Here is a 56,125-nt window from a genome sequence, read left to right on the forward strand (position 1 = left end):
AGTTGGCGCTCTACACCGGAATGATGGCAACGGCTCGTGCGAGCAACCGTGACGGCCTCCCCATCGGCGTCGCGTATCTCAGCGGAGCGTCCACGCTGATGCAGGAGTCGATGCTGCCGGACGCCGATCGGTTGTACCGAAGCCAGATCGACGCGGTCACCACGTCGCAGCGGTCGGCGGCGCCGGCGTATGCAGTGATCGCCGCTGCCGCGGTGGCTGTTGGGCTGTTGATCGTCGCGCAGATCTTCCTCGCCAGGCACAGCCATCGGCGGCTCAACCCTGGGTTGGCAGTGGCGTCGGTGTTGATGGCGGTTCTCACGGTGTGGCTGACCGTCGCCGGACTGGTGTCGGCGCACGCCGCGAACAGTGCGCGCACGCAGGGAGGCGAACCGCTCGGCGTCGCGGTGGCCGCCCGCATCCTCGTGCAGCAGGCCCGCGCGGACGAGATCCTCGGCCTGCTCAAGCGGGGTTCCGACACCCTGTCCGACATCAGGTTCGACGAGCGGACCGCGCAGGTCGGATGGCTGTTGGAGAAGCATCCGGTTGACGGGGCATCCGAGGCCCTGCACGGCTGGATCAGCTCCCACGGCGAGATCCGGAACAAGCTGGTCGGCGGCGACTATCCGGGGGCGGTGGCGATCGCGAGAGACGGCGAGCTCCAGCATTCGACGGCCCAGTTCGCCCGGCTGGATCAGGCTTTGGGGGATGACATCGCGCAATTGCGGCAACGCCAGCGTGACGGCATCACGCGGGCATACATTGCGTTGAGCGCACTTCCGGCTGGTGCGGCTGCCATCAGCGTGCTGGCGGCACTTGCGGTTGCCGCGGGTGTCGCGCCGAGACTGAATGAGTACCACTGATGCGAATCGGCGCCGGGCTTCTCGTCCTTGCAGCGACACTGCTGACGGGATGCGCCACGGTGCAGCCGCTCGTCCAGGTACCGGCCTCGCTCACGACCGTGCCGTTGCCGAGCGGCGCCGAGGTGGCGCCGACCGTCACCGGCGCGGCGGTCGAAAGTTGCGATGCCACAGCGAGTTTGCGCCCGTCGGCGGCACCCGCGCCGACGGTGGAGGCGATTCGGCGGCGCGGATGGGTGGTTGTCGGAATAGACCAGAACACCAACCCGCTGAGCTTCCGTGACCCCGTGACCGGCGAACTGCGGGGTTTCCTCGTCGACCTCTCCCATGAAGTCGCCCGGGACCTGGTCGGTGATCCCAACAAGGTGGACTTCCGTCTGTTGACCGAACCGGAGCGGATGCCCGCGGTGCAGAACAACACGGTCGACATCCTGACCAAGGCGACCTCCATCACGTGCCCCCGCGCCGAGCAGATCGCGTTCTCGACGGTGTACTTCGAAGGACATCAAAGACTGCTGGTGCCAAGGGGTTCGCCGGTGCGCGGGCCGGCAGATCTGGCAGGCAAGCGCGTGTGCTCCGGGCTGGCGACGACGTCCATCGCCACGGTCGCCCGGGTTGCTCCGGCGGCAATCATCGTGGGCGTGCAGAACTTCGACGACTGCCTGGTCGCGCTTCAGCAGGGTCAGGTGGATGCCGCCAGCACCGACGATTCGCTACTGGTGGGCATGGCCGGTCAGGATCCCAATCTGGAGATCGTCGGGCCCGCCCTGGAGAACGAGCCGTACGGCATCGGGGTCAACAAGTCCGAGGAAGATCTGGTGCGCGCGGTCAACGCCAGTCTGGAACGGATTCGGCGGGACGGGACGTGGGAGGCGCTGTACCGCAAGTGGTTCAGTATGCTCGGCGCGGCCAATCCACCCGAACCGAAGTACCGGGACTGACATGGCCGGTGAAGAGGGTAGGCGCGCCGTCACCAGACTTGTCGTCCTGGCTGCGACGGTGTTGACGGGATGTTCCACAGTTCAACCGCTTGTCGAAGTGCCTGCCTCGCTCACGACCCTGCCGCTGCCCAGTGGCGCTGCCGTGGCGTCGCGGGTGCCCGGCGTACCCGTCGAGAGTTGTGATGCCACAGCGAGTTTGCGCCCGTCGACCGTCAGCGGGCCGACTGTTGAGGCGATCCGGCAGCGCGGCAGGCTGATCGTGGGCATCGACCAGAGCACCAACCTGTTGAGCTTTCGCGATCCTGCGTCGGGCCACCTGCAGGGATTCGACGTCGACATTGCGCGCGAGGTGGCCCGTGACCTGACCGGTGACCCCGACAAGGTGGAGTTCCGGCTGCTCACGTCGATCGAGCGGATCAGCAACCTGCAGAACGGGACCGTCGACATCGTCGTCAAGGCAATGACGATCACCTGCGCCCGCGCTGAGCAGATCGCGTTCTCCACAGAGTATTTCGATGCGCACCAGCGACTGCTCGTACCGAAGGATTCGCCGATCCAGGGGCCGGGTGATCTCGCGGGGAAGCGGGTGTGCTCGCAGGTGGACACCACATCGCTGGCCACTGCCGCCCGGGTGGCGCCCGCGGCAACCCTGCTCGGCGTTCAGAACTGGGATGATTGCCTGGTGGCGATTCAGCAGGGGCAGACGGACGCAGTCACCACCGATGACTCGATTCTGGCAGGCATGGCCGTCCAGGATCCCAACCTGCACCTGGTCGGGCCCAGCTTGGAGAACGAGCCCTACGGTATCGGAGTGAACAGATCCCGCGAGGATCTGGTCAGGGCGGTCAACGCCAGCCTCGACCGGATCCGGCGGGACGGGACATGGGAGGCGCTGTACCGCAAGTGGTTCAACGTTCTCGGTGGTGCGCCGAGTCCGCCCGAGCCGAGGTACCGGGATTGAGCATGGCAGAAGAAGACGGAACGCGAGCAGTTCTGGTGACCGAATCGGCACCGGTCAAGGTCGAGCCCACCCGCCCACGGCTGCGTACCGGGCGGCGGCGGATCGGTGAGGGGCTCGTCGAGATCCCGATTCGGCAGGACATCGAGCCTGCGAGCGCGATCCTGACCAATCCCGTTGTCGCCGAGTCGAAACGGACATGCGGCAACTGTGGGCGGCCGGTCGGGCGGGGAAGCGCCGGTAAGCCCGGGCCGACCGAGGGGGTATGTCCGCACTGCGGCACGCTGTACTCGTTCTCGCCGCATCTGGAGACCGGTGAACTGGTGGCGGGACAGTACGAGGTCCAGGGGTGCATTGCGCACGGCGGAGTCGGCTGGATCTATCTGGCGGTGGACCGCAATGTCAGCGACCGGTGGGTGGTGCTCAAAGGTCTGCTCCAGCCCGGTGGGCAGCAGGCACAGGCGATCGCCGTTGCGGAACGTCAGTTTCTCGCGATGGTGAACCATCCCGGCATCGTCAAGATCTACAACTTCGTCGAACATCCCGGTTTCGACGGGCGCCCAGTCGGTTACATCGTGATGGAGTACATCGGCGGAACCACGCTCGAAGCCGTCCTGGCCAAGCAGCGAGCCGCGGGCACGCAAGGAGCAGATCAACAGATGATGCCCGTCGAACAGGCGCTCGGCTACCTGCTCGATGTCATGCCCGCGTTGTCCTACCTGCATTCGCTCGGGCTGGTGTACAACGACCTCAAGCCCGAGAACATCATGCTCACCGAAGACAACATCGAATTGATCGACATGGGTGCGGTGTCGGGCATCGGCGACTTCGGCTACATATACGGCACCAAGGGCTTTCAGGCACCCGAGATCGTGCGGACCGGACCGACGATCGCCACCGACGTCTACACGGTGGGCCGCACGCTGGCCAAGCTCACGGTCGACCTGCCCAACGACCGCTATGCCGAGAGCTTGCCGGGACGCGACGAGGTGCCGCTGTTCGAGCGGTATGAATCCTTCTACCGGCTGCTCGTCCGTGCTACCAATCCTCGCCCCATGCAACGGTTTTCGTCGGTCGACGAAATGGCCGACCAGTGCAAGGGGGTGCTGCACGAGATCCTCGCCGAACAGACCGGCTCGCCGTGTCCGCGGGTCTCGACGCTGTTCAGCGTGCCCCGCTCCACGTGCGGTGCCGACCTGGCGTTGCAGAGCACCGACGTTTTCGTCGACGGCCGCCGACGCAACGTCCGGCTCAACGCAGGAGACGTCGCCCGCTCCCTGCCGAGCCCGATACCCGTCGAGGATCCGGACGACGAATGGCGTGAAGACTGGGAGGACGGGATCTCCGGGCTCCACGGCGGCGATCTCGGTGCGGCGCTGGCTTGTTTCGAACGCGTCGTGGGCCTGCTGCCGGGCGAAGCCGCTCCCAAGCTCGCGGCGGCAGCGACCGCGGAGCTGCTGCTGGACACCCCCGACGCGCCGGACGCCGAACGATTGCGGCAGATGGCGCAGCGGTACTACCGGACGTTGTGGCGCACCGACTCGTCGATGGTCAACGCGGCGTTCGGCCTGGCTCGCCTGCTGGCCGGCCGTGGCGATCGGGCCGGCGCGATCGAGGTACTCGACCAGGTTCCGTTGACGTCGCGCCATTACGGCGAGGCCCAACTGACCGCCGTGGTCTTCCTGTTCGACGGGCGCCCCAACGATGAGATCACCGAGGTTGACCTGCGCGACGCGGCGCGTCGGCTGGGCAGGTTGTCCGAAACCGAGCCACGCGCACTGCAGATCCGCGCGTTCGTGCTCGGCATCGCGCTGGACTGGGTGCGGTCGGGCGCGGTGGCGACCTCGGAGGAGCCGTTCTTCGGGCATCCGTTGGACCAGCGGGGCCTGCGCGTCGGTATCGAGGAGGCGCTGCGCGAGCTGGCTCGGCACTCGCCGCGGCGGCGGCACCGTTACACGCTGGTCGATTTCGCGAACGCGATCAGACCGCCGAGCTGGCTGTGAAGGCGGCGACCACAGGATTGACAGTTCCGTCATTATTCGCTGATCGGGATACCGCGGGCGTGCGGATCGGCGTAGGTTGAGGTCTGGTCACCGGGCCCACTCAACGAAGGGGTGACCCATGACAGACGTCGACTATTGCGTGGTGGGTGCGGGTTTCGCCGGATTGACCGCGGCGCTGCACCTGAAGCGCGCCGGCCGTTCTGTGGTGCTGCTGGAGGCCCGGGACCGGGTAGGCGGCCGGACGTTCACCGAAGTGCGGCCCGACGGGACATGGATCGATCGGGGCGGAGCGTGGATCGGCCCCGGGCAGGACCGCATCAAGGCGTTGATGACCGAGTTCGGCATCAAGGAGTACAAGCAGTACATCGACGGCGACGCGATGATGATCGTCGACGGTAAACAACACCGGTACTCCGGCGCGATTCCGTGGTCGATGAGTCCGTGGGCGATCGCCAACCTCGGCGCGGGGCTGCTCGAAGTGGGGCACATGTGCAAGTCGATCCCGTTCGAGGCGCCATGGGAGGCCAAGAGGGCGGCCGAGTGGGACCGAATCACGTTGGGGGAGTGGCTGCATGACCACGTGCACTCCAAGCAGGCGCGCGACATGCTCGACATGGCCTTGGCAGGCGTCTATACGTCGGCGGCCTCGGAGGTATCGCTGCTGTGGGCCCTTCACCAAATGGGCTCGGGCGGTGGACCGAGCTTCGTGATCTCCACCAAGGACGGCTCCCAGGATGCGCGGGTGCACGGCGGAATGGCAGCGATCTACGGCCCGGTGGCCGCCGAACTCGGTGACGCACTGCGTCTTTCGCGACCTGTGCGCAAGATCGCGCAGGACGACGCCGGAGTGACCGTGCACGCCGACGGCGATACAGTGCGGGCCGGCCGCGCGATCGTCGCCGTCCCGCTGGCCATCGCCGACCTGATCACCTACGAGCCAATGCTTCCCGTCGACCGGGCGTTTCTTCACCGCCGCATGCCCAGTGGCGCCGTGTTCAAGATCTCGGTGGTCTACGACAGTGCGTTCTGGCGTGCCGACGGACTGTGCGGGCAATCGGCCGCACCGGGCAGCCCTGCCACGCTCACCATCGACGCGTGTACCGACATCGCTGTCCCTGGGATCATGTGCGTCATCACCGAGGGGACTGCCGCACGGCGCCTCGGCCGCCTCGACCCGGACGAGCGCAAGACCGTCGTGCTCGGTGAATTGATCGACCGGTTCGGTGCGAAAGCCGCATGCGCGGTGAGCTATCACGAGCAGAACTGGACCGTCGAGCGCTATTCGGGTGGCGGGATGATCAGTCATGCACCGCCGGGGGTGCTGACCGAGTTCGGCCACACCCTGCGCGAGCCGTGCGGGCGCATCCACTGGGCCGGCACGGAGAGCTCGGCCGTGATGTGCGGCTGGATCGATGGCGCCGTGAGATCCGGTGAGCGGGCTGCCACCGAGGTGATGGCGGCCGACGCCATGGCGGCGGTGTAGCGCGTCGGCCCGGCGAGCGTCCGGAGGATTCCGGCCGGGATCTGACACGATGTCGATCATGAAGACGTCGATCGTCCCGATGATGGTGGTTGTCGCCGGGATCGCCTTCGCACCAGCCGCTGTTGCCGACGATCAGGGCTACCTGGATGAGCTGTCCTCGACGGGCCTGCCGGTGTCCGACGACAACCGCGACACCCTCATCCAGCTCGGCCGGCAGACGTGTTCGACCGCGCGCGAGGACCCGGCGATGCAGACGGGTGATCTGGCGATGCAGATTGCGGAGGCCCGCTCGGCATACCCCTACGGCAAAGCCCAACTGGTCGTGGCTTCGGCGCTGCACAACTACTGCCCGGAGCTCAACGTCAGTCCGAGCGCCTAGCGCTCGAATCGACATTCTTGGTGCAGGGATGCTGGCAAGCCTGGGTCGTCCCGGCCAACATGTGGTGGGCGATGTCGGTGCCGGTGCGGATGGTGACCGCAGCGATGAGCCCTCCGCAGCCCGCCGCGGCCGCAGCGATGAGCATCGCCGTCGAGAAGCCGTGGCCCAAGGGTTCTCCGACACCAGGATTGATGCCGGCCGCCACCGGCAGCACCGCGACAGCCAGCAACCCGGCCAGGCGTGCGACAGCGTTGTTCACCCCGGATGCGGTTCCGGCCTGACTTTCCGGCACCGCAGCCAGGACGGCCGCGGTCAGCGGGGTGACGGTGATCATCAGCCCGACGCCGAACACGACGACGGCGGGCAGCACCACGGATAGGTATGACGCTCCGGGGGTGATGCGGGCCATCAAGGCCAGCCCCGCCGCCGCGACGAGCGGGCCTACGGTCATGGGCAACCGCGGACCGGTGCGCTGCGCGAGGGAACCGGCCCACGGCGAGCCGATCAGCATGATGACCGTGACGGGCAGGGTGGCCACCCCGGCAACCAGGGCCGAGTAGTGCAGGCTCTGCTGCAGCTGCAACGTGAGCAGGAACAGCGCGCCTCCGAGTGCGGCGTACACGGCGAAGGTGGTGAGGTTCGCGCCACTGAACTGGCGGGACCGAAACAGTCCCAACGGCAGTAGCGGTGCTCGCACGTGCGTCTCGATCACGGCGAAGGCCAGCAGCCCGATGACACCGATGGCGACGGCGGTCACGGCGGTCGCCGTCCAGCCGTGGGACGGCACTTCGATCAGCGGGTAGATGACGCCTGCGAGACCGATCATGACTGCCGCAGCACCCGCGAGGTCCGGGTGTCCATGAGTATCGGGTGCGCGGGACTCGGGCACGTGGCGGACGGTTATCCACATGGCGGCCACAGCGAGCGGAACGTTCAGCAAGAACACCCACCGCCACGACGCGACGTCCACCAGCCAACCGCCGATGAACGGGCCGAGCGCCGAGGTGACGCCCGACATGCCCGCCCACAGCCCCACGGCCTGAGCCCGGTCGTCGTTTCTGATCCCGACGTCGATCATGGCGAGGCTGCCGGGCACCAGGGCAGCTGCCCCGATGCCCTGCACAACGCGCGCAGCGATCAACCAGCCGACGGTCGGGGACAGGCCGCACACGACCGATGCCACGGTGAAAACCACCAAACCGCCGAGGTAGACGCGGCGACGACCGTACCGATCGCCCGCCGCTCCACCGGAGAGCAACAGCGCGCTCAGCGAGAGCAGGTAGCCGTCGAGCACCCATTGCTGGCCTGTCAGCCCGGTGTCCAGATCCCGCCCGATCGCCGGCAGCGCGACGTTGACCACGGTGCTGTCGAGAAACGCGATGCCCGAGCCGAGTACCGCTGCGGCAACAAGCCACCGCGCAGCCGACGACGCGAGGGGCACCCGTGGCGGGCTGCCCCCAGCGTCGCCGCGGCCGTGTCCGCTGCGCGTCTCGTCCATGCGCCGTTGATTGTCCCAACGCAGTCCACTGATGCGCAAACGCCGCGGCGCGTACCGTTGACATCGGTTGGGGCCACGGATTGGGGGATGCGGTTGTCGGGCATGCAATTCGGGATTTTCACCGTCGGCGATGTCACGGCGGATCCGACGACCGGTCGAAAACCGACCGAAGCCGAGCGAATTCGCGCCACTGTGACCATCGCGAGGAAGGTCGAGGAGGTGGGGCTCGACGTGTTCGCCACCGGCGAGCACCACAACCCGCCGTTTGTGCCGTCGTCGCCGACCACCTTGCTGGGTTACATCGCGGCGCTGACCGAGCGCATCATCCTGTCCACGTCGACCACCTTGATCACGACCAATGATCCGGTGAAGATCGCCGAGGACTTCAGTGTGCTGCAACATCTTTCGGACGGCCGGGTCGACGTGATGCTGGGCCGCGGCAACACCGGACCGGTGTACCCCTGGTTCGGGCAGGACATCCGGGCGGCGATCCCGTTGACCGTCGAGCACTACCGGTTGCTGCGGCGGCTCTGGCAGGAGCAGAGTGTCGACTGGAGCGGTGAATTCCGCACGCCCCTACAGGGTTTCACGCTCGCGCCGCAACCGCTCGACGGTGTGCCGCCATTCGTCTGGCACGGCTCGATCCGCACCCCGGAAGTCGCCGAACTGGCCGCCTATTACGGGGACGGGTTTTTCGCCAACCACATCTTCTGGCCGGCCTCGCACACGAAACGCATGGTGCAGTTGTACCGGCAACGGTTCGAACACTATGGGCACGGCAGTGCCGATCAGGCCATCGTGGGCCTCGGCGGGCAGGTGTTCATGCGGCCCCGCAGTCAGGACGCGATCGCCGAGTTCCGGCCCTACTTCGACAATGCCCCGGTGTACGGGCACGGCCCCAGTTTGGAGGAGTTCGCCGCCGAAACGCCACTGACGGTGGGTTCGCCGCAGCAGGTGATCGATCGGACGTTGAGCTTCCGGGATTACGCGGGTGACTATCAACGGCAGTTGTTCCTCATCGACCACGCCGGCCTGCCGTTGAAGGTGGTGCTGGAGCAGCTCGATCTGTTGGGCGAGGAAGTTGTCCCGGTGCTGCGCAAGGAGTTTGCGATCGGCCGGCCCGATCATGTCCCCGACGCTCCCACGCATGAGTCGCTCGCGCGGGCCGCCGCACAGAACGCAGAGGAGCAGCCATGACCAAGCTGGCAGTCATCAGCGGCGGCCTGCGTGAGCCGTCGTCGACAAGGCTTCTCGCGGATCGCATCACTGCCGCGGTGGAGTCGTCGATGACCGAGCGGAATGTCCCCGTGAGCTCGACGGTGATCGAGTTGCGGCCCCTGGGACGCGCGATCGTGGATGCGATGCTGGCCGGATTCGCCTCGGCCGAGCTGAATTCGGCATTCGAGACCGTCGCGGATGCCGACGGGGTCATCGCGGTGACCCCGGCATTCAACGCCTCCTTCAGCGGTCTGTTCAAGTCGTTCTTCGATGTGCTTCCCGAAGAAACACTCTCGGACATGCCGGTGCTGATCGCTGCGACCGGCGGCACCGAGCGGCATTCGCTGGTGCTCGAACACGCGTTGCGGCCGATGTTCTCGTACCTGCATGCGGTCGTATCGCCCACCGGGGTGTATGCCGCCACCGATGACTTCGGCGGGCGCGGGTCAGGGCTGGCCCTGCGCATCGGCAAGGCCGCCGACGACTTCATCCGGTTGCTACAGGCGTGCGGTCAGCGTGTGCGGCGCGACGTGTTCGCCGAAGAGTTGACCGACATGGAGCAGCTTCTGGCAGGCTGGCGGCCCCGCGACGGCGGCGAGACAGTCGAAGATTGACTCGCCGGGCTACTGCTCGGTCGGCGCGACTCCGCGCACGACGGCGACGCACAGATCGGCGCACACCGCGGCCAATTCGTCACTGCTCTCCTGCGGGTCGTCGAGCCAGGCCTCGATCAGTTGGTTCACGCCGCCGACCATGAAGCGTGCACCCCGCCGCAGGTCTACCGGGTCGGGGGTTTCGGTGTTCAGCACTGTGGGAGCGAGCCGGACAACCAGATCGGTGATCATGTCGAGGATGTGAGTGCGGTGCTCGGCCAGCCCTGCGACGCTGCTGACGTCGCCTGTGGCGATGCGGTGGATGTGCGGGTCGGCGGCGATGATGTCGAGGAAGGCCGTCAGGGCTGAGCGGAGTTTGTCGGTCAGGGTGCCCGGATCGCCCACACCGGCGTCGACGAGTGCGCTGATCAACTCGTCGCGCACGTCGTCGGAGATGGCGAAGAGCAGCTCTTCGCGGCTCGGGAACTGTTCGTAGAAGTACCGCGACGTCAGGCCGGCCGCCGCGCACACGCCACGCACGGTCACCTCGGTGACTCCTGATTCACCCCAGATCCGGCGGCCTGCGGCGAGCAGCTTGCTCCGACGTTCGGTGCGGCGGTCGGCCGCGCTGATGCCGCCGTATCCGCGCACCACCTGCGTGCGCTTCATTGACAGCAGCCTACCGGCAAGCCTATGTTCGGACTACGCATGTAGTCAGTTAGGGTCAGGAGGGTGTCGATGAACCTGCCCGTACCGGCTCGCCATCCTGAACGCCCACTGCCGGTTCCCGGTGCGATGCGGATCTTCGCCTCGATGCTCGGCCTGCGGGACCCTGACGCGGACCAGTGGCGCCGATTGGGGCAGCGGCTGACCGTCGGCGACGAACCCATGGACCGCCTGGTCGACTGGATGGCATCAGCGGGCATGGCGCAGATGAAGGCGGTGTTCGAGCGTGCGCTGACCGCAGGCATCGACAACGTGCCCGATGCGCCGGAACCCTTGCGACAGTTCTTCATTCGCGTCGAGACCGTTCCGGACTGGGTCGACCGCGACAAGCTCCGCAAAGGGCAGCGCGCGCTGCTGCGGGGTGGCTCCGACGGCATGTCCATCGCACGGGACGTGTCGCTGCTCGGCGGGTACCAGTTCTCGGGGTTCAACAAAACCCTGCTGCGCACAGGGGCTTTGGAGAAGGGCTCGAACCAGCGTTTCGCCGAGACCATGCAGTGGGCCATGGACGTCATCTCCGACGGCGGTCTCGATCCACTCGGGATCGGCTACCGATCCACCCTGCGGGTGAGGCTGATCCATGCCTTCGTGCGCAGGCACGTCGCGGCGATGCCGGACTGGCGCGCCGACGAGTGGGGTGTGCCGGTCAACCAGACCGATATGGCGGCGACGCTGGTCGGCGCGCTCGTTGCGCCTCCCATCGCCTCGCTCGGCATGGGCATCGTGCCTGCACCGGGCGAACTCGATGCCATCGCGCACGTGACCCGCTACGTCGGCTGGCTCATCGGTGTCGAGGACGAATGGCTGCCCCGCAGTTTCCGCGACAGTGTGCGCGTGCTGTACCACACCTCCACCGCCCTGGCGAACCCCGACGAAACCACCCAGCAGTTGTCAGTGCCGATGGCCCAGGACCCGCTGTCGTGGCACTACCGCGGCATGGGCGGCCTGCGCCGCCGGTTGGCATGGGCGCAGCACCTGTCGATCACCAGTGCCTTTCTCGGGCCCGGTGCCATGCGCACCCTCGGCCTGCCCGCCTACATGCCTCCGTGGTATCCGGCGCTGCGCGTGCCGGTGAACCTGATCCGCAGCGTCGGGGCGATGACACTGCCCGGCGGTATGGAGCGCGCCGTCGCGCGCGGCCGGCGTGAGCAGCAGGCCCTCTTGAGCACCATCACGGGCGACGGCGCAGCCGACATCGGAGCGTCAGCCGCGCACGTCGGCAGCGCAGCCTGACTGCGGCACAGTCGAATTCGACTTCCTACGGGGTCATCGAACCCAGGAAGTAGGTTTCGTGACCGGTCGGATACCCGCCCCCGTCGGTCGCGATGTGGACGTGGTCGAAATGGTTGGCCGTTTCGTTTCCGTAGTCGGCCGTCCAACTCGGTGCCCCGATACCCGGGTAGAAGCCCTGTCGCCAGATGACATGCAGTACACCCCATCGTTTCGCATTGGCCAACGCGAAACCGGCGATCTGATTGCCGAGCTCAATACCCTTCTCGGAGTGGTAATTCGGGATCATCACGTCGATCGCCAAACCGTTGGGATGCCACTTCAGCGGATCTTGGCGGTATCCGCCGATGGTGGTGATGTCCGGAAACATCATGCTGATCGCGCGGGCCACCCAGATGGTGTGGATCTGCAAGCCCTGCTCGGGTGCCTTGCCTGCCGACAGCGGGAATTGGAAGTCGCGGGCCGCCACGGGAGCGTTGGCCGCCACGAGAGCCGCCTCGGGCGGGACCGGGGCCACCGACTGCGCGACGGCAGACGTCGAGTGCGGGGCCGGGGGCGCTGCCGAGGTCCCGACTTGCTTCGGATGCTCGGTGCTCTGGACATAGAACATGGCGGCTGCCACGGTCACCGAGGCGGCGAGCGCCAACAGCCTGCCCCGGCCGTTGGCTAACAGTTTCCCGCTCACGGGCAGCTACTTTACTGAGGTGCCGCACGGTACATCGCGGACTTGGCAATCTCGTCGCCGATGCCCGCGCGCGGTTTGCCACCCCGGTCGGACCCGGGCACCCCGATCCCTGATGTGATGGTCCGCGTGACCGATACCGCCACCCAGACGATCGTGATCTACACCGACGGTGCGTGCCACGGGAATCCCGGCCCCGGTGGCTGGGGCGCGGTGCTGCGCTTCGGCGCGCACGAGAAGCAGCTTTACGGCGGCGAGACGGTCACGACCAACAACCGCATGGAACTGCTGGCCGCCATCATGGCCCTCGAAGCGATCACCACGGCGCACCCGGTACAGCTGTGGACCGACAGTCAGTATGTGCGCCAGGGCATCACCGGTTGGATCGAGGGCTGGAAGCGCAAAGGCTGGAAAACCGCTGCGGGACAACCCGTGAAGAACGACGATCTGTGGCGCCGGCTGGACACCGCGGCCGCGAAGTACGCCGTCGAATGGCGTTGGGTGAAAGGCCACGCAGGACACGAAGGTAACGAACTGGCGGACCAATTGGCCACCCGCGGCGCGATCGAGTTCGGCGGCTCCTCCCGCGTGGCGGGCGGTTCTGGTCCGCGACAGCGGGGGCCACGGCAGCGTCGACGATAGGCGGGTGCCGGCGCTGTCGCCCGGCGCTCGTGCAACCGATTCGATCGGCGTGATTCGATCGACCTGAGTGCAACCAATTGCAAACGGGCGACCAGTGAATACCCATATTTGACGGCCGCGTATGCGCTCACGATCCATTGACGGCTAATCCAGGCACTCCTAATCTCCCGCCCAGGCTCGGCGACGATGGGAATGCATGTGGGATCGGCGGAGGACTGCTCTGGCGGACGGTCATGACCGTCTTGTCCCGGCCCGCGTTCGCGATCGGAGACTTCGTCGTCCTCGCCGGTGAGACCTTCGCCGGTATGGTCCGCCCGCCGTTCGCCTGGCGCGAGCTGCTGGACCAGGTCTGGTTCGTGGCCCGGGTCTCCATCGTGCCGACGGTCGTGCTGTCCATTCCCTACACCGTTCTGATCGTCTTCACGCTGAACATCGTGCTGCTGGAGGTCGGCGCAGGGGACCTCTCCGGTGCGGGTGCCGCCCTGGCGTCGGTCACCCAGGTCGGACCTGTGGTGACCGCGATCGTCGTCTCCGGTGCCGCTGCCACCGCGATGTGCGCCGATCTGGGCGCGCGGACGATCCGCGAGGAGATCGACGCCATGAAGGTGATCGGCGTCAACCCCGTGCAAGCGCTCGTGGTACCCAGGGTGCTCGCCGCGACATTCGTTGCCCTGATGCTCTATTCGGTTGTCGCAGTGGTCGGGCTGACCGGAAGCTACGTGTTCGTCGTCTACGTACAGCACGTCACACCGGGAGCGTTCGTCGCTGGGCTCACCCTGCTGACCGGGCTGCCGCAGGTGGTGGTGTCGCTGGTGAAAGCGTTGCTGTTCGGGCTCTCGGCCGGGCTGATCGCCTGCTACAAAGGTCTTTCCGTCGGCGGTGGTCCGACCGCCGTCGGCAACGCCGTCAACGAAACCGTGGTGTTCGCCTTCATGGCATTGTTCTTCATCAACATCCTGGCCACGGCCTTCGGCGTGAAAGTCGCGCCATGACAGCGCCTCCCGAGGCGTCGGGACGTACCTCCGAGGCCGTCGGGAAAGCCATCGACTCCACCCGCAGGCTGGGGGAGCAGACCTACTTCTACGGTCATGCACTGCTGTCCACGGCTGACGCGGTGCGGCGCTACCCGGGTGAAGTGCTGCGGTTGATCGCCACCATGGGCATGGGCACCGGGGCGCTCGCGGTGATCGGCGGCACCGTGGTCATCGTCGGCTTTCTCACGTTGACCACCGGGGCACTGATCGCCGTTCAGGGCTACAACACCCTGTCCAACGTTGGAATCGAGGCTCTCACGGGCTTTTTGGGTGCCTTCCTCAATGTTCGCTTCATCGCACCGGCGACGGCGGGCGTGGCGCTGGCCGCGACCATCGGTGCGGGCGCGACCGCCCAGCTGGGCGCCATGCGGATCAACGAAGAGATCGACGCGCTCGAGGTGATGGGTATTCGCGCGATCACCTACCTGGCCTCCACCCGCATCGTGGCAGGTGTGCTGGCGGTCGTCCCGATCTACACCGTGGCAGTGCTGATGTCTTTTCTGGCAACCCGATTCGGTACGACGATCATCTACGGGCAGTCGCGCGGCGTCTACGACCACTACTTCAGCACCTTCCTGCATCCGTCGGACCTAGGCTGGTCCTTCGCCGAGGCACTGGCGATGGCCGCGGCCGTGATGGCGGTGCACACGTACTACGGCTACACCGCCACCGGCGGGCCTGCCGGGGTGGGCGAAGCAGTCGGGCGCGCGGTGCGCACCTCGATCACCGCAGGGGTGTTCATCCTGCTGACCATCACGCTGTCCGTGTACGGGCAGTCCGGCAACTTCCACCTGTCCGGGTAGGCGATATGAGCAACTTCGTGCGGCGCGGAAAGATCGACCCCATCTGGTGGGCTCCGGTCCTGATCCTGGTGATCGTTGCCCTCACCGTCCTGACCGCCCTGCTCTTCTCGGGAACGCTGACGCGTTCGGTTCCGCTGACCCTGATATCCGACCGGGCCGGACTGGTCATGGAGGACGGCGCCAAGGTGAAGCTGCGCGGAGTGCAGATCGGTGAAGTCACTTCTGTGGGTGCGGATTCCGGGGCTAGCGGTACCGGAAGATCCACCTTGCAGCTCAAGATCGACCCAGGGGCCTTCGGATATCTGCCCGGCAACGTCGAAGCAGAGATCAAGTCCAGCACCGCGTTCGGGGCCAAGTACGTCGATCTCGTCGTTCCCGACGGCAGCGTCAGTCCCGGGCCGCTGCACCCAGGCGCGGTGCTGCACTCACGCAACGTCACCGTCGAGGTCAACACGGTGTTCCAGAACCTGCAGGCCGTGGTCGCATCGATCGACCCGGCCAAGCTGAACGCCGTGCTGTCCGCCGTGGCCGAATCCCTGCGTGGCAAGGGCGAAGTCATCGGCCAAGCCATCACCGACGCCAACAACGTGCTGTTGGCCGTGAATCCAAGGATGGACACAGTACGCCAGGACTGGCAGTTGTTCGGCAAGACGGCGCAGGCATATTCGGCTGCAGCGCAGGACATCCTGTCGATCCTCGACTCATTCAGCACCACCAGCGCGACCATCACCTCGCACGCCAAAGCGCTCGACGATGTGTTGCTCAGCGCAGTTGGTTTCTCGCGCTCGGGTATCGACACCGTCGGCGCCAACCAGCCGAACCTGGTGCGCGCGATGAACCTGCTGGATCCGACCACGGCACTGTTCATGAAGTACTCGCCGACCTACACCTGCCTGTTCCAGGGCGCCGAGTGGTTCCTCGACCACGGCGGCCGAGATGCCCTGGGCGGCAACGGTAAATCGGTGATCATGGATGCCGCTTTGCTCGCCGGTGACGACCCGTATCGCTACCCCGACAATCTGCCGATCGTCAATGCGAAAGGCGGCCCCGGCGGTAGACCCAGCTGTGGTTCACTGCCGGACGTCAGTAAGAACTTCCCGGTGAAGTACTTGGTGACCGACACCGGATTCGGCACCGGCATGGATCTGCGGCCCAACCCGGGCATCGGATTTCCGGGATGGGCCAACTACTTCCCGGTCACCCGCGGGGTACCGGAACCGCCCAGCATCCGCTATCCGGGTGGACCGGCCCCCGGCCCGCTGCCGCCATACCCGGGTGCACCGCCCTACGGCGCACCCGAATACGGCCCGGACGGTGCCCCGCTCTACCCGCCACCACCCGGAAACCCGGCACCCGTCACCGACCCGCCGCCCGCGCCGACCGAGGGACAGCCATGAGGGGCAGAACGATCCGCGCCGCCACGCGCGTGGCGTTGTTCACCGCCATGTGCCTGATCTTCACGTTCATCCTGGTGACGGTCTTCGGCCAGTTCCGGTTCGACTCTCGCGCCTCGTACAGCGCGGTGTTCACCAATGTCTCGGGCCTCAAGGGCGGAAACTTCGTCCGGATCGCCGGCGTCGAGGTCGGCAAGGTCAAAGACCTCACGCTGCACAAGGACGGAACCGTCACCGTCGATTTCGCGATCGACAAGAACCTCGTCCTGACCGAGGGCACCAGAGCCGCGGTGCGGTACGAGAACCTGATCGGCGACCGGTATCTCTCGCTGGACGAAGGCCCCGGCGCCGTGCGCAAGCTTCAACCGGGCCAGACGATCCCGGTCGAGCGCACCGCACCTGCGCTGGACGTCGACGCTTTGATCGGTGGCTTCCGTCCACTGTTCCGGGCCCTGGATCCCGATCAGGTCAATGCGCTGTCGGGTGAACTGCTGAAGGTTTTCCAGGGACAGGGCGGCACGATCTCCTCGGTGCTCGCCCAAACCTCGGCGCTGACGACCACACTGGCCGGCCGCGACCAACTCATCGGGCAGGTGATCACGAATCTCAATACCGTGTTGGGCACCTTTGCCTCTCGGGACGATCAGTTCGCCACGGGCCTGGACAAGCTGTCGCAGCTCGTCGCGGGATTGGCCGAACGCAAATCCGACATCGCAACCGGCACCGCCTACATCAACGCCGCGACCGCGTCGGTGGCCGACCTGCTGACCACGGCCCGCTCGCCGATCAAAGATACTGTGGCGCAGACCGATCGATTCGCCGGGCAGGTCATGGCCGACCACGATTACGTCGACGAGCTGATCAGGACCCTGCCGGACGCCTACCAGGTACTCGCACGCAACGGTCTCTACGGAGACTACTTCGGCTTCTACCTGTGCGACGCTATCCTCAAGGTCAACGGTAAGGGCGGCCAACCGGTGTATGTCAAACTCGCCGGCCAGGATTCGGGACGGTGCACACCGAAATGACGCGATTCTCATTGCGGTGGCCCACGATCAAGCCATTGGCACAACGCAGCAGGCCCGCGGTCGGCGCCGTCGCGGTCCTGTTGCTCACAGCCGTTGTGATCGCGGCGTTCTCGTACGACAAGATCCCGTTGATAAAGGGCACGTCCGACTATTCGGCGTACTTCACCGAGGCTGGCGGCATCAAGCCCGGCAGTGACGTACGGGTGTCTGGCCTGAGCGTCGGACGGGTGTCGAAGGTGGGGCTCGACGGCGCGAAGGTGTTGGTGGATTTCACCGTGGACGACGGGGTCGAACTGGGAGACCGGACCGAGGCGGCCATCAAGACCGAAACCGTGCTGGGAACCAAGGTGCTCGAGCTCACCCCGCGAGGCGACGGCAACCTGTCCGGTCCCATCCCGACCGAACGGACCACCTCCCCGTACGACCTGCCCTCGGCGCTGGGCGATCTCACCACCGCGATCAGCGGGCTGGACACCACGCAGCTGTCCTCGGCGCTGACCACGCTGGCCGACACCTTCCGCGACACCCCGCCCGATCTGAAGCTCGCACTACAGGGCGTCGCGCAGTTCTCCGACACCCTCAACACCCGCGACGCGCAACTGCGCAATCTGCTGGCCAACGCCAACAGGGTAACCGGCGTGCTCGCCAAACGCAGCGACCAGATCGCCAATCTGGTGGTCAACACCAATGCGCTACTGGCCGAACTGTTGTCCCAACGCGCTGCGATCGACACACTGATGACCAACCTGACCGCGGTCTCACATCAGATCACCGGTCTGGTGAACGACAATCGCACCCAGCTCAAACCCGCCGTCGACAAACTCAACGGTGTTCTCGACATCCTGGACAAGCGCAAGGGCGAACTGCAGCGGACCCTGTATCTCCTGCGCCGCTATGCGATGTCATTCGGAGAGGTGCTGGGATCCGGGCCGTTCTTCAAGGCCTCGCTGGTGAATCTGCTGCCGGGCCAGTTCGCCCAGCCGTTCATCGACGCGGCGTTCTCCGACCTCGGCCTTGACCCCAACGTCCTTCCGCCGTCCGAACTGGTCGACCCGGGCGTCGGGCAACCAGGCACCCCGCCGCTGCCGATGCCGTACCCGCGGACCGGCCAGGGCGGTGAGCCGAACTTGAACCTGCCCGACGCGATCACCGGTAACCCGGGCGATCCGCGATACCCCTACCGGCCACCGCTGCCCGCGCCTGCGCCAGGAGGCCCGCCACCGGGACCGCCGGCGTTGGCGCCTGCCCCCGGTGAGCTGCCGCCGCCCAGCGTGCCCCCACCGCCACCTGCCGAAGGCGGTCGATGATCATGACCTCACGGAAACGCCTGTCGGCCAATCACTTACGCATCGGGACCGCGACTGTGCTGGCGGTGGTACTCGTCGTCGCCATCACAGTGGTGGCCACCCCGTGGTGGGATCACGCCCGCAAGAACACCTACGTCGCCTATTTTCCCAACACCAACGGTCTGTACACCGGTGACGAGGTGCGCATCCTCGGCGTGGCGGTCGGAACCGTCGACGCCATCGAACCGCAGCCCAGCGCGGCCAAGGTCACCTTCTCGGTGGACAGGCAGTACCCGGTCCCGGCCGACGTCCAGGCGGCCATCCTGTCGCCGTCACTGGTGAGCGCCCGCGCGATCCAGCTGGTGCCCGCATACACCAGCGGGCCGAAACTGGCCGACGGGGCAGCGATTCCACGGGACCGCACCGCGGTGCCTGTCGAGTGGGACGATCTGCGGCAACAGCTGGAGAAACTCACCGACTCTCTGCAGCCCACCACGCCGGGTGGCCCGAGTGCCGTCGGCGAGTTCGTCAACAGTGCCGCGGCCAACCTGCGCGGCCAGGGAGACACCGCACGCGACACGATCATCAAACTGTCTCAGGCGCTTTCGGCACTCGGCGACCACAGCACCGACATCTTCAGCACGGTGCGCAACCTGCAACTGCTGGTGTCGGCGCTGTCGTCGAGCAGCGAACTGCTCGCGGCGTTCAACACCAACCTGGCCGACATCACCACCGTGCTGTCCAACACGCCCGATGAAGTGGCCGACGCGACGCAGGCACTCGACGGTGCGGTGAACGACCTACGTGGCTTCGTTGCCGAGAACCGCGAGGGACTCGGGACCACGTTCGATCATCTCAACGCGATCACCACGGCACTCAACGACAGCCGCGGTGATGTCAAGCAGGTACTGCACATCGCTCCCACGGTGTTCCAGAATTTCATGAACATCTATCAACCGGCGCAGAGCGCCGTGACCGGCATCCTGGCCCCGGTCAATTTCGCCAACACTGTCCAATTCATCTGCAGTGCAATACAAGCTGCGTCGCGGGAAAACTGGGAGCAGTCGTCACGGCTGTGCGTGCAATACCTCGCGCCGATCATCAAGAACCGGCAGTACAACTTTCCGCCGCTGGGCGCCAACCCTTTCGTGGGCGCATCGGCCCGGCCCAACGAGATCACCTACAGCGAGGATCGGCTCAACCCGCATCTGCCGCCGGCGCAGGCCCAGCCCACCCCGGCCGCCCCGTTGCCGGCCGAGGCGCCCACCACCTCGACAGACCCCAGCCTGGGCTTGTCGGGCCTCATGGTCCCGGGCGGCACCCGATGACGCGCCTGTGGATCGCCGCACTGATGGTCGCGTGCCTGTCGTTGATCCCCGGATGCGAATGGCGTGGCCTCAACTCGCTGCAACTCCCGGGAACCGAAGGCGGCGGTGACGGCTCGTACACTATCCAGGCGCAACTGCCGGATGTCGTTGTCATCCAACAGAACACCCGGGTCCGCGTCGCCGATGTCAACGTCGGCAACGTCACCAAGATCGAGGTTCAGGACTGGCATGCCCTGGTGACCATGCGGATCAACGGCGATGTCCATCTGCCGGCCAACAGCACCGCCAAGGTGGGGCAGACCAGCCTGCTCGGATCGATGCACATCGAACTCGCGCCGCCGACCGATGAACCACCGCGCGGTGAGCTCAAGGACGGGTCGGTGATCCCGCTCTCGGCGGCAGCCACCTATCCGACGACCGAGCAGACGCTGGCGTCGGTTTCGGTACTGCTCAACGGCGGTGGGCTCGGCCAGCTTCAGGAGATCAACCAGACCTTCGCCAAGGCACTGGCCGGCCGCGAGAACGACCTGCGCAGCCTGCTGCATCAACTCGACACGTTCGTCGCCTCGCTCAACGCCCAGACCGACGACATCATCACGGCCACCGAAAGTCTCAACTCGCTGGTGGGACAGGTGTCGGCGAAGAACGCGACCGTCGACAAAGCGCTCACGACCATCCCGCAGGCGCTGGCGGTGCTGTCCGAACAACGTGGCACGATCGCCGATGCCGTGGATGCGCTCGGCAAGTTCAGTGCCATCGCGACCTCGACGGTCAATCAGACCAAGGAAGCTCTCGTCGACAACCTGCGCAACATCGCACCGGTGCTCCGCGAGCTGGCCAACGCCGGTCCTGCGCTCACCAAGGGCCTGGACTTCCTGTCGACCTATCCGTGGGTGAAAAGCACGCTGGCCAACTGGTTTCGGGGCGACTTCGCCAACATCACACTGGTGGTCGATCTCACCTTGAGCCGAATCGACAGCAGCTTGTTCACCGGCACCCGGTGGGAGGGCAATCTCACCGAACTCGAGATGCAGTGGGGGCGCACGATCGGCCAGATGCCGAGCCCCTACACCGCGGGCAATCCACTGATCGCCCCCTATCACTGGGGGTCGTACTGAGATGATCCGCCTGTCGAGAGCCGTATGGACCCAGCTGGCGATTCTGACCGTCATCACGCTGGTCGCAGTGGCCGTCATGGCGTTCGGATTCGTGAAAGTGCCTGCGCTACTGGGCTTCGGCCGTTACACGATCACGGTGCAGTTGCCGGCGTCCGGCGGACTCTACCCGACCTCGGTGGTGACCTACCGCGGAACCGAGATCGGCCGAGTCGACTCGATCACTGTCACCCATGGCGGCGTCGACGCCGTCCTCAACCTCGACTCGGCGACCCCGGTGCCGTCGGACGTCATCGCGGCGGTGCACAGCCGCTCGGCCGTCGGCGAGCAGTTCCTGGAATTGACACCGCAATCCGCGCACGGGTCCGGCGCGGTGCTGCGCGACGGCGACACCATACCCGCCTCACGCACTCACATCCCGGCCGATATCGGAAACCTGCTCGACGCTACCAACAAAGCCCTGCAAGCGATTCCGCATGACGATCTGCGCACGGTGATCGACGAGTCGGCCAAGGCCGTCGGCGGGCTGGGACCCGAACTGTCCCGGATCGTCGACGGATCCACCGCGCTGGCGATCCAGGGCGGCACCTCGGTGGACCAGTTGAGTCAGCTGATCGACCAGGCCCCGCCCGTGCTGAATTCCCAGGCTCAGACCGCGGATTCGATCCAGACCTGGGCGCAGCGCATGGCGGCGATCACCGGCGGTCTCAAAGCGCAGGACACTGCATTCGCGGATCTGCTCGACGTCGGAGGCGCTGCGCTGGGTGAGGGCAAGGCGCTGTTCGACCGCATCCAGCCCACCCTGCCGGTGCTGCTGGCCAATCTGGTGAGCCTCGGCGACATCGCCGTGACCTACCGCAATGACCTCGAACAGCTGCTCGTGCTGTATCCACAGGGCACAGCAGTGATGTCGGCAATCGCACTGGCCAACGCCGACACCAAGCAGGCATACCGAGGGATCTACCTCGACTTCAATCTCAATCTGAACTTGCCGCCACCGTGCAATACCGGCTTCCTGCCGGTGCGCCAGCAACGATCACCGTCCGACCAGGATTATCCCGAGCGGCCCGCGGGCGAGCTGTACTGCCGGGTTCCGCAGGACTCTGACCTCAATGTCCGTGGGGTACGCAACATCCCGTGCGAGGGCAAACCGTGGAAGCGGGCGCCGACGGTCGAACTGTGCGAAAGCGATGAAGACTATGTGCCGCTCAACGACGGCTACAACTGGAAGGGCGACCCGAACGCGACGATCACCGGCCAAGGCGTGCCGCAGTACGCGCCGGGCACCGATCCGCGCCTGCCGCCGCCGCAGGGCTCCGGCACGGCACCACCACCCGGCGCCGCGCCTGCGCCGGCCCCGCCCGTCGCATTCGTCCCCTACGACCCGGCCACCGGAACCTATCTGGGACCCGACGGCAGGCCCTACACCGACGCCGACCTGGCCGACACCACGAAAGGCAAAACATGGCAGAGCATGCTGATGCCACCGAATCGGTAGCCGATAAACGACCGGATGATGCCGATGAGGCCGAACATCCGGAAGAGTCTGCGCCGGAAGATGAGTCCGCCGCGCAGCCGTCCGGACGACGACTGCCGTGGCTACGCACTCCGGTTGTTGCGGCGGTGGCACTGGTCGCCGTCCTCGGTGGCCTCGCCGGTTGGCTGGCCTATCACAGCCACCAGAACTCGGTGGCGCAGCATCAGCGCAACCAGTTCGTCCAGACGGCCCGCCAGGCGGCGGTCGATCTCACCTCGATCAGCTTCACCGAGGCCGACACAGACATCCAGCGCATCCTCGATTCCGCCACCGGAACGTTCCGCGACGATTTCGAGCAGCGTTCGGCCCCATTCGTCGAAGTCGTCAAACGGACCCAGTCGACGTCGCGCGGGACCGTCGCCGACGCCGGACTGGAATCCGAATCCGGCGGCCAGGCCCGGGTATTGGTCGCGGTCTCGGTGAAAACGTCGATTGCCGCTGCGCCCGAACAGGACCCACGCCGATGGCGAATGCGGATCAGCGTCGAAAAGGTCGGCGACGACGTCAAGGTGTCGAACGTCGAGTTCGTGCCATGAGCGGCAGCCTTGTCGATGACGCTCCCGAGACCGATGAGCTCACCGAGAATCTCGGAGAGCAGCCGACCGAACCACCGGGGGTGAACTGGAATCGCCTGCTGACCTTCGGAGTGCTGCCCGTCGCCGCACTGGCGCTCACCGCGGCTGCGGGGATGTTCAAATGGCAGGACAGCACCGCGGATCTCACCGCGGCAGCCGCCGGTGAGTCGGTGCACGCCGCGAGCGACAGCACCGTTGCGATCCTGTCGTACCGACCAGAAACGGTCGACCGTGATCTGCCCGCCGCGGCGGGCAGGCTCACCGGTGACTTCCGTGACCAGTACACGCAGTTGATCAACGACGTCGTCATACCCGGTGCCAAACAGCAGCACATCGCCGCGACAGCCACGGTGCCTGCCGCCGCGTCGGTATCTGCAGGGCCGGAGCATGCCGTGACGCTGGTACTCGTCGACCAGACCACGACGATCGGAAATGGGCCGCCCACCAAAACCACTTCCAGCGTGCGGGTGACCCTCGACAAGGTCGACGGCCGATGGCTCGTCTCGCAGTTCGAACCGGTGTAGCCGTCGTGCTCGCGGTGCTGGCAGGCACCGCGGCACGGCCGGCAACCGCGCATGCCGACAACAAGAGGCTCAACGACAGCGTGGTGGCCAACGTGTACACCATCCAGCATCACGCCGGGTGCACCGGCAACATCAAGATCGATCCGTTGCTGCAGCGGGCTGCCGAATGGCACACCGACGACGTGCTCGAAAACCGGGACATCAACGGTGACATCGGATCTGACGGTTCGACACCGCAGAGCCGTGCCGTTGCCGCCGGATTCCGCGGGACGGTCGCCGAAACCGTTGCGATCAACCCGGCCGTCGCGATCAACGGCATCGACATCCTCAACCAGTGGTACTACGACCCGGCCGCGTTCGCGATCATGTCGGACTGCGCCAACACCCTGATGGGGGTGTGGTCGGCCAACAGCCTCGACCGCAGCGTCGTGGTCGCGGTGTACGGCAAACCCGCGCAAACATAGGTACAAGTACTCTGCGGCGCCACCCCCTCGGAGCGGCAGACTGTGGGCATGCCCGATTCTCATGTGATGTCGTCTGCCGGCGCCGTGACCGATGTGACGAAGCCCGAGCGTGACCGCGCCGTCGACGTGGCCCGGTTGGCCGCACTCGTCGTCGTCATGTTCGGGCACTGCGCGCTGCTGCTGGCGACGATCGATGCCGGCGGTGTGGAGATCGGCAACATTCTCGGCGCCATCCCCGGGCTCGCCCCGATCACCTGGATCCTGCAGGTCATGCCGCTGTTCTTCCTGGCCGGCGGGGCCGCAGGCGCCTACAGCTGGCACCCCGGCGGTACGACCGCGTCGTGGGGCGCATGGTTGCTGACCCGCGCTCAGCGTCTGTGCCGGCCGGCCTTCTGGTACCTCGCGGTGTGGACCGTGGCCCTGATCGCGGTGCAGTTGACGATGGGAGCCGAATCCGCGGCAGCGCTCGGGCGGGAATGCGTTGCGCTGCTGTGGTTCCTCGGCGTCTACCTGGTGGCGCTGGCTTTCGTTCCCGCGTTGACGCGACTGCCCAGCGGTACGGCCGCCGCGGCCGTGGTGCTGTCGCTCATCGTGGCCGCGGCGCTGATGGACGCCGTGCGATTCGCGGTCGACGACGCCGCGGCGGGCACCGCGAACCTGCTCTTCGTCTGGCTGATCCCCGTGGTCATCGGTGTGGCCTACGCACATCGGCTGATCAGTGTGCGCGCAGCCGTCCTTGCGGCGGTCACCGCGTTCGTCGCGCAGGTCCTCCTCGCGGCCTACGGCCCGTACGACGTGTCACTGGTGGTCACCGGCACCGAGCGGGTGTCGAACGTGTCGCCTCCGACGTTGCTGCTCGCACTGCACTGCACCTGGATGTCGTGCCTGTTCGTGGCGGCCGCCGGGGCCGTGCGGCGGTGGGCCGCTCGACCGCGGGTGTGGAAGGTGGTAGCGGTCGGCAACGGGGGAGCGATGACGCTCTACCTGTGGCACATTCCGGCGATCGCGATCGCCACATTCACCTTGCACGCGTTCGGTCTTGATGCCTTCGACCCCCACGCGCCGGGTTTCTGGGGGATGCTCGCGTTGCGCGCCGTGGTCTTCGCCGTCGTGATGGCGGTGGCCTTCCGGCTGCTGTCGCCGCTGGAACACCGGGCGTTGCCGTGGTGGGACGGACGCGTACGGCCCACCGGGACCCGGGCGGTGGGCACCGGTGTGCTGGTCTGCCTGGCCGGTGCCGCTCTGGTGCTGATGGCCAAGAGCGGACTCAGCGGTGTCGTCGGCTGGACGGCGTTGGGCGGCTTCCTGATTGCGGTGCTGGGCGCACGCGCATGCGCAGGGCCTGCCTCCGACTGATCGACATCAGTCGGCGAACCACCGCCTGGGGAACCGCTCGTCGAGCTGTGCGAGGAGCCGTTGGACCTCCCGGCTCCTGGCTTCGAGCTCACGGGCCTCCGCGCGGGCCCGCGCCATCGCACGCAGGCCGACGACCCGCCCGCCTTCCGAACACGCCCGCAGGTGGGCCCGGCTGCGGGCGAGTTCACTTGCCAGCTGGACACGTTCGTCGGCGAGCACGCTGCGGAAGTACGCCGCCTGGGACGCATCTGCTGCCCTGGCCGCGGCCACGGAGAGCTGTGCAGTCATCGCGGTAACGTAACCGTTCGCTTAGATTCCTGCCACACGACCACAACAATCCAACCGCCCCTCAGGAACGGGTCCCACGGCGTACCGCACACTTTTGTCGTGACTGCACAAGCACCGCTGGACCGCTGGGAACACCGTGTCGAATGGCCGCTCGCCGTGGTCGCCGTCGTCTTCCTGATCGGGTACTCGGTCGACGTCCTCGAACAGCCACACGGGCTCACCGCGCAGGTGGTACGCGTATTGACGGCGCTGTGCTGGGGCGCGTTCGCACTCGACTACGCCGTGCGCCTGTGGTTGGCCCCCGACCGCTGGCGGTGGTTCTATCGGCACCTGCTCGACCTCGCCATCGTGGCGCTACCACTCATCAGGCCATTGCGCCTGGTGCGTTTGGTGATTCTGATCACGGTGCTGCAGAAGGCCGTAGGCAACGCCATCCGTGGCCGGGTGGTGGTCTACACGTTCGTCGGCGCGGCGCTGCTGGTGTACGTCGCATCCCTGGCGGTCCTACAGGCCGAACGCGACGACCCCAGCGCCGGCATCACCACGTTCGGCCAGGCGCTGTGGTGGTCGATCACGACCATCACCACCGTCGGCTACGGCGACGAATACCCCGTCACGACCACCGGCCGGATCATCGCCGCGCTGTTGATGATCGGCGGCATCAGCCTCGTCGGGTCGATCACCGCCACGATCGCGTCCTGGATCGTGCAAAGGGTCGCCGAGGAGGACACCACCGCGCAGGCCGCCACCGTCGAGCACATCGAGGACCTGCGGTCGGAAATCCGTGCGCTGCGTGCCGAACTGGGGCAGCTCACCGCACGGACCTCCGCGACCTGACGCCGTCCTAATCCTCCTTGCGGATCAGCCGACCCAGCGCCTCGCGGTCGGGAGCCAGCAGTTCCTCGATGCGGGGCTTGTTGACATCGGCGACGATGATCTCGCCGACCTCCTGGTACACATCGCTGAAAATGCCGTGCGCCTTCATCTTCTCGGTCTGATAGATGTTGTCCTCGGTGGGCGTCACGTAGTAGACGATCTCGGGCTTGAACCGGTGGATCAGCCACAGGTGGATGAGATCCATCAGCCGCTTCTTCCGCAACTTCTCGGCGTAGGTGTTCTGATCGCGCACCGTGAGGATGTTGCGGCCGTGCCGGTCCTTGATCGGGTCGACGACGACATCGGCGAGCTTGTGATCGCTTTCGCCGTAGATGCCGAGCTCCAGGACATCGGAGCCCGCGCGCCGTGGCCGCAACTGAACGCTGAGCGTCTCGCCGAGCTGGTAGTGCTCGCTCCACAGCTTCAGCCACTCTTCGAGAAGCTTCTTCGGCACCTCGGTCTGCACCAGATGCTGATGCTGGGTGGACCCCTTACCCATGGCCTTCGTGGTGGCCGTACGTCCGGACGAAGCCGCCAGCGCGGCATCGCTGCGCGGGCCACCGACGAGGGTTTGCGGTGTGCGGTAAGGAGATTCGACGAGGCGCATCTTGCGCTGCAACCGGGCCAGCGCCAGCATGCCGTCCTGCCGCAGCGCGGTGGCGAACTCCTCGGCGGCCACGCCGTCGATCTGATGTCCGCCGTAGGTCATGAAATTGAAGACGAACCCCATCTTGCCGAGTTCCTCAGGGAAGCGGCGCATCTCGTCGTCGGTCATGCCCGTGGTGTCCCAGTTGAACGACGGGGACAGGTTGTAGGCCAGCATCTTGTCGGGGTACACCGCGTGGATGGCGGTGGCGAACTCCCGGGCGTCGTCGAGATCGGCCGTCTTGGTCTCCATCCACAGGATGTCGGCGAACGGCGCGGCCGCCAGTGACTTGGCGATCGCATACGGGATGCCGCCACGGATCTGGTAGTACCCCTCGGAGGTCTTGACCCGCTCGGGATCCCACCCCACATCGGCGCCGAGCTCCTTGGCCTTCTCCCGCGCGGCGTACAGCGACGCAGTCTTGGCGAATTTGCGCCATTCCGCAGTCGTCATCGCGGTCTGCTCGCCCTCACGCGCACGGAACTCGAGCAGTTCGGCGACCGCGTCCCCGTAAGTCTGCAACCCGGCGTCGTCCTGCCACGCCTCCACGAACCGAGATTCCACACCGTCGAACAGCGTGTCGAGGGACTGGTCGGGGTCCTGTTTCCACGATGCGGCCGCCTCGGCGATCAGGCCCATGATGCCCTGATGTTCCAGCCAGGCCTCCGCGGTGGCGTACTCACCTTCGGGAAGGGCGTAGAGCAGATGGCCTTTGATATCGGTGACGCCGAGAGTGTAGAAGCGTCGCATCATCGCCAGGAAACAGGACTTGTACGACGGGATCTTCAGGTTGGTGGCGCCCAACAGGAACGGTTGGTCGCGTTCATCGGCCCGACCCTCGATCAGGTTGGCCGCCTCGGCGTCGGTCCGCGCCACGATGATGCCGGGGACCCGCATGATGTCCAGCTGGAAGCGGGCGGTGTTGAGCCGCTTGATCTGCTCGTCGGACGGGACCAGCACCTTGCCGCCCTGATGACCGCACTTCTTGGTGCCGGGCCGCTGGTCCTCGATGTGGTAGCCCGGCACGCCGGCCTCCACGAAACGCCGGATCAGGTTGCGTACGTGGGGATCACCGCCGTGGCCGGTGTCGGCGTCGGCGATGATGAACGGCCGGTAGTCGACCGCCGGGGTGGCCGCACGCTGCTCGGGCGTCATCTTCAACCGCAGATACTGCTGATTGCGGTCGGCCGTCAGCAGCGCGCGCACCAGCCCGGCTGCCTCGTCGGGCACCTGGCTCAGGGGGTAGCTCGCCAGATCGGGCCCGGGATCCTCGCTGATGGACCCTTTGGCCGACGTGGCCCAGCCACCCAGATAGATGCCGCCGATACCCATCCGCTTCATCACCACCGCCTGGCCCGGAGAGTACGGGCCGAATGTGGTGATGCTCTTCTTCTGGGCGAACAACTCCCGCAGATGCGGATAGAACGCCGCCGCGGCCTCGCGCGCCACCGGATAGTCGGACGGGATCGTGCCGCGCTGTTCGGCCACCTGGCGGGCCGAGTACAGCCGGATGATGCCCTCGAAGCGCGGACTGTCGAAATACTCTTGCGTCGCGGCCACATCCTTGTCGAACGGCGTGCTGGCCGGCGCGTTGGTTTCGATCGTGGACATGAATCTCCGCTCCTCGTCGAACTCGGGTCTGGTATCCATCATCGCGGGCGAGGAGCGGCTGCGGAACGGGTTCGCCGAAGTGCTTACCGCAGAACGTATCTGTTGACGGCGTCAACACCCGGGGCCGATCTGAACGAGGCTCAGCCGGTGTTGCCCGCGAACCATGCGGTGGTCACCTTGCGTGGCCGCGGGGGAAAGAACCCGGCGGTGGGCGGGCCGACGTCGCCGGTCTGCACGGTCCACAGCGGTTGCGAGCGGTCAACCGCGGCCGCGGGGTCCTGGTCGGGCGATGCCAGAACCGCATACGACCAATTCGCCATGCCGCAGCCATATGTCGGAACCAGGCCGTCAGCGCGGCCGCCCCAGTCGTCGCCTGCGCGTAGCACGCAGCGGGTGCCGTCATCCAGAACCAGCGCGAACGGCATCGGTGTTTCCGGGGGGTTCACGGCTGGGAGTGTGCCAGGGGAGGCGAACCGACGAAGTGCTCTGCTCCACGGATCGCGCGCGCACAACAGTGACGCGGGGGCCGGCCAGCATATGTTGGCGCCGGCTTCGCTCGGATCGCACGAGTAGATGTTGTTACCCACCGCGGCAGGCGATGGGCCGGAGCATCCGCTGACGCTGACCGATGTGGTGGTCCGGTCGGCCACCCAATAGCCGTTGGCCGGTTCACCGTTGGCGGTGACGGCCGCGACGGTTATCACGTCCGTTACCTCCGGGCCTGCGCTGGCATACCCTGCCGTCTGCAGCTCAACAACTGCGACGAATGACAACACAGCACAGACTCGCAACCAGCCAGGAATGGATCCGTACATCATCCAGAGCCCCTTTGGTGACCTGATACCAGCGTGGCCGATCGGCGTTGCCGACGGAGGTGAATCGCAGGATCGACTGCGTACGGCCGTCAGCCCGACCTCGGCAATGCGGCAACACGCCGAAATTTACCCAGGTCCCTGGGTAAATTTGTATCCCTGCGTCGGGGGTCGCGATCAAAAGGGGTGAGGAAATGCATATTCCAACCATGGGCATTCGTCGTGGACTCGTCGGCGCATGTATCGGGGGAGCCGTCGGAACACTCGTGGCCACCACGATTGCGTTGCCGACAGCTGCCGCCCAGCCGGGATGCACCGCGGCGGGGCTGTCCAGCGCCATCGGCTCAGTGGGCGCGCAGACGGGCGACTACCTGGCCAGCCATCCAGGCGCAAACGACGCGGTCACCAACGCCGGTGGTTCACCAGACCCCGAGGGCGCGATTCGGACGTACTTCGTCGCCCATCCGCAGGAATGGGCCGACCTGCAACGCATCGCGCAGCCGTTGCGCGCATTGCGCCAACAGTGCAACGTGCAGGTTGCGCCCGCAGACATCGCGCGGCTCTTCGACGCGATGGCAAGCTGAGCAAGCGTGGCCGCCGGGTCGGTATCTCACCGACCCGTTTCTGAGCGCACAGCTTCTCCGGTGACCAGCTAGCAGTTCGCCGGCCCCGCTGCGCCCGCGCCGCGATCAGACCAGCTCGGGCACCCGTAGGTGGGCGAGCGTCAATTCGAAGTCGCGCTGGTCGAGAATCTCTGCGTTTGCTTGCTCACTGCCCATGGCTCTGATCCGGGACAGCGCCGGCTTGTTCTGCTCGAGCGCTTCGGCGTCGTCGAAAGTCGCGGCGGCCACGCCACGACCGGACGCTCGGTCGACGAGCAGGCTGGCACTGCAGAATCCCTCCAGTTCCTCGAGGGCGGGCAGAATGGTCATCTTGTAGAAATCGATGCCTCGGTCGAACTGGGCCGGGCTGGACTTGACCCAGGTGACCCGGGCACAGGCGGCCTGATTTGCGCGATGCTCGCGGTGCATGGCGGCGATCTCCCATTCCGCGACATGCGAGCTGCCACCGAAGAGTTCTGCAGCTCGGTCACGAATCGGCCGGACGGTCTCCGCGCTCGCGTGCATCGCTTCCTCGGATTCCCAGGAGCTGGTGGCGATGCAGCGGCAGGATTTCCGGTCGACCAACAAGGACAAGCCGATGCAGCCGTCGATGCGGTTGAGTGCGGGCATCACGCTGTCGCGTACGTGGGCAATGCCGAGGTCAAGGTTTGAGGGTTGTGCCTGAATTGTGCTGCTTCGTGCGTACATTATCTGCCTCCGTCGATGTGGGGCAGCGTCTCGACGGCGCCGCCGGACCAGTCCATCGTCCTACCACCGGTAAGGCATGGCAATGGGCGGCGGGAGCCAGTCCGATTTTGCTTCGCTGTTGATGAAAACCGCTGTGCGCCTGAAGAATTACCTAGCCCGGGTAAGGAATGTGTCAGCACGTCCGTCGAGCCGATGAGGTCGATGGACGACGGTGCCGGGTAGTCTGGGGCGGAAGCAGGCGTCCGAGCTGCCGCCGACGAAAACCACACTGCCACAAAGGAAATCGGCAGAGCCCGACAGCGTGAAGCAGATCCACTCGGCGAGCCGGCCGGCATCGCCGAATTCGCCGACCGGCGGCGGGAAGGCCCGCGCCTGGCCATCACGGCCCGACGCGCCAGGACCGAGCAGGCACGGACGGTGCGACCCGGCACCGCCGGGGCCGAACGGACGGCGGTCAGCAGTGCCGCGCTCGGAACAGCCGGATCGTGCCGCTGGAGTGAATTCTCTGTGATCGGCGGGTGAACATCTGCCCCGGGACGCCCTCGCGAAGAATCGTCAACAGCGCAGGTAACACCTGATTCGGTGGCACCGATAGAAGCCACGTATCGGCAATTTCGGCGTTTTCGACGAGATGCCGTCCGCAGCGAAGCAAAATATGCTCCTGCGCGGCGGCAGAGCGTCGGGGCAACGAAAGAATTGGAGTCAGCGGTTGAAGACGGTGCTCGGACTGGCACTGACGTCCACGGACGTCAGCTGGGCCCTGCTCGCCGGTGACCACGTGACCGACGACGCCGTCCTCGATGACGACGCGTTCGCCGTCGACGACGGCGACGAGCCGGCCGAACGAGCTATCGCTGCCGCGCGCGGCGCGCAGGCGATCGCGGCATCCAGCGGCCACGACGTGCGCTCGGTCGGCCTGACCTGCGACGACGACACCGCCACCGAGACCGACAAGCTGATCGCGGCGCTGACATCCGCAGGGTTCGACGATGTCCGCATCGTCCCCGCGGGCCTCATCACCGACGACGACCTGTCCGGTGCTCACGGCGCCGCGCGCGCTGTCGTGACCGGCGCCGTGGCCGCACACGTGACGACGCCGGAGGAGGCGCCGGGACGGCGCCGCACCGCGAAGTGGGTGTGGGTCGGCGGAGCCAGCGCAGCCGCCGTGGTGATCGGCGTGGTGGCCGCGGGCGCACTGTTCATGGTGGGCGATACCCAGCCCGCCGTCGACGCGGCCGCCCTGACCGCCGCCGGGTCCCCGGAAATCGTCACCGCCGCGGCTCCGCGGCTGACGCCGCCCACGATCGCCGTTCAAGCCCAGGACGTTCAGCCCGCCAGGAAGGTCGCTGCTCGAGCGGGCCGCCCGGAGGCTGAAGCGCCGGTCACCACCTGGACACCGCCAGTCGAAGAGGCGGCCAAACCGGTGACTCCGGCGGCTCACCCGGCCGTGGCCGCCGTTGCCGCACCGTCGACCCCGGCCACTCCGACCTCAGCGGCGCCCGCCGCCCCGCTCGCCGTCGAAACCGCACCTGCCGCGCACCTGCCCCAGAACCTGCCGGGGCCGATCGCCCCTGGCCCGGCCGAGGCCGTGGCTCCTGTGGCTCCCGCGCAGGCCGCACCCACAAGCACGGCCGCCCCGGCTACACCGACCCCGACTGTCACCCAGGCTTCGCCTGCGGCGGCAAGTCAGGTACCCACCGTGCAGGCACCGGCTCCGGCGCCTGCGCAGCAGCCACCGACCGCTCCGGTGAATCCGTTCGACATCTTCGCCAGCCTGCCGTAACGGCCACTAGCGCATCGTCGCGAGGTTGTTCCAGAAGTTCTTGAGGCTGTCGGTGCCACCGAACAGCGTGGTGAAGTTGGTGGAATCGACCAGCACGATGTCGCCCGCGCGGTCGGCGGCCGGTGGCATCCAGATCAGCGCGTTGAACTCGGTGTTGCCTGCCGCGGTGAAGGGATGCGGACGGTTCGGGTCGACGCGCTGACGTCCCAGTACCCGCAGGGCATCGCCTTCCGGCGCCGTGAGTTCGTAATGCGGCAGATGCGGGTGAAAGTTGAACGTGGTGACATTGGCCAGCAGGCCGGGTGAATCCAGGTCGTAGTTGCCGGACAGCGGGGCGATCTCGGTGGTACCCGGCACGACGGCCGGCCGCAGACCCCAGGTGTTGTGCACGGGTACACCCAAGGCCGTCATCAGCGACCGGGTGTACTGACCGAAGCGTTGTTGGCGGGGGACCAGGGGATCGCCATGGTGCAGGTATTCCATCTGGCGTTGATCGAAGTCGCCGGTGAACCCCACATCGTGGTGCGGTGCGAGCAGCAGGCAGGTGCCTTCGCGGCGTAGCCAATTCTGGATCGCCTCGATCTCCTCGGGAGCGGCTTCCTGCTCCGAGAGCAGGTGATCCAGGCCGAACACCATCAAGGTGTCGCAGTCGTCCAGGATGCCTTCGTCGATGGGCAGTTTGTACCCGGCTTGGTCGATGCGCTGGAACACCGCCACCGGGTGCCCGGTGACCGATCCGGCCAGCTCCTGGAACGCCAGCGTGGATCGGTGGAACAGTTCCAGCGTGCCCGCGATGCCCTGGAGGAACTGCGCGGCGTCATACTCCTGCGTCTCGTAGGCCGGCCACAGCACGTTGCGTACCTCGGTCATGGTGGAGAACCGGTTGTACATCTCGGCCGGATCCCGTTGGGCTTCCCACGGATAGCTCCACGTCCAGTAGATGCTGATCCGCCTGTGTCCGTTGTGGTTGCGGGGTAGATGCAGCTGGTTGTAGGTGCGCGCGGCGGTCATGACGACTCCTGGAGTGAAGCGAGGTAGTGCAGGGCTGAGATACCGGGCAGGAAGAAGTACGCGCCGCCGGTGAGGGTGGTGAATGCGGGAAGTCCCTTGTGTACCTTGCGGATCGGGCGTTTGGGCACGGTGAAGTCGAGGGTGTTGTCCTGGGTGCCGATGATGGGGTCGTGCTCATTGCCGAGTTCGTGGAACGTCTTGTCGTTGATCCAGACGTTCTGGGCGAACTCGAACTGGCGCACCAGGTTTGCGCAGATGATGAACGCCGCGATGCCGCGGTCGACACCGTCGTCGGGTGCGCCGTCGGGGAGTGCGGGCCCATAGGTCGCGCCGCGGCGGATCATCCGGCGCCGGTTCATGTTGTGCGCGGTGTCGCGCGGATTGAGCCTGCGGGCGTGTGAGCCCAGTGGGCAGGCGTACCCGAACGGGTCCATCTCCTTGTAGTTGAAGTCGTTGTTGCGCATGGGGTCTGCGCCCAATTCGGGATCATCGTGGGTGGGGGCGAGCACCAGTGGGGCGCCGCTGCGCCAGCGGCCCATGAACTTCGCCGCCAGCAGCTCCTGCTCGTCGGCGGTGTCGGCGTGGTCCCGCAGATAGTCGCGAAATCTTCCGACGTGTTCTTGCAGGCGCCGGTAGGCCAGGTAACTGCCGTTGCGGGACAACAGCTCCGGTCGGGGTAGCGCCGGTCCCGGTCCGTCTTCGTCGGGGTAGCCCAGGATGAATTCCCCGGGTTCCAACGGGTCCCCGGATCCCGGGGTCGGTTCTTCGCCGGAGCCCTTCATGACCGGTTGGGAGAGCCGGTCACGGAACCCGAAATGGTCGTGCGCGTAGTTGAACGGGGGTGTGGCGTTGAGGTCGAGATACGACAGGCTGCGCACGCCGTCGGTGCGGGCGAGCAGCTTGTCGTGTTCGGCGATCGATTTCTTGCACTGTTCGTCGGTGCGGGAGAACAGGATCGCGATGGCATGCAGATCCGCACCGGCCAGGCCGCCGACCCAGTGTTCGGGCGCGTTGGCACCGGTATCGCCCAGAATGTCGGCGCGGGCGGCCATCCCCTCGCGGAACGCATCGGGGAAGCTGGCCAGCGCGTCCTCGGGCACACCGAGCGCCCGCAGGCCGGTCCAGGTGAATGCCAGGGTGACCCAGCGGTCCGAGGAGTCCATGGTGGCCGCCACGTCCGCTGCCGACTGAACCTTGTCCAGCAGCTCCGACAGCCAAGCCCGCCCGCCCTCCGGAGTGTCGAAGGTCAGGAACTCGTAGCGGCCGGTGATCGCAGGGGTGCGGGTTAGCAGGATGTGCTGAATATCGTCGAGCTCGAGAGCCTCGGTTGCGGCGTCTGTCACTGCTGTTGTGCTCCCTTGGACCAGGCCCAGGCCGCGACGCGCCAACCCCCGGGCAGCCGGCGCAGAGCCACGGTGAACGTCGAGCCCGTCTGGGTTACCCGGGTGCCGTTGAGGTCGAACGTCATGCCGGCGGGCACCACCACATACGCGCTGTCGCCGGTGGTGGTGTTGTGCGTGGGCTCGCCAATGGTGACGTGGTACCCCGACGCGCCCACATGCGCGCCTTCGGTCAGTACATCTCGGTACCAGTCCGCCGCCGCCGTCGGGCCCAGCCACAGATGGGGCGCCATACCGTCGAGGATCGAACCGTCGGGTGCGAATTCCGCCGACATCGCGGCGGGATCGCCAGCATTGAACGCGTCCAGATACGCCTGGACGGCGCCAAGTGGCGTATCGCTCATTGCATCTGGTCGAGCATGTCGGAGAAGGCCGCCTTGAGCCGCAGTGCCTTCTTGATCTCGTCGGCGGTGACGTACGGGTACTCGCCGTACTCCAGGAAGCTCGGGACCTGATGCTCGCGAACGAATTTCACGAATGCCGCAGGGTTTTCCTTCCAGTCCTCGGGGAAACCCTCCAGGTTGGTGAATACCGTCGTGATACCGGTGGCACTGAACAGGGCGACGGCATCCTCGGTGTATTTGTCGAAGTCGGTGTCGAAGATGCCCTGGTACTGAAAATGCAATCCCGAGCCCACATCGAATAATTGCCATCGCAAATAGTGCAGCCGCAACGGGGCCAGGACATCCGGGCTGCCTGCAACGGCTTCCTCGATCTGTTTACCGTAGGCGCGGACGGCCTCCTCGCGTCCCTCCTTGACCTTGGCGATGATGGAAAACCCGTAGCAGGCAGGTGTTTTCGGGTAGAGCGGCCCGTAGCGGCCGCGTTCGAGCTCGAAGTACCCCTCTTTGGGAATGGCCATGGCGGCCGGCTTGCGCCAGTCTTGTTCTTTACCGGTCATATTCGATCTCCTGCTGTCGCGATGGTGCCGGAACGATTACGCCCAACAGTGGCCGCGCCATCGATTATCGCGATCGTCAAATTAACGTGCGCAGCATTGCGCAAAACGCATCAAAAACAGTTGGACATCGCGTATTGTCAGGCAGTGTCGGGGCCGTTCGAGGGGTTGGCCGCGTCGTCCATGTGAGCGCACGCGCGCGGCGGGATGAGGCGCTGATGACCATCGTTGCAGCCTTACGGCGACGGACGATCGTGATTCTGGCGGCCCTGCTTTCGTTCGCCGCGCCGGGCCTCGCTGGCACTGTCAATTCGCCACTGGCACAGGCATATTCGAACGCCCCGAGTGAAATCCTGGTGGTGCCGTCCGCGGCGATGGCCCGCGACGTCCGTGTTCAGTTTCTCGACGGTGGACCGGGCTCTCACGCGCTGTACCTCCTGGACAGCATGGAGGCCGGTGATGACCGCAACGGCTGGGACATCAACACCGCGGCGTTCGACTGGTACCAGGGCACGGGGATATCGGTGGTCATGCCCGTCGGCGGCAAGTCGAGTTTCTACAGCGACTGGTATGCCCCGGCGGTGGGTAACAGCGGCACCTACACCTACAAGTGGGAGACGTTCCTCACCCAGGAGCTGCCGGCCTGGCTGAGTGCCAACCGCAATGTCGCATCGTCGGGCAACGCCGTGGTCGGTCTGTCGATGGGCGGCTCGTCGGCCCTGGTGCTGGCTGCCTATCACCCGCAGCAATTCGTCTACGCCGGTTCGCTGTCGGGCTTTTTGAACCTGTCGGCGGCCGACTGGCCGGCCAAGGTGCGTATCGCCATGATGTGGAACGGTGGATTCAATCCGGATGCCATGTGGGGGCCGCCCGGTGATCCTGCCTGGGCCCGTAACGACCCCACGGTCAACGTCGGACGACTCGTCGCGAACAACACCCGCATCTGGATCTACTGCGGCAACGGCACCGCGCGCGACCCGTCGCTGGCCAGCCCGGACGCGCCCATCGGAGGGCTGGGTTTTCTCGAGGGTTTCGCGATCGACTCCAACCACGCGTTCACCGACGCCTACATCGCCGCCGGCGGGCACAATGGTGTGTTCAATTTTCCCGACGGCATCCACAGCTGGGGTTACTGGGGCCAGGAATTGCAGCGGATGAAACCCGATCTGCTCAACACGTTGGGGGCGGCGTCTCTGCGTTGATGTTGTCGCGTCCCAACGCCGACCGCGCGTAGGCGCGTACCTGGGCCTTGGCGACCTTGCCATTGCCGGTCAGCGGCAGCTCCTCGACCAAGAGCACCGCACGAGGCCGCTTGAAACCCGCGATGGCCGAACGGACGTGAGCGACGAGGTCGGCCTCGGTCGGCTGTCTACCGGCCACGGGGACCACGACCGCACAGACGGCCTCGCCCCAATAGTCGTCGGGCACCCCGACCACGGCCACCATGTCGACGTCGGGGTGCAGCGAGAGCACGTCCTCCACCTCGCGTGAGGACACGTTCTCCCCGCCGGTGACGATGATGTCCTTGAGCCGGTCGACCACGTACAGCCGGCCGTCACGATCCATCCGTCCGACGTCGCCCGTGGCCAGCCAGCCGCCGGAGACGCCGATACCGTCCGGCCAGTACCCGGGCGCGACCTGAGCGCCGCGGATCACGATCTCGCCGACCCCGGTCGGCGGCAGCCGATGTCCCGCAGGATCGACGATGGCCACCTCGACCTCGCGGTGCGGGTAGCCGGCACTGGCCAGGAGGTCGGCGTCACCCGCAGCACCGGCGCGGTGCTCGGCGGGCCCGAGAAACGTGACGTTGCCGCCGGTTTCGGTCATGCCATAGCCCTGATGAAAGTCCACGCCCATGGTGTCGATGGCACGGCGCAGCAGATCCAGCGGCATGGCGGCCGAGCCGTAGGCCACCGAGCGCAGTGTCGGAAGCGACCGCCCCGAGCGCTCAAGGTAACCCAGCAGCGCATGCAGCATGGTCGGGGCGAGCGAACACGACCGCACCTGGTGCCTGGTGACCATGTCGGCGAACGTCTCCGGGCGGAACTGGGCGGTGAGCACCACCGTCGACCCGGTCGAATGGTTCACGAGCAAGTTGTAGCCCGCGATGTGGCACATGGGGAAGGGCAGCAGATAGACCCCGCCGGGTTCAACCGAGCGGCCCTCGACCGTGCCGCGCACCGCCGCGAGCAGGGAACGGTGGCTGTGGACAACGCCTTTCGGCACGCCGGTGGAACCGCTGGTGAACAGCAACCAGGCCGGGTCTTCAGGCTGGGCCACGTCGATGAAGTGCGGGTCACCGCTGAGGGCGGTCTGCCAGTCGGCCGAGTCGAAGGCGACGACGTGCTGGGCGCTCGCGGCGGGTAGCGCGGACAGATAACGCGCGTCGCCGAACAGCACGGTCGGCCGCGTGGCGGCGAGTTGAGCAGCCTGCTCTGCGGGAGCGAGTCGCTGGTTGATCAACGTGAGCACCCGCCCGCTGCGCGGCACCCCGTAATACAGTGCGGCATAACCCGTGCTGTTGTCGGCGACGACGGCAATGCGGTCGCCGGGGATGGTCCGGTGGGTGATCCAGGCTGCGACACAACGGGTTTGACGTTCCAGTTCGGCGAACGTGATGGTCGTTCCGTCATCGCCGATCAGCGCGGGCTCCTCTGGTGCGGTCGCCTGCGAGATCAGCTCGTGCAGTACCGTAGTTCGCAGAGATGGTTCAGGCGTCAACCGAATTGTTCTGTGTAGCAACGGTTTTGGCCCAGCGGTAGTCGGCCTTGCCGGCGGGGGAGCGGACTATCTGCGGTGACCGGACGAACGCTTTGGGGATCTTGTACCGCGCGATCGACCGCTCACAGACGGCGGCCAGTTCGGCGTCGGTGGCCGTGGCGCCCTCGGCGAACTGCACGACGGCCACCACCTCGTTGCCCCAGCGTTCGGATGGACGGCCGACCACCACCACGTCGTAGACGGCGGGGTGCGCCGCAACGGCCCGTTCGACCTCTTCGGCGAAGATCTTCTCCCCGCCCGAATTGATGGTGACCGAGTCGCGGCCCAGCAGCTGAATCCGTCCGTCGGCCAAGACGTTTGCCCGGTCGCCGGGTACCGACCAGCGCACGCCTGCGACAGTCGGGAAGGTGCGCGCCGTCTTCTGGGCATCGCCCAGATAGCCCAGCGGGATCAGGTCGCGCCGGGCCAGCCAGCCGCCGCCCTCGCCGGGGCCGAGCACCCGGGACAAATCCTCGGCGATCACCGCGGTGTCGGACTGCGGATTGAACGTCGCCACCTCGGTATCGGCGCCCGCGGTCGCATAGGTGCTCATCTGCGCGCCGGACTCGGACGCACCCACCGCATCGAGAAGCATGAGGTGCGGCAGTGCGGTCAGGATGCGCTCCCGGACCGTCGGTGACAGCGGCGCGCCGCCGTTGGTGATCGTCATCAGGCCGGTGAGGTCGTAGTCGCCGCTCTCGATCTCGTCCACCAACGGCCGCGCGATGGCGTCGCCGACCACCGGAATGCCCAGCACCCGTTCGCGTTCCGCAAGCCGCAGCACGGCATCCGGACGCAGTCGCACGACGTCGTCGGGGATCACGAGCCGTCCGCCCATCGTGACGGTGTTGTACGCCGCCCATTGCGCGGCACCGTGCATGAACGGCGGAATCATCAGCAGCGACATCCCGCCGGCCGCGGTCCGGGCGCGCTCCGCGAGCTCCTCGTACGAGGCGATACAGGTGTCGCTGCCGAACGGCCGGCCACCCATGGACGACAGGAAGATGTCGTGCTGACGCCACAGCACGCCCTTGGGCATGCCCGTGGTACCGCCGGTATAGAGGATGTACAGGTCCTCGCCCGAGGGCTCGGGCATCCCGGCAGCAGGCGGCGGTGTGGTCAGTGCCGTCTCGTAATCGACAGCGCCCGGCAGCAGCGCGTTGCCGGAGTCGTCGGCCACCTGGATGAGTACCCGCAGGTTCGGCAGCCGGTCGCGGATCGCCGCGACGCGCGGCGCGAACTCGGCGTTGTAGATGAGCGCCGCGGCGTTCGAGTCGGTGAGCAGGTAGAGCAGCTCTTCCTCGACGTAGCGGTAGCTGACGTTGAACGGGGCCACCCGGGCCCGGTAGCCGCCGATCATCGACTCGAGATACTCGTTGCCGTTGCGCAGATAGATCCCGAGGTGATCCTGGCCCGACTCGTGACCCGCCAGGGCCTCGCGTTCGGTGTGCACGCCCAGGCCGGCCGTGACCAGGTGGTGCGCGAAGCCGTCGACGCGCGCATCGAACTCGGCGTAGGTCAACCGGCGGTCCCGCCACACCAGGAAGGTCTGGTCGGGGATGGCCCGGGCTACCGACGAAAAGACCGTCGACAGATTGAACAACACGTCACCGCTCATGGCACTCCTGTGTGCGCGAACTGGAAGGCCTCACGACCATACATCGATCACATCAGTGTATGGCCGAGTGGTCCGGGTCACGCGTGCAGACAGGATCACCTGCCCATGATCACTGCGGGAAGAAGCCGTCCCCGGTCAGCACGCCCGGCTGCCAGCCCTGCGCTCCGAGGCACAAGAGCGGTCGGCCGTCGGGGGCTTGCGCCGCGGTCTGCGGGCCCGGGCACGGCGAACCGATCTGTTGAACACCCTGCAGCGGGTAGGCGTAGGTCCAGAAACCCGTGTCGACCGGCGGCCACTGATTGGGAATCCACCGGCACTGCATGGCCTCGCCGCCGGGGCCCCGACCGAAGACGTTGGTCTCCCAGCTGAAGCACGGCGCCCCGTTGTACGCCTCGTAGCTCATCCCGGGCACATCGGTGGCGTAGTGGCCCGGCTGATCGAAATACATGTTGGTGTTGTCGGCCGCTGCCCCCGGTGCGGCTGCCACAGCGGCCGCGGCGACTGCCGCGGTGACCAAAAGTTCGCGAATCATGTCCCACCCTCAGGTTCACCGGCCCACCGGCCGGGCTCGTCGGCCCTGGGGCAGCAGCCTAGTCGGTGGCGCAGCGGCCCGGTCACCTTTTGCTGCGAGTCAGTCCTCGGTGTCGGCGTCGAGCACGCTGACCGCGATGCCGTACGGCAGGAAACGGACCCGCCGGGTCGGATCGGTGTTGGTCTTGTTGGCGCGCAACGCGTCGAGCTCCGTGGGAAATACCTGTTCGATGTGCGCGCCGCCGTCACTGTCCACGGTGTAGATCGCCCACACGCCGTCACCGGCCTCGCCCGTCGTCTCCGGATCGGTCCGGGGCCGCGTGAACCGGCCGAGTTCATCGACCAGCCCGCTCCAGCCCGGCCTGCCGCTCCCGAGAAGCTTGCCGATGCCGTCCAATGCCTCGCGCGCGGCGCGGTCGAAATCCTCGGGATCGAATCCGAATGGTCCGTTGCCGCTCATCACGTCCTCCTCAGCCAACCTGGCGTCAAACACCAGTGTGCGCGCATCCGGTGAACGCCAGGATGGTAAACGAACCATATGGCTTCCACACCCGCTGATCGACTCGCCGCCGCCCGCCGATCTCTGCAGGCGGCGGGCGCGCGCGACCGTGAGAGCTGGGTCGGATTGTTCGCTGAAGGCGGACACGTCGAGGATCCTGTCGGCTCGCGGCCACACCGCGGTGCGGGGCAGATCGGGCGGTTCTACGACACGTTCATCGGGCCGCGGCAGATCACCTTTCACCCCGGCGTCGACATCGTCGCCGACGCCACGGTGATCCGCGACCTCGAATTGGAGGTGGCCATGGGGGCGGTGACGATGCGCATCCCGGCCTATCTGCGTTACCTGCTGACACCGGAGCTGCGGATCGCCGAGCTGCAGGCGTACTGGGAGCTACCCGCGATGGTGGTTGAGTTCCTGCGGGCCGGTCTCGCGGCGGTGCCTGCGGGCCTGCAGCTGTCCCGGGCCCTGCTGCGCAATCAAGGCCCGGCCGGCGCCATCGGGTTTGCCGAAGGGTTCCGAGGTGCGGGCAGACCCGGAAAGCGGCTGTTCACCGGACTGCTCGACGAACTGTGCGCGGGCAACGAGGTCGCCGTCCGCCGCAGGCTCGCCCGCAACACCACCGTGCATGCCGGGGAGAGCGGCCCGCTCGCGGTATCGCAGCTGATCGAGCTGTGTGCGGGCGCACAGTGGGACAAGCTCGTCGCGTCGGGCTACAGCCTGGCAGTGGGCCTGCGCAGCGAGCGCGGCCGAGCGGTGCTGATCGCGGATCTGACGCCGAAACCACTCACCGTCAGCCGGTTACGGTACTTCGCTGCGTGAGCCGAAACGGCACACCTGTTTCGGCCCGGTTGTACCGCCGCGGCAGGCGGACGTGAGACCGTATCAGGACCATGGCTGACCACGACTACATCACCTACGAGGAATTCGGTCGCAGATTCTTCGAGATTGCCGTCTCCGAGGACCGCGTCGGTGACGCGATCGGAGCGATCGCAGGCGACGAATTCGAGATGGGCCCGATCGGCCAGGGACCGGGCAAGATCGCCAAGGTCTCCGCGCGCGTGAAGATCCAGAAGCCGCGAGTGACCCGCAATGTGGGCGAGACCATCACGTTCTCCATCCGGATACCGCTGGAGATCGACATGGTGATCGACCTGCGGATCGACCGCCCCCAGTTCATGGTTTTCGGCGAGATCGCGCTGCGCGCCACCGCATTGGCGGCCGAACCGTTGCTGCTGATCCTCGACGTCAAGAAGCCGCGGCCGTCGGACATCTCCATCCACGTCACCTCGAAATCGCTGCGCGCCGAGGTCTTGCGCATCATGGCCGGGGTGGATGCCGAGATCAAACGGTTCATCGCCGCCCACGTGGCCGGCGAGATCGACAGTCCTGGATCGGAGAAGGCCAAGGTCATCGACATCGGCACGGAAATCCAGTCCGCGTGGAAAGGCGTCTGAGCGCCGTCCTACGCGCTCAGGCTCATCAGTGTCGGACGACGCGGGCCGCGTCCATTCCCGGCGGATCGGCCCCGCAGGTGCCGCCAGATCCACGGCATCAGCATGTTCTGGGTCCACAGCGCCTGCGAATAGAGCCTGGCCCGCAGTGACTGGGGGAGTACCGGACCGCTCGCATGGGCCCAATCATGGTTGCTGCCGGGCAATTCCAGGGCCTCGGCCGCCGCGGCCGCAAACAGTTCATGGCCCAGCGCCGAGCCGTGTACCCGGTCGGGGCTCCATGTCTGGGGTTCGCGCATCGACGGCGCCGAGTAGAGGTCTACCAGCCGGAACCCGTAGTGCTCGGCGGCGCCGACGATCGCGGCGTTGATATGGACGACCCGCTTTCCCAGCAGGCGACCCACCGGCAGGATCTGGGTGATGTCGGGAAACGTCGTGGTGACCACCGTGGCACCGGTGTCGGCCAACCGCGCATAGATCTGGTCCAGATCGTCGAGCGCCCGGTGGAACGCGCGCCCGGGCCGCGTCACGTCGTTCATCCCGATGCACACCGTGACCAGATCGGGACGCATCGACAACGCCTGTGGCAGTTGGCCGGTGAGCACGTCGCCGATGCGATGCCCGCGCACCGCGAGGTTCGCATACTCCAGACCCGGATAGAGCCCGTCGATCTGGACCGCCAGGCGGTCGGCAAATCCCAGCAGGCCGGAGTCGTCGTCGCCGTCCCACAGGCCTTCGGTCTGACTGTCGCCGAGTGCGACAAAGCGGGTGAAGCCTCGCACTCTGGCGACTCTAGCGCCGTCATGACCTGTGGCAACTCACGGGCACGCCGTCGCACACAACGAAGGGGCGCCCCAAACGGGCGCCCCTTCTTGATGTTTCGTGCTGTTCGGACTTACTTCACGTCCACGTAAACCGTCTTGCCGGTGACGGTGGTCTGCAGATCGCCACCCGGGTTGCGGTGATCGGTCTGTGAGAACGTCTGTCCCGGTCGGACCGCGACGACGGTGGCCTGGTCCAACGGCGCCGAGCCGGTGCGGTTGACGATGACGTTGTATCCCTGCGCCTGCAGCTCGGAGATCGTCTGCTGGGCGTTCCCGGGTCCGCTGGGCGCGGCCTGGGCCGCCCCGGCGAGTCCGATGACCGCTGCTGCGGTTGCGCCGACAAATGCGCTAGCAAATGCGAATTTCTTCATCTTCTGTGCCTTCTTTCGTTCTTCAGTTATCCGTCGAGCGGGCGACGGCCCCCGTGCCGGCCGCGCTTTCGGCGCAACGCATCACTAGTTACCGAGTTGGTTACATCGGCTTAAACCGCCTGCTCAGCCGTTTAATTCCAAGCGAGGAGAAATCTTGTCCGCGGCGTTGGCGGAGGTGTTGCCTGCATCACCGACCGGCTGGTTTTCCACGGCGGTGCCAGACCTGAGGCGTGACCGGAGACACATTCCGTCAGCAAAGTGATGACGGCAACGCTCAGCGCAGCAGGCGGGTGGGGTTCAGCGTGAGCTGGCCGAGAATGTCCTCGGGCCGCGCGCGGGCGACGGGCATCCGCCATTGCGGCAGCGTCCCCTGTAGGCACAGCAGATGCGGTGCGAAACCGATGCCCGTCAGCTCCAGACCGTGGGGCAACTCGGGCAACTGCACGGGGTAGGACGGAACCCGCGAAGGCAACGTCCAGCGCCGACGGCCGAGCGTCACTGCGCTGGGCGTGAGCCACAGCGTCGAGCCGTCCAGCCGCGTCTCGACCTCCAGATGCCCCAGGCCGGGCCTGCGGTTCAGCCGGATCCGGGCGACGCCGTCGGGCCCCACCTGGGCGCGGTACCGCGGAGCTGCCCAGGCGAACAGATCGTCGAGCACGGGAGCGGGCACCTCCACCGTCAACTCGACCGGCGCCGCCACCAACTCGGGCTGCGTGGACGCGGTGACGTGCACGTTGCGCAAGACTGCGGTGGCCCGCTCGAAAGAAGCATCGCCCCAACGGATGTCACGGGCAGCCAGACGGACATTGCCGATCTGGCCCGCGGACAGCGCGCGCAGGTCCAGCCGTGAGTCGAACTCCGTCACGGTCAGGGTGAGCTCGCGATCGTCGAGTCGCACGCCGACCCGGCGCCCCACCACCAGGCGGCGCGCCGTCAGGAACAACGTCCGGTAGGCCGCGGACGCGCTTCCGGTGACCGGCGTCACGGCGGCCACCGACCACAGCGACGTCAGCAGGTCCAGTGGCCGCAGCGGATCCCACCGCCGGGCCGATCCGGAACGTGTCATCTCTCCAGCATCCGTCATGGCGTCGCGTCGCGGCCGCGCGGCCCCGTAGGCTGCAGCCAATGCCGAGACTGAGCGCCGGATTGCTGCTGTACCGCGTCACCGGCGGCGCCGTTGAAGTCCTCCTCGTCCATCCCGGCGGGCCCTTCTGGGCCCGCAAGGACGACGGAGCCTGGTCGGTGCCCAAGGGCGAGTACACCGACGGTGAGGATCCGTGGGCGGTCGCCCGACGGGAGTTCACCGAGGAGCTGGGCGCAGCGGCCCCCGACGGACCCCGGGTCGACCTGATCGCGGTGCGGCAGGCGGGCGGCAAGGTGGTCACGGTGTTCGCGGTGCGCGGCGACTTCGACGCGACGGCGGTTCACAGCAACACCTTCACGATGGAATGGCCGAAGGGTTCCGGGAAGATCAGGGAGTTTCCCGAGGTCGATCGGGCCGCCTGGTTTCCGGTGGCCGCCGCCCGGGAGAAGCTGCTGGCCGGCCAGCGCCCCCTGCTGGATCAGTTGATGGCCGCCCCGGACTTGGCGGGGTGCCACGAAGGCGACGCAACGGCCGAGTCTCGATAGCGTTGATGGTCAACGCCCGGCCGTGGATGCGCCAGCCAACCGGGGTGCGCAGATACTCGTCGTCGTAGCGCAGATGCCACACCAGATCGGTCGGGTGCTCCGGGCCGAAGGACCAGTGATGGGCCACTGCCGTGATCCTGCCCAGTGCGTAATCGGCCTCCGGCCCGGCGGCGTACACCTCACCGACGATGTCGTGCTGGGTGCGGGCCACCTCGGTCAATGACGACAGGGCCGACAACACGCCGTCGCGGCCGTGCCAGTGGCGTACCGGCTGCAGTTCGCGGGGCGGATCGGGAAGGCGCAATTCTGCTGTCTCGGTGAACAATTCGGCCACATCGCGGAATCGTCGGTCGTCCACCGCGGCGGCGTACAGGTGCACCAGGTCGGCCAGGGCCAGCCGGTCGGCGACGGCGAGGCTCATCGCGCACCGTTGCCGCGGCGAATCGACATCCAGCATTCCAGCCGCGACTTGCCGGTCTGCTGCATGCACACCCGGACCGGAGACTCGTCGGTGGTCGGCAGTTGGGTCTCGGTGGGGTCGACGGTCACCGTCGGGCTCGCAATGTCGTCCGGGGTGAGCGACCAGATCGTGGCGCCGCTGCTCAGCAGCGTCGAGCAGTACGCCGTGGTGCCGTCGGCCGTGGTACCCGTGGTGCCCTTGGGCTCGCAGTTGGCGCCGACCACGACCGCGGCCGGCGCTGTCGTCGTGACCGTCATCGTGTCGGTGGGTGCCGGTGGTGGTGGCAGCGCCGGAGATGGCGCGACGGTAGTGGTGGTCGGCGTCGTGATCTTCGCCGTCGGGCGCTCGTCGGCGCGCCGGAACTCCACTGCCGCGACGACAATCGCCGCGATCAACAACACCGCGAGCACCGCGGGAACGAGCACCGCGGGGCGTAGCAGCCGCCGGCGCGGCACGGTGGCGACGGGCGCAAGCCGCGTGTCGTCGGCATCACCGGTGTCGAGTTGATGCCGCAAGGCTCTGGCGAAGTCCGCGCAGCGCTCGAACCGGTCCTTCGGATCCTTGGCCATGGCCTTGGCCAGCACGGGATCGAGCGCCGCGAGATGGGGGTGGCTGGCGGCCAGCGCCGGGGGTGACGACGACAGATGCGCACTGATCACCACGGCGGGATTCGAGTTCTCGAACGGCGGCGTTCCGGTGAGGAGGTGAAACGCGGTGGCCGCCAACGCGTATTGGTCAGCACGCCCGTCGAGGTCCCGGCCCAGCAGCTGCTCCGGGGCGGCGTAGGCCACGGTGCCCACGGTCATGTTGGTGGCGGTGAGCCCGCTGGCTTGACTGGCGTAACGGGCGATACCGAAGTCCGCCAACAAGATTCGCCGATCATCGGAATCCGGTTGGGCGAGCAGGATGTTGGCCGGCTTGACGTCGCGGTGCAGCAGATCGCGCTGATGGGCGTAGTCAAGTGCCTCGGCCACCGCCGAGATGATCTCGCACACCTGGTCTTTCGGCATTCCGGCCGGATGCCGCTCCCGCAGTGCCTTGCCGGCGTCGGTGCCGTCGACGTAGTCCATCGAAATCCAGAGCTGCCCCTGGTTCTCGCCGCGGTCGTGGATCGCCACGATGTGCGGGTGCCACAGCGACGCGGCGATGTCGGCTTCCCGGTTGAATCGTTCGCGGTACTCACGGTCGGCGGAGACCGCCGTCGGCAACACTTTCAGCGCATCCCGGCGGGGCAGCCGCGGATGCTGCGCGAGGTACACCTCACCCATCCCGCCGGACCCCAGCGGCCGGACGATCGTGTATCCCGCGAAAGTCGCACCAGGGGCCAGCGGCATGCGCGGAATAGTACCGTCGCGCGCTACAGATCCAGCGTCAGACGCTCACCCTCGTCGGCCCGGGACACGCAGGTCAGCAGGTAGCCCGCAGCCCGTTCCGGATCGGTCAGCAGGGTGTCGCGATGCTGCACCGCACCGTCGAGCACCCGGACCCGGCAGGTGCCGCAGAATCCCTGCTGACAGGAATACGGCGCGGTCACCCCGGTGCGTCGCAGGGCGGCCAGCAGCGTTTCGTCGGCGGCCACCGTCACGTCGGCGCCCGACGAGGCGATCGACACCGAGAATTCGGCGCCGTCGACCACCGGTGGCGCGGCGAACCGCTCGAAATGCAGCTCGACGTCATCGCGTCCGGCCAGTGCGGCGCGCACAGCAGTCAGCATCGGCGCAGGCCCGCACGCGTACACCGTGGTGCCGTCGGGACAGTCGCCCAGCAGCTCGGTCGCCGTCGGCAGACCGTGGGCGTCGTCGGTGCGGATCGTGATCCGGTCGCCGAACCGGGTCAGCTCGTCGAGGAACGGCAGGCTCTCGTGGTTGCGACCGGCGTAGATCATCGACCAGTCGATGCCAAGGCGCTGCGCGAGATCCAGCATCGGCAGGATCGGGGTGATGCCGATACCGCCGGCGATGAACCGGAACCGCTGGGTGGGGGAGCCGTAGCCCGGAACCGTGAGCGGGAAGGCGTTGCGCGGGCCGTGCGTGGTGAGCCGGGCGCCGACCTGCAGGCTGTCGTGCACCTCGATGGAACCGCCGCCGCCGTCCGGGATGCGCCGCACCGCGATGCGGTAGGTGCGGGCGGACGGATCCCCGCACAGGGAATACTGCCGCACCCGGCCGCTGGCCAGCAGCACGTCGATGTGGGCCCCCGGATGCCACGGCGGAAGCGCGGTGCCGTCGGCCGCGGCCAGCGTCAGGGCGATGACGTCCTGGTCGTGGGCGACGACCGCACGGTCGAGCACTGTCAGCTCGATGGTGCGGTCCAACTCCGGTGGAAGTGAGGGGCGCCGGAGGTACCGGGTCAGCCCCCACATGGTGGAGATGGCGACATCGGCCAGGCCCAGCATCGGATCGTGGCGGAACCGTCCGGACGCGCTCGGCGGGAGCCTGCGGTAACGATCGATCAACGGTGACATCAGCGGCATGGCAGCGGTCCTCTACAGATGCGCGGCCCGCGCCGCGGGTGAGCTGGCCAGGTAAGCGACGGCCTGAGCGGTCGACCCCATCTCCTCCGGGGAGAAGCCCGGCCGGCAGTACGCCAACGTGTTGGACCCGAACATCCGGGAGAACTTGGGCAGCAAGCCCAGCTTGGAGTCCTTCATGCGCAGCTTCTGCATCTGCCACCAACCCAGATCCAGCGTCGGATCCCGCTTGACCAGGTCCCAGCAGCCCCGCTGAAAGAACAGGTACACCGCGGTCGCCGCGATCGACATGGCCCGGACCCGGCTGAAGTAGCTGTCCTGGAAATAGACCGCCACGTCGTGGGCCACACTGCGGTGCTCGACCTCCTCGCTGCCGTGCCAGCGGAACAGGTCGGTCATGGTCGGATCGGCGTCGTAGTCCTCCCACGTGCAGTTCAGTACGAAATCGCCGAGTACCGCGGTGTAGTGCTCGATGGCAGCGATCAGCCACAACCGGTCGCACAGATCGTTGAGCCTGCGGCGCGGGTCGGTCGACGACGTCGGCGCCAGCAGGTTGGTGAACACGTGGTCGACCATGGTCAGCACCGGCTGGTAGTCCACACCGTGGGCGGTCAGGAAGTCGGTGAGTACCCGGTCGTGGGTTTCGGCGTGTGTCGCCTCCTGGCCGATGAATCCGCGCATGTCGTCGGCCAACTTGGGATCACGCACATACGGCAGGGCCTCGTTGAACGTCGCGACGAACCAGTGCTCGGCCATCGGCAGCACCACGTTGAACAGGTTCACCATGCTCGAGGCGACCGGGTGCTCCGGAATCCAATGCAGGGGGATGCCGGAGAGATCGAAGTGCACTTTACGAGCCTGGATCTGAACGGGACCAGGATCGATCTCGGTGGCGAATCGGTGCGGACGCAGCATCGCGGGCCTCCTCATAACTGGGACCCGTGCAGTCTACGAAATTAGGTGGGAACGCCGGTACCGGGCTCTCAGAGGTCGAGCCGCGCCGTCGCGCCGCCATTGTGAAACGTCTGCGATTTTTCGGCCCATTTTTCGCAGGCGATTCACAACCGCGGCGGCAGTAGCCGATTGCTCAGCCCGCAGGCGTCCCCGCACCCGGCGCACCGGGCACCGGAACAACCGGCGTCGGCGTCACCGTCGTCACACCGTTGGAGCCGACGTGCGGCGCACCCGGCGCACCGCCACCGGCGCTCTGGGTCTGCTGTTCCTGCTCCAGGGCAGCCTGGCTGCAGTCCAGCATCAGCAGCATGCGGCCCTGTGAGGTCACCTTCTGGGAGTCGACGAGGCACTGGGCCTGCGGCAGTGCGCTCCCGAACGAGCCGCCGAAGTAGGCCTTGACGCCCTGGCTCTTGAGAATCTGCAGCGCCTTCATGTAGGGCTCACCGACGACATTGATCGCCGACGCATTGGGCTGCGAGGTCGCGATGCCCGCGCCGAACAGGGCGATCGAGCCGGCAGCGACCACACCGCCACCGAGCACTACAAGCTGCATCTTCACGTCAAGTCTCCGAACGTCCGGGTGAGCTGCGAACATATCGCAGCTGTGACGATTGTGAAACCGTTGCACGGTCGCCGCGTGTTACATCGCCGGTTTCACCAAGGCCGCCATCGCGTCGCACAGGGCATTCGCCCGGGCATCGTCGAACACGTTCTCCACCAGTAGGCGCTGCCCGTCGGGGCCGCCGAGCGGCACCCGCCAGTTGGGATATTCGTCGGTGGTGCCCGGCTGGTTCTGGGTCCGCACCTCACCGACCGCGTCGGCCAGAGACAACGTCAGCAACTTCGACGGCGTCCGCCCGAGATAGCGGTACAGCGCCGTGACGACCTCGTCTGGGTTCGCATCCGGTGCGAGCAGGCCGACGCGACGCAGCTCGGCCAACCAGGCATCCTGCGCGGCCCGGTCCTCGGCCAGCTCGACCTCCACGGGGCGGGTGAGCAGACCCAGTTCCTGCCGCAGTCGCACATGCTCGCCGGCCAGGTATCCCGCCGTCGGGGGCAGATCGTGCGTGGTGACCGCGGACAGGCAGTATTCGCGCCAGCGTTCGGCGGGCAGCGGCGCGCCGCTGCCGTCGGCCTCGAACCACAGGATGGAGGTGCCGAACAGGCCGCGGTCGCGCAGATAGTCGCGGACCCACGGTTCGACGGTGCCGAGATCCTCGCCGACGATGACTGCCCCGGCGCGGTGCGCCTCCAGCGCGATGATGCCGATCATCGCGTCGTGGTGATAGCGCACGTAGGTGCCCTCGGTGGGGGCTGCGCCCTTCGGGATCCACCACAGCCGGAACATGCCGATGATGTGGTCGATGCGCAGCCCGCCCGCATGCCGCAGGGCCATCGCGACCAGGGCCCGGAACGGCTCGTAGGCCTGCGCGGCGAGCCGGTCCGGCCGCCACGGCGGCTGCGACCAGTCCTGGCCCAGCTGGTTGAACTCGTCGGGCGGCGCTCCCGCGGTCACGCCGAGCGCCAGCACGTCCTGCAGCGCCCACGCGTCGGCGCCGTCGGGATCGACGCCGACCGCCAGATCACCCAGGATTCCCAGCGCCATCCCGGCCTGCACCGCGGTGGCCTGCGCAGCGGTCAACTGGTCGTCGAGCTGCCACTGCAGCCAGCGGTAAAAATCGACCGCCTCGGGATTGGCCGCCGCGAACGCCGCGACGTCCGGACTGTGCGGATGCTGCAACTCCAGCGGCCAGTTGTGCCAGTCACTGCCGTGGATCTCGGTCAGCGCGCACCAGATCGCGAAATCATCGAGAGCGGTACCCTCCCGGGCCCGGTAGGCGCTGTACGCCAGCTCCCGCCCGGCAGAGCGCGGCACCCGGTACACCTGTTTGAGCGCGGCGGATTTGGCCGCCCACACCGTGTCCCGGTCGATCAGTTCGCGGCGCTGGGCCCGCTCGTGGACGGTCGTGCGCAATTTGCGGATGCGGCTGCGGTGGCGCGCGACCGCGTATTCGGGGATGGCCTCGACCCGCAGGTACAACGGGTTGACGAAGCGCCGGGAGGTCGGCAGGTACGGCGACGGTTCCATCGGCGCGATCGGGGCCGCTGCGTGCAGCGGGTTCACCAGGATGAAGTCGGCGTCGTGGGCCGCGGCCGACCATACCGCCAGATCGGTGAGATCGGTGAGATCGCCGACGCCCCAGGAGTTTTGCGATGCGACGCTGTACAGCTGGACCGACAGTCCCCAGCCCCGCCGGTCACCGAGCCGGGCCGGCAGCGTCAGGCTCGCCGGCGAGACCACGACAGGCGTCTCGGTGTGGAAGTCGCCGACGGCAAGGACCAGCCGGTGATAACCGAGCGGCAGCTCGGCGGGCAGCTCGAAGGTGGCCTCACCCACGAGGCGGTCACCGACATCGAACGGCGGCCGATTGTTCTCCAGCTGGCGCAGCCCGGTTCGTACGGTGCCGTCCTCGAGTCGCAGCGTGACCTCGACCGGGTCGCCGTGGGTGACGTGCACCCAGAACGCCGTCGGTTGCCCCGCGCGGGCGATGACGATGGGCGGCAGCGAACGCTGCCAGTAGTCGCGATCGTGGGAGGTCAGCGCCGCGGCCCGGTCACCTTCGGTGCCTGCCGCCACGCCGAGTGCTTCAAGCACCGCGATCAGCGTCGTTTCCGGCACCGTGGTGCGGTGTCCGGTCCAGTCGTCGTACTCGGTGGCGACGCCGTAGCGCTGAGCCAGTTCCACGAGGGTCTGGGGTAATCCCGTCATGCTGCCAATCTTGGTGCCCAGACCCCGATCGCGTCAGTCGACGTCGCGGATCAGCAGGTCGTCCCAGGTGTCGCGGCGGACGACGAGGCGGGCTTCGCCGTTGCGGGTGAACACCACCGGCACGCGGCGGGCCCCGTTGTACTGGTTGGACATCGTGTAGGTGTAGGCGCCCGTGACCGGGACCGCCACCAGATCGCCGACCTTGGGGTCCTGAAGTTCGACCCGGTCGATGAGCTGATCGCCGGACTCGCAGTGCCTGCCGACGAGACTGACCACCTCGCCAGCGCCGACCCGGTTGACGATCGTGGCCTCGAACCGTTGCCCGGTCAGCGATACGTCGAGGTTGTCGCCCATCCCGCCGTCGACCGCGACGTGGGTGACCACCGGGCCGCGCTTGACCGTGGTGACCCGGTACACCGTGCACGCGTTGCTGCCGACCATGCTGCGGCCGGGCTCGACGATGATCCGGCTGCCCTCGGGCAGCAGGGCGCGGGCCTGGGTCACCATCGCCTCGGCGTAGTCGTCGAGGTTGGGTGCGTGATCGTCGTAGGTATAGCGCACACCCAGCCCGCCGCCGAGGTCGTAGACCTCGAACGTGCCGAGTTTGGCGATGGGCTCCACGGCTGCGGCCAGTTGCTCGACGTTGAGCAACTGGGAGCCGACATGGGTGTGCACACCGTCGATCCGCAGCCGGGGGCTGGCGTCGATGCGGGCAATGGCCTCGCGGGCCGCGTCGGGCATCAAGCCGAACTTCGAACCGGCGTGCCCGGTGGCCTGCGAGGCGTGGGTCTCGGCCTGCACGCCGGGGATGACGCGCACCAGGCACCCTTGGACGTGGCCGGCAGGCACCAGGCGCTCGAGGCGATCGATGTCGTCGAAGTTGTCGACGACCACCAGGCCGACGCCGTGCTGGACGGCGAGCGTCAGCTCTTCGTCGGTCTTGGCGTTGCCGTGCAGCACGAGCCGGGCCGGGTCGGCGCCCGCCTTGACCGCAGTGACGATCTCCCCGCCGCCCGCGACATCGAGGTGCAGGCCCTCCTCGGCCATCACCCGTTGAACGGCCGTGCACGGGAAGGACTTCGACGCGAACGCCACGTCCGCGCGCGGCCAGCGGCTGCGGAATGCCCTGAGGTAGTCGCGCGCCCGCTGGCGCAGCGCCTCCTCGTCCACCACGATGGCCGGCGTGCCGAACTGCTCGGCGAGGTCGTCGAGCCGGCAGCCGCCGACCATCAGGGTGCCGTCGGTGTCGGGGCGGGTTCCGGGCGGGAACAGGCCGATCAGGTCTTGCGCGGTGTGGCTGATCAGGTCGGTGGACACCGCCTCAGCGTGCCACTCGGACTCCGCCGCGTGAGCGGGTTGGGCAAAGACGACGAAATCCGTAGTGGTGTTGCCGACTACCCTGATCTACTCTGTCTGTAACGATCCTTACAGACGGGTGGGTATGGACACTCCGGCCACGAGAAGGCAACAGCAAGGCGCGAATTCGCGCGAGCAGATTCTCGACGCCACCGAGCGTCTGATGGCGACGCGCGGCTACGCCGCGACCGCGATCAGCGACATCCGCAAGGAGTCCGGGCTGCCGGCCAGCTCGATCTACTGGCACTTCGGCTCCAAGGACGGCGTGCTCGCCGCCGTCATGCAACGGGGCATCGACCGCTTCTTCGCCGCGATCCCGCGCGAGGGCACCATCGACGAACAGCTCACGATCACCTCCGGGCTGCAGGCGCAGCACCCGGACTTCCTGCGGCTGTTCTACCTGCTGTCCATGGAACGCACCGACGACCCGGCGGTCGCCGCCGTGGTCCGCCGGGCGCGTGACACCGCGATCGCCCGGTTCGGCGCGGCAGTCCGGCACCAGTTGCCCGCAGGCCTCGACCCCGCCCGGGCCGAACGGGTGGTGGCCGAACTCACCGCATTCGCCGTCGCGCAGTCCGACGGCATCTTCTACGCCAGACACCTCGAACCCGACACCACCGACGTCGCCCTCATGTACCGCAGGCTGTGGCAGGCCGTGACGGCGCTCATCCCGATCCTGCTGGAGGAACCGTGACGACCACCAAGACCGCCGTCATCACCGGTGCCAACACCGGCCTTGGCTTCGAATGTGCCCGCGCGCTGTTGAATTCCGATCCCGGCTGGCATGTGTTGCTCGCGGTGCGGGACACCGGTCGGGGCGCGGCCGCCGCCGCGGCACTCGGGAATTCGGGGCGGACGACCGTCGCCGAACTCGACCTCGCCTCGCTGCGCTCCGTCAACGAATTCGCTTGCACTACAAAGCAACTCGACATGCCGCCGATCCGTGCCCTGGTGTGCAACGCCGGCGTGCAGGTGGTGTCGGGTTCGCACACCACACGCGACGGCTACGAGATGACCTTCGGCGTCAACCATCTCGGACATTTCGCAGTGGTTCGGCGGCTGCTCGACCAACTGGTCGCCCCGGCACGGATCGTCGTGGTCAGCAGCGGCACCCACGACCCGGACAGATACACGGGGATGCCGGCCCCGCGCTACACCTCTGCCGAACAGCTCTGCAGCCCGGAGGCGGGCGGGCAATCCTCGGAGGAGGGCCGCAGGCGCTACACCACATCGAAACTGTGCAACGTGCTGTTCAGTTACGAGCTGGATCGCCGGCTGGGCCACGGCGCCGCGGGCGTCACTGTCAACGCGTTCGATCCCGGCATGATGCCCGGCTCCGGGCTTGCACGCGACTACCCGCCTGCGCAACGGCTGGCGTGGCGCTTCGTGTTGCCCGTCTTGCGGGTGCTGCCCGGGGTCCGCAGTACCCGGCGGTCCGGCGCCGACCTCGCCGCGCTGGTCGCAGATCCTCGCTACGACGGCGTCACCGGCGCCTACTTCGACGGGACCCGCAGGGTCCGGTCGTCCCGCGATTCCTACGACGAATCCTTGGCCGCTGACCTGTGGCGCGTCAGCGATCGGCTGGTGTCTGCCGCCGGCTGACGGCCGGTATCGTCGCCGAAGTGGTTTCAGGCCAGCTTGATTCGACCGTCGTACAGCGGGCCCGGCTGGCTGTTGCGGCGCTGTTCCTGACCAACGGGGCGATCTTCGCCAATCTGGTGCCGCACTATCCGCAGATCAAGTCCGACCTGCAGTTGAGCAACGCGGCCTACGGTGCCGCCGTCGCCGCGTTCTCGGCCGGTGCACTGGTCGCAGGCCTGACCGCGGGCCTGCTGATCCGGCGCTACCGGTCGGCCAGGGTCGCGGTGGTCGCCACGATCGGGCTGGCCCTGCTCGTCGTCGTCGCCGCGATCACCGGCAGCGCCGTCGTGCTCACCGCGGCGCTGTTCTTGGCCGGGGCCTGCGACGCGATCACCGATGTGGCCCAGAACGCCCACGGCCTGCGGGTGCAGCGCACCTACGGCCGGTCCATCATCAACTCGTTTCACGCGGTGTGGGCCGTCGGCGCCATCCTCGGCGGGCTGACCGGCGCCGCGGTGATCGCCCTGGGGGTGCCGCGCAGTGCCCACCTCGGCGTGGT

At 67.1% G+C, this 56,125-nt stretch carries 56 protein-coding genes and 2 pseudogenes (2 of these 58 only partly in view); 32 read left to right on the forward strand and 26 right to left on the reverse strand.

Annotated features, from left to right (window positions below; translation table 11 throughout):
* From BST13_RS19600 to BST13_RS19625, 6 genes are all read left to right on the forward strand, one after another.
* Window positions 1–860: the 3' portion of a hypothetical protein gene (locus BST13_RS19600; RefSeq protein WP_083165684.1), read on the forward strand. It extends 448 nt beyond the left edge of the window; the window shows 860 of its 1,308 coding nt (coding positions 449–1,308); its start codon lies off the left edge, out of view; the stop codon is at window positions 858–860.
* A complete protein-coding gene (locus BST13_RS19605) occupies window positions 860–1,798 on the forward strand; it encodes a glutamate ABC transporter substrate-binding protein (RefSeq protein WP_083165685.1) in 939 nt (312 codons plus the stop codon). The genes BST13_RS19600 and BST13_RS19605 overlap by 1 nt, the downstream gene beginning before the upstream one ends.
* 1 nt (window position 1,799) lies before the next feature.
* Complete coding sequence (locus tag BST13_RS19610; protein ID WP_083165686.1) at window positions 1,800–2,759, forward strand: glutamate ABC transporter substrate-binding protein; 960 nt, start codon at window positions 1,800–1,802, stop codon at window positions 2,757–2,759.
* Window positions 2,760–2,761: 2 nt separating this feature from the next.
* Window positions 2,762–4,759, forward strand: coding sequence for a serine/threonine-protein kinase (locus BST13_RS19615; protein ID WP_083165687.1), 1,998 nt, complete (start codon window positions 2,762–2,764; stop codon window positions 4,757–4,759).
* 118 nt (window positions 4,760–4,877) lie between these two features.
* A complete protein-coding gene (locus tag BST13_RS19620; RefSeq protein WP_083165688.1) occupies window positions 4,878–6,242 on the forward strand; it encodes a flavin monoamine oxidase family protein in 1,365 nt (454 codons plus the stop codon).
* A 58-nt stretch (window positions 6,243–6,300) separates the two neighbouring features.
* Window positions 6,301–6,621, forward strand: a complete 321-nt coding sequence (locus BST13_RS19625; protein ID WP_158087171.1) for a DUF732 domain-containing protein — start codon at window positions 6,301–6,303, stop codon at window positions 6,619–6,621.
* Here the strand turns inward: BST13_RS19625 and BST13_RS19630 are convergent.
* Entirely contained in the window at window positions 6,605–8,119 is a 1,515-nt protein-coding gene (locus BST13_RS19630) for an MFS transporter (protein WP_083165690.1), read from the reverse strand. The genes BST13_RS19625 and BST13_RS19630 overlap by 17 nt on opposite strands.
* Before the next feature lie 102 nt (window positions 8,120–8,221).
* On the opposite strand from BST13_RS19630, the gene BST13_RS19635 reads away from it, so the two are divergent.
* Together BST13_RS19635 and BST13_RS19640 are read left to right on the forward strand one after the other, a co-directional pair.
* Window positions 8,222–9,316: an LLM class flavin-dependent oxidoreductase gene (locus BST13_RS19635; RefSeq protein ID WP_083165741.1), complete on the forward strand. Its 1,095-nt coding sequence runs from the start codon at window positions 8,222–8,224 to the stop codon at window positions 9,314–9,316.
* Entirely contained in the window at window positions 9,313–9,951 is a 639-nt protein-coding gene (locus tag BST13_RS19640) for an FMN reductase (protein WP_083165691.1), read from the forward strand. Before BST13_RS19635 ends, BST13_RS19640 begins: the two co-directional genes overlap by 4 nt.
* Before the next feature lie 9 nt (window positions 9,952–9,960).
* Here the strand turns inward: BST13_RS19640 and BST13_RS19645 are convergent, their stop codons facing one another.
* Window positions 9,961–10,599 (reverse strand): TetR/AcrR family transcriptional regulator, encoded by a 639-nt coding sequence (locus BST13_RS19645; RefSeq protein WP_083165692.1) that lies wholly within the window; start codon window positions 10,597–10,599, stop codon window positions 9,961–9,963.
* A gap of 69 nt (window positions 10,600–10,668) precedes the next feature.
* On the opposite strand from BST13_RS19645, the gene BST13_RS19650 reads away from it, so the two are divergent.
* A complete protein-coding gene (locus tag BST13_RS19650) occupies window positions 10,669–11,889 on the forward strand; it encodes an oxygenase MpaB family protein (RefSeq protein ID WP_083165742.1) in 1,221 nt (406 codons plus the stop codon).
* 25 nt (window positions 11,890–11,914) lie between these two features.
* Here BST13_RS19650 and BST13_RS19655 read toward each other — a convergent pair whose 3' ends face one another.
* Complete coding sequence (locus tag BST13_RS19655) at window positions 11,915–12,571, reverse strand: VldE C-terminal domain-containing protein (protein WP_083165693.1); 657 nt, start codon at window positions 12,569–12,571, stop codon at window positions 11,915–11,917.
* 117 nt (window positions 12,572–12,688) lie between these two features.
* Between BST13_RS19655 and rnhA the strand changes: the two genes are divergently transcribed.
* From rnhA to BST13_RS19720, 13 genes are all read left to right on the forward strand, one after another.
* A complete protein-coding gene (rnhA, locus tag BST13_RS19660) occupies window positions 12,689–13,210 on the forward strand; it encodes a ribonuclease HI (RefSeq protein ID WP_083165694.1) in 522 nt (173 codons plus the stop codon).
* 233 nt (window positions 13,211–13,443) lie between these two features.
* Window positions 13,444–14,202 (forward strand): MlaE family ABC transporter permease, encoded by a 759-nt coding sequence (locus tag BST13_RS19665; RefSeq protein ID WP_083165695.1) that lies wholly within the window; start codon window positions 13,444–13,446, stop codon window positions 14,200–14,202.
* The gene (locus BST13_RS19670) at window positions 14,199–15,047 is read left to right on the forward strand and encodes an ABC transporter permease (RefSeq protein ID WP_083165696.1); all 849 of its coding nucleotides are present in this window, start codon (window positions 14,199–14,201) and stop codon (window positions 15,045–15,047) included. The genes BST13_RS19665 and BST13_RS19670 overlap by 4 nt, the downstream gene beginning before the upstream one ends.
* A gap of 5 nt (window positions 15,048–15,052) precedes the next feature.
* Window positions 15,053–16,444, forward strand: coding sequence for an MCE family protein (locus BST13_RS19675; protein ID WP_083165697.1), 1,392 nt, complete (start codon window positions 15,053–15,055; stop codon window positions 16,442–16,444).
* Entirely contained in the window at window positions 16,441–17,469 is a 1,029-nt protein-coding gene (locus tag BST13_RS19680; RefSeq protein ID WP_083165698.1) for an MCE family protein, read from the forward strand. The genes BST13_RS19675 and BST13_RS19680 overlap by 4 nt, the downstream gene beginning before the upstream one ends.
* Window positions 17,466–18,776, forward strand: coding sequence for an MCE family protein (locus BST13_RS19685; protein ID WP_083165699.1), 1,311 nt, complete (start codon window positions 17,466–17,468; stop codon window positions 18,774–18,776). Before BST13_RS19680 ends, BST13_RS19685 begins: the two co-directional genes overlap by 4 nt.
* The gene (locus BST13_RS19690; protein WP_083165700.1) at window positions 18,773–20,083 is read left to right on the forward strand and encodes an MCE family protein; all 1,311 of its coding nucleotides are present in this window, start codon (window positions 18,773–18,775) and stop codon (window positions 20,081–20,083) included. Before BST13_RS19685 ends, BST13_RS19690 begins: the two co-directional genes overlap by 4 nt.
* Window positions 20,080–21,201, forward strand: a complete 1,122-nt coding sequence (locus BST13_RS19695; RefSeq protein ID WP_083165701.1) for an MCE family protein — start codon at window positions 20,080–20,082, stop codon at window positions 21,199–21,201. The genes BST13_RS19690 and BST13_RS19695 overlap by 4 nt, the downstream gene beginning before the upstream one ends.
* A gap of 1 nt (window position 21,202) precedes the next feature.
* Window positions 21,203–22,696: an MCE family protein gene (locus tag BST13_RS19700; RefSeq protein WP_083165702.1), complete on the forward strand. Its 1,494-nt coding sequence runs from the start codon at window positions 21,203–21,205 to the stop codon at window positions 22,694–22,696.
* The gene (locus BST13_RS19705; protein ID WP_083165743.1) at window positions 22,663–23,271 is read left to right on the forward strand and encodes a hypothetical protein; all 609 of its coding nucleotides are present in this window, start codon (window positions 22,663–22,665) and stop codon (window positions 23,269–23,271) included. The genes BST13_RS19700 and BST13_RS19705 overlap by 34 nt, the downstream gene beginning before the upstream one ends.
* 80 nt (window positions 23,272–23,351) lie before the next feature.
* Complete coding sequence (locus BST13_RS19710; protein ID WP_095533623.1) at window positions 23,352–23,834, forward strand: hypothetical protein; 483 nt, start codon at window positions 23,352–23,354, stop codon at window positions 23,832–23,834.
* Window positions 23,804–24,298, forward strand: a complete 495-nt coding sequence (locus BST13_RS19715) for a CAP domain-containing protein (RefSeq protein WP_083165704.1) — start codon at window positions 23,804–23,806, stop codon at window positions 24,296–24,298. The genes BST13_RS19710 and BST13_RS19715 overlap by 31 nt, the downstream gene beginning before the upstream one ends.
* A 48-nt stretch (window positions 24,299–24,346) precedes the next feature.
* Complete coding sequence (locus BST13_RS19720) at window positions 24,347–25,654, forward strand: acyltransferase family protein (RefSeq protein WP_083165705.1); 1,308 nt, start codon at window positions 24,347–24,349, stop codon at window positions 25,652–25,654.
* 6 nt (window positions 25,655–25,660) lie between these two features.
* Here BST13_RS19720 and BST13_RS19725 read toward each other — a convergent pair whose 3' ends face one another.
* Window positions 25,661–25,942, reverse strand: a complete 282-nt coding sequence (locus BST13_RS19725; RefSeq protein ID WP_083165706.1) for a hypothetical protein — start codon at window positions 25,940–25,942, stop codon at window positions 25,661–25,663.
* A gap of 99 nt (window positions 25,943–26,041) precedes the next feature.
* On the opposite strand from BST13_RS19725, the gene BST13_RS19730 reads away from it, so the two are divergent.
* The gene (locus tag BST13_RS19730; protein ID WP_083165707.1) at window positions 26,042–26,779 is read left to right on the forward strand and encodes a potassium channel family protein; all 738 of its coding nucleotides are present in this window, start codon (window positions 26,042–26,044) and stop codon (window positions 26,777–26,779) included.
* A gap of 7 nt (window positions 26,780–26,786) precedes the next feature.
* Here the strand turns inward: BST13_RS19730 and aceA are convergent, their stop codons facing one another.
* Both aceA and BST13_RS19740 read right to left on the reverse strand, forming a co-directional pair.
* A complete protein-coding gene (gene aceA, locus BST13_RS19735) occupies window positions 26,787–29,075 on the reverse strand; it encodes an isocitrate lyase ICL2 (RefSeq protein WP_083165744.1) in 2,289 nt (762 codons plus the stop codon).
* A 140-nt stretch (window positions 29,076–29,215) separates the two neighbouring features.
* A complete protein-coding gene (locus tag BST13_RS19740; protein WP_245839744.1) occupies window positions 29,216–29,779 on the reverse strand; it encodes a hypothetical protein in 564 nt (187 codons plus the stop codon).
* 317 nt (window positions 29,780–30,096) lie between these two features.
* Here BST13_RS19740 and BST13_RS19745 point away from each other — a divergent pair, with 317 nt between their 5' ends.
* Window positions 30,097–30,471 carry a heme-binding protein gene (locus tag BST13_RS19745; RefSeq protein WP_245839745.1) on the forward strand — a complete coding sequence of 125 codons (375 nt, stop codon included), beginning with the start codon at window positions 30,097–30,099 and terminating at the stop codon, window positions 30,469–30,471.
* 105 nt (window positions 30,472–30,576) lie between these two features.
* Here BST13_RS19745 and BST13_RS19750 read toward each other — a convergent pair whose 3' ends face one another.
* Both BST13_RS19750 and BST13_RS40425 read right to left on the reverse strand, forming a co-directional pair.
* Window positions 30,577–31,197, reverse strand: a complete 621-nt coding sequence (locus BST13_RS19750; protein WP_083165708.1) for a hypothetical protein — start codon at window positions 31,195–31,197, stop codon at window positions 30,577–30,579.
* 147 nt (window positions 31,198–31,344) lie between these two features.
* Window positions 31,345–31,566 (reverse strand): annotated as a pseudogene (locus BST13_RS40425) (hypothetical protein); the annotation flags it as partial.
* Window positions 31,567–31,915: 349 nt separating this feature from the next.
* On the opposite strand from BST13_RS40425, the gene BST13_RS19755 reads away from it, so the two are divergent.
* Window positions 31,916–32,980, forward strand: a complete 1,065-nt coding sequence (locus BST13_RS19755) for a DUF7159 family protein (protein ID WP_245839748.1) — start codon at window positions 31,916–31,918, stop codon at window positions 32,978–32,980.
* A gap of 6 nt (window positions 32,981–32,986) precedes the next feature.
* Here BST13_RS19755 and BST13_RS19760 read toward each other — a convergent pair whose 3' ends face one another.
* Genes BST13_RS19760 through BST13_RS19775 form a run of 4 tightly spaced genes read right to left on the reverse strand, consistent with a single transcriptional unit; the run spans window position 32,987 to window position 36,292 of the window.
* Window positions 32,987–33,991, reverse strand: coding sequence for a hypothetical protein (locus BST13_RS19760; protein ID WP_083165709.1), 1,005 nt, complete (start codon window positions 33,989–33,991; stop codon window positions 32,987–32,989).
* Entirely contained in the window at window positions 33,988–35,334 is a 1,347-nt protein-coding gene (locus tag BST13_RS19765; protein WP_083165710.1) for a Dyp-type peroxidase, read from the reverse strand. The genes BST13_RS19760 and BST13_RS19765 overlap by 4 nt, the downstream gene beginning before the upstream one ends.
* A complete protein-coding gene (locus tag BST13_RS19770) occupies window positions 35,331–35,735 on the reverse strand; it encodes a YybH family protein (RefSeq protein WP_083165711.1) in 405 nt (134 codons plus the stop codon). Before BST13_RS19770 ends, BST13_RS19765 begins: the two co-directional genes overlap by 4 nt.
* Window positions 35,732–36,292 (reverse strand): hypothetical protein, encoded by a 561-nt coding sequence (locus tag BST13_RS19775; RefSeq protein WP_083165712.1) that lies wholly within the window; start codon window positions 36,290–36,292, stop codon window positions 35,732–35,734. Before BST13_RS19775 ends, BST13_RS19770 begins: the two co-directional genes overlap by 4 nt.
* Before the next feature lie 215 nt (window positions 36,293–36,507).
* On the opposite strand from BST13_RS19775, the gene BST13_RS19780 reads away from it, so the two are divergent.
* Window positions 36,508–37,491: an esterase family protein gene (locus tag BST13_RS19780; protein WP_083165748.1), complete on the forward strand. Its 984-nt coding sequence runs from the start codon at window positions 36,508–36,510 to the stop codon at window positions 37,489–37,491.
* Here BST13_RS19780 and BST13_RS19785 read toward each other — a convergent pair.
* The 4 genes from BST13_RS19785 to BST13_RS19800 form a co-directional block, all read right to left on the reverse strand.
* Window positions 37,460–39,010, reverse strand: a complete 1,551-nt coding sequence (locus BST13_RS19785; protein WP_245839746.1) for an AMP-binding protein — start codon at window positions 39,008–39,010, stop codon at window positions 37,460–37,462. The two genes, BST13_RS19780 and BST13_RS19785, sit on opposite strands and share 32 nt — an antisense overlap.
* The gene (locus BST13_RS19790; protein WP_083165713.1) at window positions 39,000–40,667 is read right to left on the reverse strand and encodes an acyl-CoA synthetase; all 1,668 of its coding nucleotides are present in this window, start codon (window positions 40,665–40,667) and stop codon (window positions 39,000–39,002) included. Before BST13_RS19790 ends, BST13_RS19785 begins: the two co-directional genes overlap by 11 nt.
* Window positions 40,668–40,776: 109 nt before the next feature.
* Window positions 40,777–41,199, reverse strand: a complete 423-nt coding sequence (locus tag BST13_RS19795; protein ID WP_083165714.1) for a hypothetical protein — start codon at window positions 41,197–41,199, stop codon at window positions 40,777–40,779.
* A 99-nt stretch (window positions 41,200–41,298) separates the two neighbouring features.
* Window positions 41,299–41,658: a hypothetical protein gene (locus BST13_RS19800; RefSeq protein WP_083165715.1), complete on the reverse strand. Its 360-nt coding sequence runs from the start codon at window positions 41,656–41,658 to the stop codon at window positions 41,299–41,301.
* A gap of 78 nt (window positions 41,659–41,736) precedes the next feature.
* Here BST13_RS19800 and BST13_RS19805 point away from each other — a divergent pair, with 78 nt between their 5' ends.
* Both BST13_RS19805 and BST13_RS19810 read left to right on the forward strand, forming a co-directional pair.
* Window positions 41,737–42,519, forward strand: a complete 783-nt coding sequence (locus BST13_RS19805) for a nuclear transport factor 2 family protein (protein WP_083165716.1) — start codon at window positions 41,737–41,739, stop codon at window positions 42,517–42,519.
* A 71-nt stretch (window positions 42,520–42,590) separates the two neighbouring features.
* Window positions 42,591–43,154, forward strand: a complete 564-nt coding sequence (locus tag BST13_RS19810; RefSeq protein WP_083165717.1) for a hypothetical protein — start codon at window positions 42,591–42,593, stop codon at window positions 43,152–43,154.
* 8 nt (window positions 43,155–43,162) lie between these two features.
* On the opposite strand, the gene BST13_RS19815 is transcribed toward BST13_RS19810, so the two are convergent.
* The 3 genes from BST13_RS19815 to BST13_RS19825 form a co-directional block, all read right to left on the reverse strand.
* Window positions 43,163–43,933 (reverse strand): SGNH/GDSL hydrolase family protein, encoded by a 771-nt coding sequence (locus tag BST13_RS19815; protein WP_083165718.1) that lies wholly within the window; start codon window positions 43,931–43,933, stop codon window positions 43,163–43,165.
* Between the two features lie 113 nt (window positions 43,934–44,046).
* A complete protein-coding gene (locus BST13_RS19820; RefSeq protein ID WP_083165719.1) occupies window positions 44,047–44,346 on the reverse strand; it encodes a hypothetical protein in 300 nt (99 codons plus the stop codon).
* Window positions 44,347–44,620: 274 nt separating this feature from the next.
* Window positions 44,621–45,412 carry a hypothetical protein gene (locus tag BST13_RS19825; protein WP_083165720.1) on the reverse strand — a complete coding sequence of 264 codons (792 nt, stop codon included), beginning with the start codon at window positions 45,410–45,412 and terminating at the stop codon, window positions 44,621–44,623.
* A 59-nt stretch (window positions 45,413–45,471) separates the two neighbouring features.
* Between BST13_RS19825 and BST13_RS19830 the strand changes: the two genes are divergently transcribed.
* Complete coding sequence (locus BST13_RS19830) at window positions 45,472–45,975, forward strand: NUDIX hydrolase (RefSeq protein ID WP_083165721.1); 504 nt, start codon at window positions 45,472–45,474, stop codon at window positions 45,973–45,975.
* A gap of 76 nt (window positions 45,976–46,051) precedes the next feature.
* Here BST13_RS19830 and BST13_RS19835 read toward each other — a convergent pair.
* From BST13_RS19835 to lysA, 7 genes and pseudogenes are all read right to left on the reverse strand, one after another.
* Window positions 46,052–46,432 (reverse strand): annotated as a pseudogene (locus tag BST13_RS19835) (nuclear transport factor 2 family protein); the annotation flags it as partial.
* On the reverse strand, window positions 46,393–47,769 hold the full coding sequence (locus BST13_RS19840) for a serine/threonine-protein kinase (RefSeq protein ID WP_083165722.1): 1,377 nt from the start codon (window positions 47,767–47,769) through the stop codon (window positions 46,393–46,395). The gene BST13_RS19840 and the pseudogene BST13_RS19835, both read right to left, overlap by 40 nt.
* 23 nt (window positions 47,770–47,792) lie before the next feature.
* A complete protein-coding gene (locus BST13_RS19845) occupies window positions 47,793–48,899 on the reverse strand; it encodes a PDR/VanB family oxidoreductase (RefSeq protein ID WP_083165750.1) in 1,107 nt (368 codons plus the stop codon).
* Window positions 48,900–48,920: 21 nt separating this feature from the next.
* The gene (locus tag BST13_RS19850) at window positions 48,921–49,820 is read right to left on the reverse strand and encodes a metal-dependent hydrolase (protein ID WP_083165723.1); all 900 of its coding nucleotides are present in this window, start codon (window positions 49,818–49,820) and stop codon (window positions 48,921–48,923) included.
* 172 nt (window positions 49,821–49,992) lie between these two features.
* Window positions 49,993–50,412 (reverse strand): hypothetical protein, encoded by a 420-nt coding sequence (locus BST13_RS19855; RefSeq protein WP_083165751.1) that lies wholly within the window; start codon window positions 50,410–50,412, stop codon window positions 49,993–49,995.
* Between the two features lie 87 nt (window positions 50,413–50,499).
* Entirely contained in the window at window positions 50,500–52,629 is a 2,130-nt protein-coding gene (gene malQ, locus BST13_RS19860) for a 4-alpha-glucanotransferase (protein WP_083165724.1), read from the reverse strand.
* A 33-nt stretch (window positions 52,630–52,662) separates the two neighbouring features.
* A complete protein-coding gene (gene lysA, locus BST13_RS19865) occupies window positions 52,663–53,946 on the reverse strand; it encodes a diaminopimelate decarboxylase (protein ID WP_245839747.1) in 1,284 nt (427 codons plus the stop codon).
* A 124-nt stretch (window positions 53,947–54,070) separates the two neighbouring features.
* Between lysA and BST13_RS19870 the strand changes: the two genes are divergently transcribed.
* The 3 genes in view from BST13_RS19870 to BST13_RS19880 are tightly spaced (at most 20 nt apart) and all read left to right on the forward strand, a layout consistent with a single transcriptional unit that may run on beyond the window.
* On the forward strand, window positions 54,071–54,679 hold the full coding sequence (locus BST13_RS19870) for a TetR/AcrR family transcriptional regulator (RefSeq protein ID WP_083165725.1): 609 nt from the start codon (window positions 54,071–54,073) through the stop codon (window positions 54,677–54,679).
* Window positions 54,676–55,587 carry an SDR family NAD(P)-dependent oxidoreductase gene (locus BST13_RS19875; protein ID WP_083165726.1) on the forward strand — a complete coding sequence of 304 codons (912 nt, stop codon included), beginning with the start codon at window positions 54,676–54,678 and terminating at the stop codon, window positions 55,585–55,587. Before BST13_RS19870 ends, BST13_RS19875 begins: the two co-directional genes overlap by 4 nt.
* A 20-nt stretch (window positions 55,588–55,607) precedes the next feature.
* On the forward strand, window positions 55,608–56,125 hold the start of the coding sequence (locus BST13_RS19880) for an MFS transporter (RefSeq protein ID WP_083165754.1). The gene runs 706 nt beyond the window's last position; the window shows 518 of its 1,224 coding nt (coding positions 1–518); its start codon is at window positions 55,608–55,610; its stop codon lies beyond the right edge, outside the window.

The sequence above is a fragment of the Mycobacterium aquaticum genome, assembly GCF_002086485.1.
GTDB classification, from domain to species: Bacteria; Actinomycetota; Actinomycetes; order Mycobacteriales; family Mycobacteriaceae; genus Mycobacterium; species Mycobacterium aquaticum.

Excerpts from the sequence above, each read along its gene's own strand:
- rnhA (WP_083165694.1), top strand. The coding sequence starts at position 12,689 with ATGGTCCGCGTGACCGATACCGCCACCCAGACGATCGTGATCTACACC.
- BST13_RS19700 (WP_083165702.1), top strand. The coding sequence starts at position 21,203 with ATGATCCGCCTGTCGAGAGCCGTATGGACCCAGCTGGCGATTCTGACC.
- BST13_RS19715 (WP_083165704.1), top strand. The coding sequence starts at position 23,804 with ATGGCTCGTCTCGCAGTTCGAACCGGTGTAGCCGTCGTGCTCGCGGTG.
- BST13_RS19625 (WP_158087171.1), top strand. The coding sequence starts at position 6,301 with ATGAAGACGTCGATCGTCCCGATGATGGTGGTTGTCGCCGGGATCGCC.
- BST13_RS19675 (WP_083165697.1), top strand. The coding sequence starts at position 15,053 with ATGAGCAACTTCGTGCGGCGCGGAAAGATCGACCCCATCTGGTGGGCT.
- BST13_RS19810 (WP_083165717.1), top strand. The coding sequence starts at position 42,591 with ATGGCTGACCACGACTACATCACCTACGAGGAATTCGGTCGCAGATTC.
- BST13_RS19870 (WP_083165725.1), top strand. The coding sequence starts at position 54,071 with ATGGACACTCCGGCCACGAGAAGGCAACAGCAAGGCGCGAATTCGCGC.
- BST13_RS19610 (WP_083165686.1), top strand. The coding sequence starts at position 1,800 with ATGGCCGGTGAAGAGGGTAGGCGCGCCGTCACCAGACTTGTCGTCCTG.
- BST13_RS19800 (WP_083165715.1), bottom strand. The coding sequence starts at position 41,658 with ATGAGCGGCAACGGACCATTCGGATTCGATCCCGAGGATTTCGACCGC.
- BST13_RS19640 (WP_083165691.1), top strand. The coding sequence starts at position 9,313 with ATGACCAAGCTGGCAGTCATCAGCGGCGGCCTGCGTGAGCCGTCGTCG.
- BST13_RS19725 (WP_083165706.1), bottom strand. The coding sequence starts at position 25,942 with ATGACTGCACAGCTCTCCGTGGCCGCGGCCAGGGCAGCAGATGCGTCC.
- BST13_RS19820 (WP_083165719.1), bottom strand. The coding sequence starts at position 44,346 with ATGAAGAAATTCGCATTTGCTAGCGCATTTGTCGGCGCAACCGCAGCA.
- BST13_RS19780 (WP_083165748.1), top strand. The coding sequence starts at position 36,508 with ATGACCATCGTTGCAGCCTTACGGCGACGGACGATCGTGATTCTGGCG.
- BST13_RS19605 (WP_083165685.1), top strand. The coding sequence starts at position 860 with ATGCGAATCGGCGCCGGGCTTCTCGTCCTTGCAGCGACACTGCTGACG.
- malQ (WP_083165724.1), bottom strand. The coding sequence starts at position 52,629 with ATGACGGGATTACCCCAGACCCTCGTGGAACTGGCTCAGCGCTACGGC.
- BST13_RS19685 (WP_083165699.1), top strand. The coding sequence starts at position 17,466 with ATGACGCGATTCTCATTGCGGTGGCCCACGATCAAGCCATTGGCACAA.
- BST13_RS19635 (WP_083165741.1), top strand. The coding sequence starts at position 8,222 with ATGCAATTCGGGATTTTCACCGTCGGCGATGTCACGGCGGATCCGACG.
- BST13_RS19825 (WP_083165720.1), bottom strand. The coding sequence starts at position 45,412 with ATGACACGTTCCGGATCGGCCCGGCGGTGGGATCCGCTGCGGCCACTG.
- BST13_RS19795 (WP_083165714.1), bottom strand. The coding sequence starts at position 41,199 with ATGATTCGCGAACTTTTGGTCACCGCGGCAGTCGCCGCGGCCGCTGTG.
- BST13_RS19760 (WP_083165709.1), bottom strand. The coding sequence starts at position 33,991 with ATGACCGCCGCGCGCACCTACAACCAGCTGCATCTACCCCGCAACCAC.
- BST13_RS19790 (WP_083165713.1), bottom strand. The coding sequence starts at position 40,667 with ATGAGCGGTGACGTGTTGTTCAATCTGTCGACGGTCTTTTCGTCGGTA.
- aceA (WP_083165744.1), bottom strand. The coding sequence starts at position 29,075 with ATGTCCACGATCGAAACCAACGCGCCGGCCAGCACGCCGTTCGACAAG.
- BST13_RS19680 (WP_083165698.1), top strand. The coding sequence starts at position 16,441 with ATGAGGGGCAGAACGATCCGCGCCGCCACGCGCGTGGCGTTGTTCACC.
- BST13_RS19830 (WP_083165721.1), top strand. The coding sequence starts at position 45,472 with ATGCCGAGACTGAGCGCCGGATTGCTGCTGTACCGCGTCACCGGCGGC.
- BST13_RS19840 (WP_083165722.1), bottom strand. The coding sequence starts at position 47,769 with ATGCCGCTGGCCCCTGGTGCGACTTTCGCGGGATACACGATCGTCCGG.
- BST13_RS19705 (WP_083165743.1), top strand. The coding sequence starts at position 22,663 with ATGGCAGAGCATGCTGATGCCACCGAATCGGTAGCCGATAAACGACCG.
- BST13_RS19855 (WP_083165751.1), bottom strand. The coding sequence starts at position 50,412 with ATGCAGCTTGTAGTGCTCGGTGGCGGTGTGGTCGCTGCCGGCTCGATC.
- BST13_RS19650 (WP_083165742.1), top strand. The coding sequence starts at position 10,669 with ATGAACCTGCCCGTACCGGCTCGCCATCCTGAACGCCCACTGCCGGTT.
- BST13_RS19745 (WP_245839745.1), top strand. The coding sequence starts at position 30,097 with ATGGGCATTCGTCGTGGACTCGTCGGCGCATGTATCGGGGGAGCCGTC.
- BST13_RS19845 (WP_083165750.1), bottom strand. The coding sequence starts at position 48,899 with ATGTCACCGTTGATCGATCGTTACCGCAGGCTCCCGCCGAGCGCGTCC.
- BST13_RS19850 (WP_083165723.1), bottom strand. The coding sequence starts at position 49,820 with ATGCTGCGTCCGCACCGATTCGCCACCGAGATCGATCCTGGTCCCGTT.
- BST13_RS19670 (WP_083165696.1), top strand. The coding sequence starts at position 14,199 with ATGACAGCGCCTCCCGAGGCGTCGGGACGTACCTCCGAGGCCGTCGGG.
- BST13_RS19695 (WP_083165701.1), top strand. The coding sequence starts at position 20,080 with ATGACGCGCCTGTGGATCGCCGCACTGATGGTCGCGTGCCTGTCGTTG.
- BST13_RS19805 (WP_083165716.1), top strand. The coding sequence starts at position 41,737 with ATGGCTTCCACACCCGCTGATCGACTCGCCGCCGCCCGCCGATCTCTG.
- BST13_RS19645 (WP_083165692.1), bottom strand. The coding sequence starts at position 10,599 with ATGAAGCGCACGCAGGTGGTGCGCGGATACGGCGGCATCAGCGCGGCC.
- BST13_RS19720 (WP_083165705.1), top strand. The coding sequence starts at position 24,347 with ATGCCCGATTCTCATGTGATGTCGTCTGCCGGCGCCGTGACCGATGTG.
- BST13_RS19665 (WP_083165695.1), top strand. The coding sequence starts at position 13,444 with ATGACCGTCTTGTCCCGGCCCGCGTTCGCGATCGGAGACTTCGTCGTC.
- BST13_RS19750 (WP_083165708.1), bottom strand. The coding sequence starts at position 31,197 with ATGTACGCACGAAGCAGCACAATTCAGGCACAACCCTCAAACCTTGAC.
- BST13_RS19775 (WP_083165712.1), bottom strand. The coding sequence starts at position 36,292 with ATGACCGGTAAAGAACAAGACTGGCGCAAGCCGGCCGCCATGGCCATT.
- BST13_RS19770 (WP_083165711.1), bottom strand. The coding sequence starts at position 35,735 with ATGAGCGATACGCCACTTGGCGCCGTCCAGGCGTATCTGGACGCGTTC.
- BST13_RS19630 (WP_083165690.1), bottom strand. The coding sequence starts at position 8,119 with ATGGACGAGACGCGCAGCGGACACGGCCGCGGCGACGCTGGGGGCAGC.
- BST13_RS19620 (WP_083165688.1), top strand. The coding sequence starts at position 4,878 with ATGACAGACGTCGACTATTGCGTGGTGGGTGCGGGTTTCGCCGGATTG.
- BST13_RS19615 (WP_083165687.1), top strand. The coding sequence starts at position 2,762 with ATGGCAGAAGAAGACGGAACGCGAGCAGTTCTGGTGACCGAATCGGCA.
- BST13_RS19690 (WP_083165700.1), top strand. The coding sequence starts at position 18,773 with ATGATCATGACCTCACGGAAACGCCTGTCGGCCAATCACTTACGCATC.